This window comes from Nostoc mirabile CHAB5784, from assembly GCF_020829645.1.
GTDB lineage: Bacteria > Cyanobacteriota > Cyanobacteriia > Cyanobacteriales > Nostocaceae > Nostoc > Nostoc mirabile.
Genome location: NZ_JAIVFS010000052.1, coordinates 1 through 48,516 on the forward strand (window position 1 = coordinate 1; position 48,516 = coordinate 48,516).

General features: G+C 42.9%; 62 protein-coding genes and 1 pseudogene. 11 read left to right on the forward strand and 52 right to left on the reverse strand.

Annotated features, from left to right (window positions below):
* The first annotated feature begins 179 nt into the window (after positions 1-179).
* The 4 genes from LC653_RS26560 to LC653_RS26575 all read left to right on the forward strand — a co-directional run bounded on the left by LC653_RS26560 (position 180) and on the right by LC653_RS26575 (position 2,643).
* Positions 180-512, forward strand: a complete 333-nt coding sequence (locus tag LC653_RS26560) for a hypothetical protein (RefSeq protein WP_229497693.1) — start codon at positions 180-182, stop codon at positions 510-512.
* Between the two features lie 197 nt (positions 513-709).
* Positions 710-1,567 carry a tetratricopeptide repeat protein gene (locus LC653_RS26565; RefSeq protein WP_229497694.1) on the forward strand — a complete coding sequence of 286 codons (858 nt, stop codon included), beginning with the start codon at positions 710-712 and terminating at the stop codon, positions 1,565-1,567.
* Entirely contained in the window at positions 1,534-1,974 is a 441-nt protein-coding gene (locus LC653_RS26570) for a CHAT domain-containing protein (protein WP_229497736.1), read from the forward strand. The genes LC653_RS26565 and LC653_RS26570 overlap by 34 nt, the downstream gene beginning before the upstream one ends.
* Before the next feature lie 225 nt (positions 1,975-2,199).
* Complete coding sequence (locus tag LC653_RS26575; protein ID WP_229497695.1) at positions 2,200-2,643, forward strand: DUF29 domain-containing protein; 444 nt, start codon at positions 2,200-2,202, stop codon at positions 2,641-2,643.
* Between the two features lie 63 nt (positions 2,644-2,706).
* On the opposite strand, the gene LC653_RS26580 is transcribed toward LC653_RS26575, so the two are convergent.
* The 10 genes from LC653_RS26580 to LC653_RS26620 form a co-directional block, all read right to left on the reverse strand.
* Positions 2,707-2,943 (reverse strand): hypothetical protein, encoded by a 237-nt coding sequence (locus tag LC653_RS26580; RefSeq protein WP_229497696.1) that lies wholly within the window; start codon positions 2,941-2,943, stop codon positions 2,707-2,709.
* 319 nt (positions 2,944-3,262) lie between these two features.
* Positions 3,263-3,421: a hypothetical protein gene (locus tag LC653_RS26585; protein WP_229497697.1), complete on the reverse strand. Its 159-nt coding sequence runs from the start codon at positions 3,419-3,421 to the stop codon at positions 3,263-3,265.
* Positions 3,422-3,427: 6 nt separating this feature from the next.
* Positions 3,428-3,580, reverse strand: coding sequence for a PIN domain-containing protein (locus LC653_RS47495; protein ID WP_372478225.1), 153 nt, complete (start codon positions 3,578-3,580; stop codon positions 3,428-3,430).
* 82 nt (positions 3,581-3,662) lie between these two features.
* The gene (locus LC653_RS26590) at positions 3,663-4,478 is read right to left on the reverse strand and encodes a peptidase (RefSeq protein ID WP_229497698.1); all 816 of its coding nucleotides are present in this window, start codon (positions 4,476-4,478) and stop codon (positions 3,663-3,665) included.
* Positions 4,479-4,488: 10 nt separating this feature from the next.
* On the reverse strand, positions 4,489-4,722 hold the full coding sequence (secG, locus tag LC653_RS26595) for a preprotein translocase subunit SecG (RefSeq protein WP_094328436.1): 234 nt from the start codon (positions 4,720-4,722) through the stop codon (positions 4,489-4,491).
* Positions 4,723-4,863: 141 nt separating this feature from the next.
* The gene (gpmI, locus tag LC653_RS26600; RefSeq protein WP_229497699.1) at positions 4,864-6,462 is read right to left on the reverse strand and encodes a 2,3-bisphosphoglycerate-independent phosphoglycerate mutase; all 1,599 of its coding nucleotides are present in this window, start codon (positions 6,460-6,462) and stop codon (positions 4,864-4,866) included.
* Positions 6,463-6,683: 221 nt separating this feature from the next.
* Positions 6,684-8,369: an ABC-F family ATP-binding cassette domain-containing protein gene (locus tag LC653_RS26605; RefSeq protein ID WP_229497700.1), complete on the reverse strand. Its 1,686-nt coding sequence runs from the start codon at positions 8,367-8,369 to the stop codon at positions 6,684-6,686.
* Between the two features lie 156 nt (positions 8,370-8,525).
* Complete coding sequence (locus LC653_RS26610; protein ID WP_229497701.1) at positions 8,526-8,837, reverse strand: hypothetical protein; 312 nt, start codon at positions 8,835-8,837, stop codon at positions 8,526-8,528.
* A gap of 51 nt (positions 8,838-8,888) precedes the next feature.
* Positions 8,889-9,710, reverse strand: a complete 822-nt coding sequence (locus tag LC653_RS26615; RefSeq protein ID WP_229497702.1) for an Rpn family recombination-promoting nuclease/putative transposase — start codon at positions 9,708-9,710, stop codon at positions 8,889-8,891.
* A 34-nt stretch (positions 9,711-9,744) separates the two neighbouring features.
* On the reverse strand, positions 9,745-10,287 hold the full coding sequence (locus LC653_RS26620; RefSeq protein ID WP_308189145.1) for a hypothetical protein: 543 nt from the start codon (positions 10,285-10,287) through the stop codon (positions 9,745-9,747).
* 309 nt (positions 10,288-10,596) lie between these two features.
* On the opposite strand from LC653_RS26620, the gene LC653_RS26625 reads away from it, so the two are divergent.
* Together LC653_RS26625 and LC653_RS26630 are read left to right on the forward strand one after the other, a co-directional pair.
* Positions 10,597-12,561: a hypothetical protein gene (locus LC653_RS26625; RefSeq protein WP_229497703.1), complete on the forward strand. Its 1,965-nt coding sequence runs from the start codon at positions 10,597-10,599 to the stop codon at positions 12,559-12,561.
* Positions 12,562-12,652: 91 nt separating this feature from the next.
* Positions 12,653-13,390, forward strand: coding sequence for a type I restriction enzyme HsdR N-terminal domain-containing protein (locus LC653_RS26630; protein ID WP_229497704.1), 738 nt, complete (start codon positions 12,653-12,655; stop codon positions 13,388-13,390).
* 52 nt (positions 13,391-13,442) lie between these two features.
* Here LC653_RS26630 and LC653_RS26635 read toward each other — a convergent pair whose 3' ends face one another.
* Together LC653_RS26635 and LC653_RS26640 are read right to left on the reverse strand one after the other, a co-directional pair.
* Entirely contained in the window at positions 13,443-13,901 is a 459-nt protein-coding gene (locus LC653_RS26635; protein ID WP_229497705.1) for a DUF29 domain-containing protein, read from the reverse strand.
* Positions 13,902-13,969: 68 nt separating this feature from the next.
* The gene (locus LC653_RS26640; RefSeq protein ID WP_229497738.1) at positions 13,970-14,332 is read right to left on the reverse strand and encodes a helix-turn-helix domain-containing protein; all 363 of its coding nucleotides are present in this window, start codon (positions 14,330-14,332) and stop codon (positions 13,970-13,972) included.
* A gap of 244 nt (positions 14,333-14,576) precedes the next feature.
* On the opposite strand from LC653_RS26640, the gene LC653_RS26645 reads away from it, so the two are divergent.
* Positions 14,577-15,023, forward strand: a complete 447-nt coding sequence (locus tag LC653_RS26645; protein ID WP_229497706.1) for a hypothetical protein — start codon at positions 14,577-14,579, stop codon at positions 15,021-15,023.
* A 9-nt stretch (positions 15,024-15,032) separates the two neighbouring features.
* Here the strand turns inward: LC653_RS26645 and prfA are convergent, their stop codons facing one another.
* The 31 genes from prfA to rplC form a co-directional block, all read right to left on the reverse strand.
* The gene (prfA, locus tag LC653_RS26650) at positions 15,033-16,130 is read right to left on the reverse strand and encodes a peptide chain release factor 1 (RefSeq protein ID WP_229497707.1); all 1,098 of its coding nucleotides are present in this window, start codon (positions 16,128-16,130) and stop codon (positions 15,033-15,035) included.
* Between the two features lie 104 nt (positions 16,131-16,234).
* A complete protein-coding gene (gene rpmE / locus LC653_RS26655) occupies positions 16,235-16,477 on the reverse strand; it encodes a 50S ribosomal protein L31 (RefSeq protein ID WP_109011936.1) in 243 nt (80 codons plus the stop codon).
* 147 nt (positions 16,478-16,624) lie between these two features.
* A complete protein-coding gene (gene rpsI / locus LC653_RS26660) occupies positions 16,625-17,041 on the reverse strand; it encodes a 30S ribosomal protein S9 (protein ID WP_104906415.1) in 417 nt (138 codons plus the stop codon).
* Positions 17,041-17,502 (reverse strand): 50S ribosomal protein L13, encoded by a 462-nt coding sequence (rplM, locus tag LC653_RS26665; protein ID WP_229497708.1) that lies wholly within the window; start codon positions 17,500-17,502, stop codon positions 17,041-17,043. The genes rpsI and rplM overlap by 1 nt, the downstream gene beginning before the upstream one ends.
* A gap of 293 nt (positions 17,503-17,795) precedes the next feature.
* Positions 17,796-18,644 (reverse strand): tRNA pseudouridine(38-40) synthase TruA, encoded by an 849-nt coding sequence (gene truA, locus LC653_RS26670; RefSeq protein ID WP_229497739.1) that lies wholly within the window; start codon positions 18,642-18,644, stop codon positions 17,796-17,798.
* Positions 18,645-18,739: 95 nt separating this feature from the next.
* Positions 18,740-19,090, reverse strand: a complete 351-nt coding sequence (gene rplQ / locus LC653_RS26675; RefSeq protein WP_069070759.1) for a 50S ribosomal protein L17 — start codon at positions 19,088-19,090, stop codon at positions 18,740-18,742.
* Positions 19,091-19,122: 32 nt separating this feature from the next.
* Positions 19,123-20,070: a DNA-directed RNA polymerase subunit alpha gene (locus tag LC653_RS26680; RefSeq protein ID WP_229483380.1), complete on the reverse strand. Its 948-nt coding sequence runs from the start codon at positions 20,068-20,070 to the stop codon at positions 19,123-19,125.
* A 327-nt stretch (positions 20,071-20,397) separates the two neighbouring features.
* Positions 20,398-20,793 (reverse strand): 30S ribosomal protein S11, encoded by a 396-nt coding sequence (rpsK, locus tag LC653_RS26685; protein WP_069070761.1) that lies wholly within the window; start codon positions 20,791-20,793, stop codon positions 20,398-20,400.
* A gap of 54 nt (positions 20,794-20,847) precedes the next feature.
* Complete coding sequence (rpsM, locus tag LC653_RS26690) at positions 20,848-21,228, reverse strand: 30S ribosomal protein S13 (protein ID WP_104906411.1); 381 nt, start codon at positions 21,226-21,228, stop codon at positions 20,848-20,850.
* A 115-nt stretch (positions 21,229-21,343) separates the two neighbouring features.
* On the reverse strand, positions 21,344-21,457 hold the full coding sequence (gene rpmJ / locus LC653_RS26695) for a 50S ribosomal protein L36 (protein ID WP_015129703.1): 114 nt from the start codon (positions 21,455-21,457) through the stop codon (positions 21,344-21,346).
* A gap of 117 nt (positions 21,458-21,574) precedes the next feature.
* Complete coding sequence (gene infA, locus LC653_RS26700) at positions 21,575-21,799, reverse strand: translation initiation factor IF-1 (protein ID WP_006196724.1); 225 nt, start codon at positions 21,797-21,799, stop codon at positions 21,575-21,577.
* 195 nt (positions 21,800-21,994) lie between these two features.
* Positions 21,995-22,549, reverse strand: a complete 555-nt coding sequence (locus tag LC653_RS26705; protein ID WP_229497709.1) for an adenylate kinase — start codon at positions 22,547-22,549, stop codon at positions 21,995-21,997.
* 2 nt (positions 22,550-22,551) lie between these two features.
* Positions 22,552-23,862, reverse strand: coding sequence for a preprotein translocase subunit SecY (gene secY, locus LC653_RS26710; protein ID WP_229497710.1), 1,311 nt, complete (start codon positions 23,860-23,862; stop codon positions 22,552-22,554).
* A 74-nt stretch (positions 23,863-23,936) separates the two neighbouring features.
* Positions 23,937-24,380: a 50S ribosomal protein L15 gene (gene rplO / locus LC653_RS26715; RefSeq protein ID WP_100901250.1), complete on the reverse strand. Its 444-nt coding sequence runs from the start codon at positions 24,378-24,380 to the stop codon at positions 23,937-23,939.
* A 48-nt stretch (positions 24,381-24,428) separates the two neighbouring features.
* Positions 24,429-24,956, reverse strand: a complete 528-nt coding sequence (rpsE, locus tag LC653_RS26720) for a 30S ribosomal protein S5 (RefSeq protein ID WP_109011930.1) — start codon at positions 24,954-24,956, stop codon at positions 24,429-24,431.
* 108 nt (positions 24,957-25,064) lie between these two features.
* Positions 25,065-25,427, reverse strand: coding sequence for a 50S ribosomal protein L18 (gene rplR, locus LC653_RS26725; protein ID WP_100901248.1), 363 nt, complete (start codon positions 25,425-25,427; stop codon positions 25,065-25,067).
* A gap of 2 nt (positions 25,428-25,429) precedes the next feature.
* Positions 25,430-25,978: a 50S ribosomal protein L6 gene (gene rplF, locus LC653_RS26730; RefSeq protein WP_229497711.1), complete on the reverse strand. Its 549-nt coding sequence runs from the start codon at positions 25,976-25,978 to the stop codon at positions 25,430-25,432.
* 135 nt (positions 25,979-26,113) lie between these two features.
* Complete coding sequence (gene rpsH, locus LC653_RS26735; protein WP_012410712.1) at positions 26,114-26,515, reverse strand: 30S ribosomal protein S8; 402 nt, start codon at positions 26,513-26,515, stop codon at positions 26,114-26,116.
* A gap of 20 nt (positions 26,516-26,535) precedes the next feature.
* Positions 26,536-27,084 (reverse strand): 50S ribosomal protein L5, encoded by a 549-nt coding sequence (rplE, locus tag LC653_RS26740; protein ID WP_100901246.1) that lies wholly within the window; start codon positions 27,082-27,084, stop codon positions 26,536-26,538.
* 111 nt (positions 27,085-27,195) lie between these two features.
* Positions 27,196-27,549 (reverse strand): 50S ribosomal protein L24, encoded by a 354-nt coding sequence (gene rplX, locus LC653_RS26745; protein WP_229471860.1) that lies wholly within the window; start codon positions 27,547-27,549, stop codon positions 27,196-27,198.
* The gene (gene rplN, locus LC653_RS26750) at positions 27,549-27,917 is read right to left on the reverse strand and encodes a 50S ribosomal protein L14 (protein ID WP_012410715.1); all 369 of its coding nucleotides are present in this window, start codon (positions 27,915-27,917) and stop codon (positions 27,549-27,551) included. Before rplN ends, rplX begins: the two co-directional genes overlap by 1 nt.
* Positions 27,918-27,963: 46 nt before the next feature.
* Positions 27,964-28,212, reverse strand: coding sequence for a 30S ribosomal protein S17 (gene rpsQ / locus LC653_RS26755; protein ID WP_229450954.1), 249 nt, complete (start codon positions 28,210-28,212; stop codon positions 27,964-27,966).
* A 6-nt stretch (positions 28,213-28,218) separates the two neighbouring features.
* Positions 28,219-28,446, reverse strand: coding sequence for a 50S ribosomal protein L29 (gene rpmC / locus LC653_RS26760; protein ID WP_229497712.1), 228 nt, complete (start codon positions 28,444-28,446; stop codon positions 28,219-28,221).
* Between the two features lie 3 nt (positions 28,447-28,449).
* Complete coding sequence (gene rplP, locus LC653_RS26765) at positions 28,450-28,875, reverse strand: 50S ribosomal protein L16 (protein ID WP_190727943.1); 426 nt, start codon at positions 28,873-28,875, stop codon at positions 28,450-28,452.
* Positions 28,876-29,037: 162 nt separating this feature from the next.
* Positions 29,038-29,820: a 30S ribosomal protein S3 gene (rpsC, locus tag LC653_RS26770; RefSeq protein WP_229497713.1), complete on the reverse strand. Its 783-nt coding sequence runs from the start codon at positions 29,818-29,820 to the stop codon at positions 29,038-29,040.
* 53 nt (positions 29,821-29,873) lie between these two features.
* Positions 29,874-30,230 (reverse strand): 50S ribosomal protein L22, encoded by a 357-nt coding sequence (rplV, locus tag LC653_RS26775; RefSeq protein WP_190727944.1) that lies wholly within the window; start codon positions 30,228-30,230, stop codon positions 29,874-29,876.
* A 192-nt stretch (positions 30,231-30,422) separates the two neighbouring features.
* Positions 30,423-30,701 (reverse strand): 30S ribosomal protein S19, encoded by a 279-nt coding sequence (gene rpsS / locus LC653_RS26780; protein WP_012410721.1) that lies wholly within the window; start codon positions 30,699-30,701, stop codon positions 30,423-30,425.
* A gap of 99 nt (positions 30,702-30,800) precedes the next feature.
* Positions 30,801-31,664: a 50S ribosomal protein L2 gene (rplB, locus tag LC653_RS26785; RefSeq protein WP_229497714.1), complete on the reverse strand. Its 864-nt coding sequence runs from the start codon at positions 31,662-31,664 to the stop codon at positions 30,801-30,803.
* Between the two features lie 141 nt (positions 31,665-31,805).
* Positions 31,806-32,120, reverse strand: coding sequence for a 50S ribosomal protein L23 (locus LC653_RS26790; protein ID WP_069070779.1), 315 nt, complete (start codon positions 32,118-32,120; stop codon positions 31,806-31,808).
* Positions 32,113-32,751, reverse strand: a complete 639-nt coding sequence (rplD, locus tag LC653_RS26795) for a 50S ribosomal protein L4 (protein ID WP_229497740.1) — start codon at positions 32,749-32,751, stop codon at positions 32,113-32,115. Before rplD ends, LC653_RS26790 begins: the two co-directional genes overlap by 8 nt.
* Positions 32,752-32,903: 152 nt before the next feature.
* Positions 32,904-33,536 (reverse strand): 50S ribosomal protein L3, encoded by a 633-nt coding sequence (rplC, locus tag LC653_RS26800; RefSeq protein ID WP_229497715.1) that lies wholly within the window; start codon positions 33,534-33,536, stop codon positions 32,904-32,906.
* Between the two features lie 970 nt (positions 33,537-34,506).
* On the opposite strand from rplC, the gene LC653_RS26805 reads away from it, so the two are divergent.
* On the forward strand, positions 34,507-34,983 hold the full coding sequence (locus tag LC653_RS26805) for an NAD(P)H-quinone oxidoreductase subunit N (RefSeq protein ID WP_229497716.1): 477 nt from the start codon (positions 34,507-34,509) through the stop codon (positions 34,981-34,983).
* A 343-nt stretch (positions 34,984-35,326) separates the two neighbouring features.
* On the opposite strand, the gene LC653_RS26810 is transcribed toward LC653_RS26805, so the two are convergent.
* Positions 35,327-36,154 carry an ABC transporter permease gene (locus tag LC653_RS26810; protein WP_229497717.1) on the reverse strand — a complete coding sequence of 276 codons (828 nt, stop codon included), beginning with the start codon at positions 36,152-36,154 and terminating at the stop codon, positions 35,327-35,329.
* A gap of 559 nt (positions 36,155-36,713) precedes the next feature.
* Between LC653_RS26810 and LC653_RS26815 the strand changes: the two genes are divergently transcribed.
* A complete protein-coding gene (locus LC653_RS26815; protein WP_229497718.1) occupies positions 36,714-37,253 on the forward strand; it encodes a DUF3172 domain-containing protein in 540 nt (179 codons plus the stop codon).
* Between the two features lie 276 nt (positions 37,254-37,529).
* Here the strand turns inward: LC653_RS26815 and LC653_RS26820 are convergent, their stop codons facing one another.
* From LC653_RS26820 to LC653_RS26855, 8 genes are all read right to left on the reverse strand, one after another.
* Positions 37,530-38,363, reverse strand: coding sequence for an AMIN domain-containing protein (locus LC653_RS26820; RefSeq protein ID WP_229497719.1), 834 nt, complete (start codon positions 38,361-38,363; stop codon positions 37,530-37,532).
* 160 nt (positions 38,364-38,523) lie between these two features.
* Positions 38,524-39,006: a hypothetical protein gene (locus LC653_RS26825; RefSeq protein ID WP_229497720.1), complete on the reverse strand. Its 483-nt coding sequence runs from the start codon at positions 39,004-39,006 to the stop codon at positions 38,524-38,526.
* Positions 39,007-39,011: 5 nt separating this feature from the next.
* Entirely contained in the window at positions 39,012-41,222 is a 2,211-nt protein-coding gene (locus LC653_RS26830; RefSeq protein ID WP_229497721.1) for a cation:proton antiporter, read from the reverse strand.
* A 334-nt stretch (positions 41,223-41,556) separates the two neighbouring features.
* Entirely contained in the window at positions 41,557-42,450 is an 894-nt protein-coding gene (locus LC653_RS26835) for a cation:proton antiporter domain-containing protein (protein ID WP_308189147.1), read from the reverse strand.
* Positions 42,451-42,466: 16 nt separating this feature from the next.
* A complete protein-coding gene (gene corA / locus LC653_RS26840) occupies positions 42,467-43,468 on the reverse strand; it encodes a magnesium/cobalt transporter CorA (RefSeq protein ID WP_229497723.1) in 1,002 nt (333 codons plus the stop codon).
* A gap of 179 nt (positions 43,469-43,647) precedes the next feature.
* On the reverse strand, positions 43,648-44,082 hold the full coding sequence (locus tag LC653_RS26845) for a hypothetical protein (protein WP_229497724.1): 435 nt from the start codon (positions 44,080-44,082) through the stop codon (positions 43,648-43,650).
* A 126-nt stretch (positions 44,083-44,208) separates the two neighbouring features.
* Positions 44,209-44,934: a GDSL-type esterase/lipase family protein gene (locus tag LC653_RS26850; RefSeq protein ID WP_229497725.1), complete on the reverse strand. Its 726-nt coding sequence runs from the start codon at positions 44,932-44,934 to the stop codon at positions 44,209-44,211.
* Positions 44,935-45,047: 113 nt separating this feature from the next.
* The gene (locus LC653_RS26855) at positions 45,048-45,299 is read right to left on the reverse strand and encodes a hypothetical protein (RefSeq protein WP_229497726.1); all 252 of its coding nucleotides are present in this window, start codon (positions 45,297-45,299) and stop codon (positions 45,048-45,050) included.
* A 401-nt stretch (positions 45,300-45,700) separates the two neighbouring features.
* Between LC653_RS26855 and LC653_RS26860 the strand changes: the two genes are divergently transcribed.
* On the forward strand, positions 45,701-47,266 hold the full coding sequence (locus LC653_RS26860) for a P-loop domain-containing protein (RefSeq protein WP_229497727.1): 1,566 nt from the start codon (positions 45,701-45,703) through the stop codon (positions 47,264-47,266).
* Position 47,267: 1 nt separating this feature from the next.
* Positions 47,268-48,516, forward strand: a pseudogene (locus LC653_RS26865) (outer membrane protein assembly factor BamB family protein); the annotation flags it as partial.

Here is a 48,516-nt window from a genome sequence, read left to right on the forward strand (position 1 = left end):
GCATCGCAGTACTGATCTACCACGGTGATCGTGGAGGTAGCCGTTCTTGAACCCAATTAAATACCCTTGCTAAGTTAAACTGTTAGTAATTAATTATACTCTCATGAGAGTAATAAAAGAGCGCTAGTGTTATCCAAATAGCTCAAGTACAAAAGACAGTAAATAACAAACCGATACCTTTGGCATTACCAACTATTGCGGATATCAAGCTTAGAGACGGTAGTTCTATCACGGGAATTAGAGTCGCGGCATTTGACTCGAAAGGGCAAAAAATTCAAGTTTCCCGTGGAAATGATTCTAGCTCACTTCCAGTTGCTCAGATACAGCAAATAACTTTCAGTAAAGATAAACAAGCTTTGGTTTATACCAGCACAGGTGAGCTAATTATTCGGGGAGAGAATAACGCTAAGGCAAAGCAAAGCATTTGGTCAGGTATTCCACTCCAGGCATTTCAATTGCTTAACCCAACGCAAGGGCAAGCTTCGGTAGACTTGGCAACGGTAATTGAATAGAGACAACTACGTCAAATTCGGTCGGTGGCTGTGAAGAGTTTATACATAGCAGATGAGATTGTGTTTGAACCTGCTGGCAAGATGACGATTAAGGTAACGCCTACTGACCTTTAGCTTGGATTATGTAGGTGGAATCTACCTAAAAGCTACGGCGTTCCAAAGGTAACAAATACTATGGAAAGGCTAAAAACGTGGTTATGACAAAGCAAAAGGGAAATCAACAGAAAAAGTGGCTTTTTATACTAGCAAAGTATCGTTACATAGCTCTAAATATTAGTAGTATTTTATTGTTCTCAGTGGTGGGGACAGCTGTTAACCTTACTTGCGCTTTTTCTGAAGATTATCCACTAAAAATTGCACAACCGTCAGCAACAAATCAAGATGCAAATCGCGCCTTGCGGGAGGGATTGGAACTTTATCGGCAAGGAACAGCAGATTCATTGCGACAGGCAATTAAGAAATGGGAAGAAGCACTATCCCTATACCGGGCAGCAGGTGATAGGAAAGGAGAAGTTACTGCACTCTTTGGTATTGGTCATTTCTACAACGATTTTGGAGAAAAGCAAAAGGCACTGGAATACTACAACCAGGCTCTGCCCCTATACCGTGCTATCCCCGACAGGCATGGGGAAGCCACCACACTTAACACCATCGGTTCAGTCTACAACGATCTGGGAGAGCCGCAGAAGGCACTCTCATATTACAACCAGGCTCTGCCCTTATTCCGTGCCATTCCTGACAGAAAAGTAGAAGCTACTATCCTCAACAACATCGGTTTAGTCTACTCTGATTTATTGGAAGACAAGCAGAAGGCGCTCTCGTACTATAACCAAGCGCTGCCTTTATTCCGTGCCGTTCCCGACAGAAAAGGAGAAGCTACTGTCCTCATGAACATTGGTAAAGCCTGCTCCGATTTGGGAGACCAGCACAAGGCACTCTCGTATTACAAACAGGCTTTGCTCCTACACCGTGCCGTCAGCAACAGTTTATTAACAGTGAAGCCACACTCGATAAATTCAAAATCCAATCTCCGCGCTTTTCCTACATTCACCTAGCAACGCATGGCTGTTTCCAAAAAGGTGGCTGTCCTAAGTTGGGATTAGAGGAGAACGTCTTGGTGTTTGCTGACCAAAGGTTCAACATTAGAGATGCTGCTTTGTTGGGACTGCAAGATGTTGAATTAATTACACTCAGCGCTTGTCAAACAGGTTTACAAACCGAGTCCAATGGTGAAGAAATTTCTGGACTTGCTTACCTATTTGAACGTGCTGGTAGTAAAGCTGTAATTGCTAGTCTTTGGAGTGTAGGTGACGACGCTACGAAGGCAATCATGGAGCAATTTTACCAGAATATTAAGAACGGCATGAGCAAGGATGAAGCATTGCGTCAGGCGAAATTCAGTCAGATTGATAGCCATCCTTACTTCTGGTCGCCTTTTGTGTTGATTGGCGATGGACGGTAGAGGAGATGGGTAATATTGGGACACCACGTCAAGACAGGTTAGAATGTCTTTGAGTCAATGGTGAAGCGGTAGAATAAAATATTACTGCTGATGTATAACTCGTAGCGAGTTTCTGCGGAACGCTCACGGGGTATATTATTATTGCTCAAATGCCAATGAAAAAAATTAATATATTCGTTAACATCAAATATAATCTAACAAAAATTCAAGTTACAAAATCAACAAATGACTGCAATTATTGACTTAAAAACATTATATGAATCCAATTACCTGCAATGGTTAGAGGAGACTATTAAATGTCTCAGAGCTAGGCAACTAGCAGAAGTTGACTATGAAAATTTAATAGAAGAACTGGAAGATTTGGCTAAAAATGAAAAAAGGCGAATAAGAAGTTTGTTGGAACAAATTATTAGACATTTATTACTTTATCAATATTGGGATTTAGAAAAGCCAAGAAATGCTAATCATTGGGCAGCAGAAATTATTAGTTTTCGTAATCAAATAAATGAAGATTTAAGCGCCAATATACGCAAACATTTAGAGGATAATTTCAGCAGAATTTATAGCAATGCCTTAGATTATGTTAAGGCTAAAACAAAGCTAACCAATTTACCTGAATTATGTCCTTATACCTTAGAGCAAATTTTGCATAAAAATTGGTTGCCTTAATCTCTGATTCTTTGCACGAGACATATTCATATTTTAACTCAGCAATATCATAAAATTAAGTCACTACAATTTATCATATTCTTCTGGTTCTACGTTAGGCACTTTATTCAAAACTTGCTGAAATTTTTCCCAACTACCGCTTTTGACTTTTTCTTCCAAATAGTCTTTGGTCATCCATGCAGAAACTTGTGCAGATAAGGCAATAGTTGCAAGTTGTTCAATAGAAATATTTTCTCTGGCTGCTAAAGCTTCAATTTGTTTATATAAAGATTCGGGTAGCTGTACATTTAAGTTAGTCATGGGATTTCTCCTACTATTTGCAAGAATTCTTTGGGTGAAACTACCCTCAGTCGGAATTTTTGGGCTGCTTGTAAATCTTTTTGATTGTAAGCTAACGCGCCTACATATTGCACAAACTCCGTGTAGACCGTCATTAGTCATTAGTGAGCCAGCGCGGTCTTGGGGGTTTCCCCCATCAGCGACTGGCTGTCTTCGCAGCGCTAGCGAGGCACGAGCGTCACCCGTAAGGGTCATTAGTCATTTGTGTTTACTAAGGACAAAGGACAATTGACTTTGGACAACTTCACCAGTTGATGTGCAATCTTATTAGCGTAACAGCTTAAGTGATGATAAAGTCGGCTTGGCATTCAACAGCTAAATCGATGAGAAAATCATCATCAGGATCGCCTGCTACTGGCCGCCATAAATAGAAAATGCTACATCTATTAGCGATTCTACAAATAGCTTCAATAACGTTGTCAATATCTTCATCGCTCAATCCAAGCTACTCTTTTTCTCGTTTGAGAATTTCTTCATACTCGAAGACTAAGGTGGTAGAGATATTTAACTGCCAACGTCTATCATTCAGAATTGTTAACAGTTTGTAAGATGCACCACGGTTAGATCGTAAACCAGTAAGCAGTACATTAGTTATCAATTACAAGTTGGTACGGATTTGTCATTATTTCGCTATTAGTAGCATTTTTTCCGTAGTGACGAGCTTATGGTCTACCTATCGATCAATTAATTTTTGAATTATCCACTAAAGACCATCCTAAACTGGTTGGCTGTTCATAAACACGCTTTAGAGTATTTACATCTCTAGGAGAAATAGGCGACGGGTTACGAACTTGGGAAAAATATAGCGCATCAGTTTGTAGCGGACTATGACCCCAAATTCCCAGTGCATGGCCAAATTCGTGGCGGGCCGCTGCAATGAGATACTCACCTGTTTGACTGGGGCTTAACAAGATGGTGAAGCGGTGGGATAAAACTTTGTTGCTGGTGTATAACTCGTAAGTAGTTTGTGCCGATCGCGCACGGGTTATATTACTACCAGGGGAAATTTGTAGAGGTGGCGCTTTTCTTACAATCGTAATATCAGCAACTTCTGGCTGTTCGACTATTGTCAAAGGTAAATAATTACTCCACTCCTGTACACCGTGCAATACAGCGTTAACCCATGCTTGAGCTTGTTTTTCACTGATTGATATTGGTGGTTCTACGTAAACTCGAATAGGAAATTGCGACCAGACTAAATAACCTACTTGGGTTGTTGTGACTTGGGAAAAGTAGTCACCACTGTTAGTGCTATCTTGCCACTGTGCGAGTGTGGGCGGTAAGGGATGGAGTTTTGCGGGAGATGATGCAGGGAGAGAGATTATTAAGTCTGAATATACAGATTTTGGTATTATTGTAAACCCATCACTCGACTGGAGATTAGTAAAAATGATTAACAGCCCTGTGCCAAGAAAGAAGGCAAGAGCTGTAATTAACCGTCGTGAAATTAAATTTATTAGGGTGTTAAGTATCGGGTGTTGGGTTCTTCTCCCCATTTACCTATCCTTATTTAGGTAGCCAACCAGCACTTAAAACTACTGTTAAACCGAGAAAAATTACTGTCAATGCCCAAGTAATTCGGTTTAAGGTGTTTTCTGCACTTTTGGTGCTGCTAAATAGCTGGGCTTGTCCGCCAATGGCTCCAATGCCATCACCTTTGGGACTATGCAGTAAAACTAAGATAATTAAACCAGTGGCGGAAAAGGCCCAAATGCCTTGCACGATATTAGTAACTGTCATGGTAGGAATCTCATTTATAAAAAGTTTCAAACAGGGAGTCAGGGTTGGGAGTTAGGAGTTAGGAGTTAGGAGTTAGGAGTTAGGAAAGTTTTAATTCATCACTCTTCACTATTAACTCTTAACTCCTCACTATTAACTGTTTTACAGTCCCACTTGTACGGGAGTGCGAGTGCGTTGCAACTCATATTCTGCTGTTTTCAGCAGCGATCGCCCGGTCATTTCTGGTGGCTGAGGCAGCTGTAAAATCTCTAGAATCGTGGGGGCGATGTCGGATAGCTTGCCATCGCTTCGCAGTTCGACATTTGTACCATATCCAGGGATTTTAACTCTCTCTCCTTCTACCAAGATGAAGGGGACTGGGTTAGTGGTATGAGCTGTCCAGGGATTACCCCCTTCATCTAGCATATACTCAGCGTTACCGTGGTCGGCAGTAATAATTGTTGTACCGCCAGCTTTGATAACGCTCTCTAACAAGCGTCCCAAGCAGCGATCAACTGTTTCAATTGCTGTAATAGTAGCTTCGATTTGACCAGTATGCCCTACCATGTCTGGGTTGGCATAGTTAATTACAACTAGGGAATATATACCCTTTTGAATCGCAGCGATCGCTACATCTGTAACTGCTGCTGCTGACATCGCTGGGGCGTGATCGTAAGTAGCTACCATTGGGCTGCTTACTAATTCCCGATCTTCTCCAGCAAAAGGTTCCTCTAGACCCCCATTAAAGAAATAGGTGACGTGGGCATATTTTTCTGTTTCGGCGGTGCGGAACTGATTCAGACCATGATTGGCTATTACTTCTCCCAGAATATTACTGAGATTCTGCGGCTCAAAGGCTACAGCCACGGGTAAGTCTGAATCATACTGTGTAAACGTGACAAAAGACAGAGGTGTGATTTGCTGTCTTTCAAAACCGTTAAATGTGGGACTGACTAAAGCTTGAGTCAGTTGTCTGGAGCGATCGGGGCGGAAGTTAAAAAATATCACCCCATCCCCTGGTTCTATTGCGCCGGGTGCAATTCGGATGGGGTTGATAAATTCATCTTTTACCCCTTCGGCGTAAGATGCTTGCAAGATTTCCACACCCGTGCGATTATCACCTGTACCATCTTGGGTCATCACGTCGTAGGCGCGTTTGACCCGATCCCAGCGGTGATCGCGATCCATCGCGTAGTAGCGACCGCTGAGGGTGACTATGCGCCCAATTCCTGTGCGGTCTATATAATTTTGCAGCAGTGTGATTGCTCTTACACCGTCAGTTGGGGCGGTGTCACGACCATCGGTGATGGCGTGAATACAAACTTCTGGAATTCGCTGGTTTTTAGCTAAGTCAAGTAGTCCGAATAGATGGGTAATATGCGAATGTACCCCTCCCTCAGAACAAAGGCCTACTAGATGCAGCTTGCTATTCCGAGAACGAACTTCCTGGCAGATTTTGACCAGTGCTGGGTTTAAGGCAATAGAACCGTCTTCGACCGCATCAGAGATGCGTACCAGTTCTTGCGGTACAACTCGCCCAGCACCAATGTTCAAATGACCTACTTCCGAGTTGCCCATTTGACCTTCTGGCAACCCTACGGCTTTTCCTGATGTGCGGATGAGGGTATGCGGGTAAGCTGCCCATAAACTTTCCACAATGGGAGTTTTAGCAGCAACAATAGCGTTTCCTCGCTTTTCCTCGCAGTAGCCCCATCCGTCTAAAATGACTAGCACCACAGGAGCAACAGGTGCTTTGGTCATAGTAAAATTGCCCTTTACTTTTTGTAATACCCGAATGATACCACTGCTAATCCACGCCGCAAGTGAATTTTTGCTTATTAATTTATTTTATGAAAGACTTACAGTTTTTTGAATGATTTTTCAAACTTTAGCAATTTTTATGTAATGTCGGTGATCGCTAATAACAAGTGATTACTTAGTAGTAGCATTTTAGCACTACTACTAAGTCCGTATTCAATCTTTTATTTCTTTTTACTGGAAGCTTTTGCAGCTTTTTTAGCCGCTTTTTCAGCAGCGATCGCAGCTAACTTTGCTTGTTCTTTTTCTTCGGCAATTTTCTGGAGATAGTAATGATAATCTCCTAAGTAAACCCGGAATTCCCCATCACGAATTTCGACGATTTTGTTAGCTACTTGAGAAATAAAGTAGCGGTCATGGGAAACTACAATTGCCGTACCATCATAGTTTTTAAGCGCTTCTTCCAGCATTTCTTTCGCTGGAATATCTAGGTGGTTTGTCGGCTCATCTAAAATTAGTAAGTTCGCGGGACGTAAGAGCATTTTTGCCAACGCCAGACGAGCTTTTTCTCCTCCACTTAATGCCCCAACTGCCTTAAATACAGTATCACCAGTAAATAAGAAACGTCCCAAAAGCGTGCGAACTTCTTGATTATCCCAGTCGGGAACTTCATCATGGATAGTTTCCATGACAGTTTTCTTCAAATCCAAAGCTTCAGCTTGATTTTGCTCAAAGTAACCGGGAATAACGTTATGATCCCCTAATTTAACGCTACCTTCTGTGGGTGGTTCCATACCCATAATTACACGCAGAAGGGTAGATTTTCCAGCACCGTTGGGGCCAAGAAAAGCAATGCGATCGCCTCTTTCAATGAGGAGATTTGCTGCCAAAAACAGGATTTTATCACCATAAAGATGAGTTAAATCTTTAATGTCCACTACTTCGCGTCCACTGCGGGGTGCAGGGGGAAAACGGAAGTGTAGAGTTCTTACCCCAGCAATGGGTGCTTCAATGCGTTCAATTTTGTCGAGTTGCTTTTCCCGGCTTTTTGCCTGGGTACTGCGGGTAGCACTGGCGCGAAATCTATCAACAAAGGTTTGCTGTTTCTCTAATTCTTTCTGCTGACGTTCGTAAGCACTAAGCTGTGCTGATTGACTTTCGGCTTTTTGTGACAAATATGCCGAGTAGTTACCAAGGTAGGTACTGGAAACGCCACGTTCAGTTTCCACAATTTGGGTGCAGAGGCGGTCAAGGAACTCCCGGTCATGGGAGACTATTACCATTGGCGTAATCAGCCCTCGGAGGTAATTTTCTAACCACTCAATGGTTTCTAAATCTAGGTGGTTAGTCGGTTCATCCAGCAGCAACAAGTCGGGTTTTTGCAGGAGGATTTTACCCAAACTCATCCGCATTTGCCAACCACCACTGAAAGCGCTGACAAGGCGATCGCCATCTTCTAGCCCAAACCCCATCTCTGGTAAAATTTTCCCGATGCGTGCATCTAAGTTATAGCCATCCAAGGCTTCAAATTTGCGCTGCAAGCGATCCAACTTGTCGATCAGTCGATCCAGTTCCTCTGGGCTAGCCGTTTCCATCTCTTGTGGCACATGCGCCAGAGATAACTGTACTTCGTTGGCTTCTTTGAAGACAGTCCAAAATTCTTCTCTAACGGTGCGGGTGGGGTCTACTTCAAACTCTTGGTTGAGGTAGGCTATATGTAAGCTATTAGGACGGATAATTTCGCCTGCGGTGGGTTCAATTTCTCCAGAGATGATTTTGAGTTGGGTAGATTTTCCAGCACCGTTGACACCGACTAAGCCGATGCGATCGCCTGGTTTAACTTCCCAGTTGATATCTTTGAGAACTTCGCCTGTGGGATAAATTTTACTTATATGTTCTAGTCGCAGCATTAAGTTTCTCTCAGGTAGGGAGTGGGTGGTTGAGGACGAAGTACTAACACCGCCTCTAATATTAACAAAAATTAACTATAAATTCGTCGTGATCAAGTCTGGGGAGCCGCAAACCAAATTTGGCTTGAGCCACGAATAAAATTTACCACATCTATCTCAAGGCTGACTTTGTGCTAATTGTCTAACTTCTTCGACACTGAAACTAAATGCCTCTGCTACTTGTTCCACAGTCACCCCCAATTTCAATAAGGTGGGTATTAATTTTAATTTGGCTCTACGCTCCCCTTTTTGCATGGCATCATGATAAAGTTTTGCGTTTTGAACTTGGTTTATGGTTAAATCTAACCCCTCTGCAACTTGCTCAATAGTTAACCCTAAATCTAATAGACGAGGTACTGATTGCAGTAAACCTTCCAAACGCCCTTCTTCAAATGCTTCTTGATAAACTTTTGTATCTTTGAAACTCATAGTTCCTATGTTGTAGTCCACCAATTCCTCTACTCCTTGATCAGAAGAATCCTAGTGCGCGGCTTGTCTGACTTCTTCGACACTTAAATCTAACGCCTGTGCTACTTGTTCTACAGTCAACCCTGCTGCCAACATTCCTGGTACTGCTTTTAGTTTACCTTTAAGCTCACCTTGTTCAATGCCTTGTTCAATGCCTTGTTTAATGCCTTGTTCAATGCCTTCCTGAAAGGCTTCCTGATAAAATCTGGTTTGCTTTAACTCACTTAAGCTAAACATTTCTTCCATCTCCTCCCTACTCAGTGTCGGAAACTTATAAGCCAAAATAGTCTCTATAAATTGTAATAATTGTTGCTGTTTTGGTGGTGAGTTTATCTCTGACTTGGTTCTGTCTATCAACTCCCTTGCTTTAGCGATCGCTATGTCGTCGGTTGCAATTACTAATTTAGCAGTTGCAATGCCAATTGGAAGCGATGCAGCTTCACTTAATTCATCCAAATAAATGCGCCTGACGCGCCCACTTGTGAAAAACTCACGGTAATGTTTGATATTGCCTGTATCTACATTCCTGTTTGGGTATAAAACCACAGCACTCCAGTCATTTAATGGTTGATTATGACGGAGGTATAAACATATTTCTGCAATTAGCCGTGAATAAATTTCCCCATCAGCTTGAAATTGCACTTCAACAAAGTAAATCGGATTCTCGCTTCCTTGTGTCGGTAGAAATACACCATCTATTCTGAAGGCTGTTTGTTTGATTTCAACTGATGAAAATTGATAAAGGCTAGCTTTTTCTGGCGGATTACCAATAAGTTCAAAGAAGATATCAGGAAATTCTTGAAACAGCCGATAAAAGATGATGTCTGTTTTCACAATTTTATATCATTTGAAGATTTTGATTTACTGTTTATGTGTTGCTTGATTCTTCAGAACCATCTCGCACTTTCAGCAATTGCTCTTTTGCCATCCCTAATATACGTGATAGTGGCGCTAATAAACTATCATCAAATGCTTCGCCTCCATAAATATTATTCAACTCAGTGGGGGATAATTTAAAGGTGTCGCAGAATTTAGTAAACTCCTGGTTACTCAAGTCAAGCTCTTTTTGTCTATCATGAAGTAAAACTGCGATCGCTCTTGTTCCATGCTTCGGACGTTCACTAGTTTTTACATATTTTTCCATTAAATAATAGACTTTTCTCGTATCGCCTCCCAGTTTTTTAATTAAATCAGTACAAGCCATTTTTAGTGCTTTTTTTAAAACTTCTTCTTCATTTAGAAACTTAATAATTTCGCTAGCATATTCTGGTTTAAAAAAACCTACCAAATCACCTTTATGGTAAATTGGTATATAAGGCTCATTTGATTCAAAATGCCAATCTAACGGTTCGTTGCGTAGAGACATAGCCGCACCCCTAAATATTTTAAGATTGCACCATTTTAAAACCATTTATTCCTTAACTGCCAGTAAAATACCCTATCACTGGCGATTAAAAATCGCAGCTATATAGACAAAACCCACCTCCGTGGGTTTCAACTTGCTGGAGTCCACGCAGACGGACTTAGTTTGTGTAGCCGTTATGCATTTCTACCAGAACCTCGAACTCAACCAAAATTAGCGATCGCCCTGCTCATCACCAAGTGGCTAAAGGCTTCCCATAGGCGCAGTTGGTGGTGTTATGAGGCTTTTGTTAGATATTCAACCATAATGGGCATACTGTAAATATCAAGTGAGTAGCATCGAAACAGGGTAAACAGTATGTTGACGATAACGTGGCAAGAAGAGATTGCATCCTTGAAACAAGATTTGACGAAGGAAATTAAAACAATCTCAGGTAATTCTGAAATTAATATACCTAATCATATTTGCATTAATAACCTGAAATCCAAGTTAGAGCGATTAGATGAAATAGAGAAAATTCTTAGTATAGAAAAATATAAAATTGCTTTTATAGGTACTGTTGGGCAAGGAAAGACTACAGCTATTTGCCATCTTTTTAACTTGATAAGCGACTTCCATGTTTCCAAAACTACCAAGGAGTTACTATCAACGGGATCAGGTAAAACTACTATATGTGAAGTAATTATCAAAGCTGCGGAAAAAAGTTATATAGAAATAGAGCCTTATACAGTTGATGAGATGGAAAATCTTATTTTTGAATTCTGCGACTATATTGCAGATAAAGACGATATTCAAGCAGATCAAAAAATAATTATTTCTACAGAAATTGGAAGGGCTATTAGAAATATCATAAAAATGAATTATCACAACAAAACAAATTATGATGGTGTTAGAAATAGAGCTAAAAGAATTGACACAGCTAAGGAAAACCTTGATTTATTCGGATTCGATGAATTTAAAAAACTTGCTTTGAATAATGCAAATCTGGAATCTAGAACTACGAATAAAATTGAATTTGATAACCAAAAAAATGAGCAAGAATGGATAAAAAATACCTTTGCTGCCATAAATAATGTTGAGCTTGAGGAGTTTGCTATTCCTAGAAAAATATATCTTTATGTGAGCTATGATGTTTTATCTGGCTCAAACTTGTCTCAGTTCGATTCAATTGTGGATACTAAAGGACTTGATGAAAATCCAATTCGTAAAGACTTGCAGAAATATATTGAAAATCAGGATACTATCTGTCTCTTTGTCACTCCCTTTAATGATGCTCCTGAAGCTAATATTAGGAATTTAATAGGTTATCATCTTACCTCTAAATCCAAAGATTTTCATCATAGATTTGTAACTTTGGTATTGCCTCACAAAAATCAACCTGAACAAGTGAATGGATGTGATGGAGATTGGGATACAGGAATTCAAATCAGAAAAGAAGAAGTTCAAGCTACATTCAAGAATTTGAATTTAGATTTTTTCCAGGAAAACATTTTGTTCTATGATGCTTTTAGGTACTACGGTGATGATATATATAGCCAAGAAGATGTACAGGCAGATAAAAATGAATTTCTCGAAGCCATAGCCGAAGTCGTACAACGTAGACGAAATATTTTATTGGACGAAATCAAAAATATCCAAGAAAGCTTTACGAGAATAAAAAATGGTGATGCTTTGACAGTATCAGAAATCAAAGCAATTGAAAATGCCATTCATAAGATAAAAGATTTACGCTATTTAAATAAAAGAGTACCTAGTTTTGTTTATAAAGATTTTATTGATAAATATATTGAATATTATCGTACTGTTTATCGTGCATGGAATACTAAACATGCTATACATAGAAACTTCGGTTATTATGAGCCAAGGAATATAGACATATATTACGATATTAGGGTTATTGCTGAGGGAATAAATGAAGATGAAATGTTGAAGAAGTTTACCAAACAAGCAAAGCAGGAATTAGAAAATATCCTTAATGAGCTTACATCTGCAAATGAATCTTTAAAAACACTTATCCCTGAATTAGTCATACAATTTAATTCATTTTATGACAATTTTATAAGTGAAGTAGGTGTAGAAATTCAATATGAAGCTATAAAAAAACTATCACCTCAAAACGAAGATTCTGAATTTTGGACGGCTCTAATTAAGGAAAAGGGTAGGGTACAGCTTCCAGGTGAAAACTATACAAAGAACGTATGTAGGACATTGAAGCACGAACTTGAAACTGAGCAAAGCTTAAATATATTTTTAGAGATTAAAGCAGGACAGTATTGGGCAGAATTAGTTACTAAAATCTTAAGCTTTTTCGGAGAAAAATAGACAAATAGCAATTTTAAATTGTATGGAAAATAATAAGGGATGCAATAATATTGCGTCCCTAGAACCAGTTTATAAATCAACCTAACTATCTATGACTAGCTTAAGTGAAGAAATATCTAGAAAACTAAATATATATAAAAGAAACTATGCAGAATATACAAAGTGTTTGATTAAAGGCAGGGAAATTGTTTTAGATGGACGGCCAGAGGAAAAAGTTAGACAATTGTTTATCTACTTTTTGGTAAATGAAAGTGGATTATTTCCAAGCAAAATTGATATAAAAGTGGAATGTGATTATCATGATATAGAATTATATAAAACTGTAAAAAATGAATATTTTAAACCATATTCTCCTCCTATAATGATTGTGGAAGTGAAGCGAGAAGAAGAAAATTTGCGTAATCATGAGAAGCAGATTGAAAGATACCTAAAAAAATCTTGTTCAGAAATTGGTATTTTATATAATTATCATAAAATTATTGCTTATATAAAAAAAGACGCAGTGTTTACGAGTAATAATCTCAATAGTCTTGAAGATATACTACCTTTAATCTTGCAAAGTTCTAATAAATTAGATAAAAATTTACTAGAATTTGAAAAAGCTGTAAATGGAAGTTTTGATAGCTTTATTTATCTTGTTAATCAATATGGAAAATATAAACTTAACAGAATAGTTTTCAGACTTAAAGGTGAGCAGTTACCCATAGTAGGATCTTTCTTCAAATTTCAAGAAAACAAGCTGTACTACAATATATATGTTCAAGATGTTCAAAAACAGCAAAGCTGTGATTTCCAAGATTTTGAAAAACTAGTTTCTATTATTTATTGACAAATATAACGTGTCTCTAAATAAAAAATGAGCATAAGAAAAATGGCAGGAATTATCCTTCCCAGTCTTGACGAGTATCGCACATAAAATTGTCTGCGATCGCATCATCAAATAAATAGGGGCAATGCTCTGGAAAAGTTCTTAATGGTAAGTTAGTTTCTCGTAGCGCTAAATCGACTCCCGCTTCAAAGCCATCTAACAAGGCTTCTTCTATTCGAGACTTTAAGCTAGGGTTCTGCCGCAGATGCCTATGGATGGCGCGGCGCTGTTCTCGAATTGTTAAAAACCAACTGCGAGAGCGTTGTTCGGGTTGATACTCCCACTTCAAGAGATGACCGAGTAATACACTCAGACAACTCACGAGTTGCCGATACTCCTGTCTGCCCAAAGCTTGAATTTCCTCTTGCAGGTGTTGCCAGTCTAGTTCCATAACTAGCCTCTGCTCTAACGCTTTAGCCTGCTGCTGTGTCCAGCCATAGAAGTCTTGGTCATACAAAAAAGGTTTGTCCATAGAGTTAAATCTTGCCAGCAACGACCACGAGCTAGTTTGATAATTTAAATTCAATCCTGAACAAATATTCAACTTGCTTTAGCTTCATCCCCGGATGCTTCAGCCACAGCAGCCAATCTATCTGCCGCAGCTTGAACAATCTGAGCCACTTGACTCAGAGGCATATACTTGATTTGTCTAAGAATCAGGCTCAAATCTGAGTTTTCTGGTAGTGGCTTGCCATTTAAGTAGCCGAGTAACTGCTCTAAGGTGTAACCGGCTCTTGCTGCAATTTTTGCCAAGTTTTCAGTATCTGGAACGCTGTCACCTCTTTCCCACGACTGAACAGCGGTAGTAGAAACTCCCAAAAGCTTACCAAAGGCTCTCTGACTCATGGAGCCACGAGTTGTTTTGACGATTTCTACCAGTTTCTCTCTACCTTCTGTATTCACGGCTTGGTAGTTACTCAACTGTATTTACAAGTTTACTTATACGTTTATTAGTTTGTATGAATTTATCTAACGTTCTACTTTGTGAATATAGACTAACTACCCCTGTTAGTCATATATTTAATATGTAACTGTAATAAAGCAGGAACTGCTAACCCAGTAATTTTTAGCTTAAAAGACTTCGTTTGCTAAAGCAAGGAAGCTAGTAAGGGTATTACTGCCAATCAATATACGAAGACGGTGCATCATGTTTCACAAGCCACGCAAACTTAATCAATATCGCCGCAAAGGTAAAAACCTTATAGCCACTAATAAAATTAAACCAGAACAGTGGCATATTTCGGAGGCTGAAGCGAAAGAAGCCCTGAAAGCTAAAGGCTACGACGTGAAGCAGATCAAGAAAATCCACCGTCTGAAGCATCAGATATGTATTTCCTACTGGGATGCAAAAGGTAACGTATGCAGCAGCTTTTTTAGCTACCGGATTTTTGCGCGTTGGCAAGAAGAAGCAGAAAAGTTAATTTATACCTGCCAAACCCTGAAGGAATGGGCGAAGCTAAATTACGTTATGAAGTACGAATTTGCCTATTACCATTATCCCAGTGAAATAGAAGATGCACTTCACGAAATATTAGAAAACCACTTATGTGTGTTAAAAGCAACTGCACAACAAGTGGTTTTACAGGATCTTTAACAGCAAAAATTAGTTGGCGGCAGAAGTCGCTAACTCCGCGAGACGTTCTTGCTGGTCTAGAGATATGCAAGATTGGATAAGCGTCTCTAAATCACCCTCCAGAACAGGGTTAAGAGAATAATTCTGACCTAAGCGGTGGTCAGTAGCGCGGTTATCTTTATAATTATAGGTGCGAATTTTTTCCGATCGCGATCCTGTACCAACCTGCGATCGCCGCATGGAAGTTACAGCCTCTTGTTGTTCGCTTAACTTGATTTCATACAACTTCGCCCGCAGAATTTGCATCGCCCGTTCTTTGTTTTGCAACTGGCTGCGTTCTTCTGTACAGAAAATGCGTATTCCCGTTGGTTTGTGCATCAAGTCAACGGCTGTTTCCACCTTGTTGACGTTTTGTCCACCAGCACCACCAGAACGAGCTGTAGTCATTTCAATATCTTTCGGGTCAATGTGAATTTCCACATCATCCACCTCTGGCATAATTGCTACGGTAGCTGTGGAAGTATGAACCCGTCCCCCAGATTCAGTTGCCGGCACGCGCTGCACACGATGCACTCCAGCTTCAAACTTTAACTGGCTGTAAACATCATTACCTTTAATTTCGAGAATGACCTCTTTCCAGCCACCCATTTCTCCACGAGATTCGCTCACTAGAGAAACTTTCCAACCTTGAGTCTGGGCATAGCGGGTGTACATCTGCATCAAATCGCCAGCCCAAATACTTGCTTCATCGCCACCAGTACCAGCGCGAATTTCCAACATGATATTCTTTTCATCATTGGGGTCGCGTGGTAGCAATAAGACTTTCAAGCGAGACTCTAAATGTTCTATTTTTTCTTCAAGTTCTTTTACTTCCAGTGCTGCCATTTCTTGCAACTCTGGGTCACTTGCAGATTCTTTGTAAACCTGACGCGCTCCGATCAAGTCTTCTTGGGCTGTTTTCCAAATTTCATAAGTATTAACTACCTCTTCCAAAGAAGAACGAGACTTAGCAATTTCTTGATACTCATCAGGATTGCTAGCGGTATCGGGGTCGCCAAGACGACGTGTTAATTCATTAAAAGTTTGTTCAACAGATTTTAGTTTGTCCAGTAAGTATGATTCAGCCATGACGAGTGCGATCGCTCCTTAAAAAAATAACAAATTGGCTCGAGCATATAAATGAAAATCGACCCAGCTGATGCAGGGCCGTCGTTAACAGCAGAGCCAACCCGCTACTTTTTGTTTTGATCGTCGCCAGATGTTTGAGTGCTGCTCATGCCGTACTTGCGGAGGAAGCGCTCTACTCGACCCTCAGTGTCAATAATCTTCTGAGTGCCGGTGTAAAATGGGTGATTTCCAGACCAAACATCTACGTGCAATTCTGGCTTGGTAGAGCCAATGGTCATAACAACTTGACCGTTGCAGTAAACTTTAGCATCTGGATACCACTTGGGGTGAATATCAGCTTTAGCCATTGTTCTTTTTGTGATGAATCTATATCAATTATAACTTTCAGGTTTCAATTGGAGCTAGAAGAAAGGAGAAGGGAACAGGTTACAGGTAACAGAAAACTATCACCTGTCCCCTGTAACCTATCACCTTCTTCACCAATGCCCAATATCCTAACGCTTAGAGTACTGAGGTGCTTTCCTAGCTTTATGTAAACCATATTTCTTCCGCTCTTTTGCTCTCGGATCGCGAGTCAAATAACCTTCGGTTTTCAAAGGTGGGCGGTTGTCTGGGTCTAGTTGGCACAAAGCACGAGCAACTCCCAAACGGACAGAATCAGCCTGTCCGGTCAAGCCGCCGCCTTCTGCTTTCACCAAAATGTCATATTCGTTTTCTAGTCCCAGAGTTTCCAGGGGTGCTTTGATCACTCCCAGGTAGTTGGGGTTGAATTGGAAATACAAGGTTCCATCTTTACCGTTCACAATCAGTTGACCGGTGCCTGGAACCAAGCGTACCCTTGCTACTGCGTTCTTACGACGACCAGTCCCCCAGTATACGGCGCGACCGCTATTGGCGTCTGCTACTACCATTAATTTTCTTCTCCAGGAATTGTACTAACTTTTAGTTCTTTAGGTTTTTGAGCATCATGGGGATGCGTAGGCCCAGCGTAAACTTTCAGCTTGGTGAACAACTGCTTACCCAGGCTATTTTTAGGTAGCATACCTTTAACAGCTTGTTCTAAAATCCGCTCTGGTATGCGCTGTTGCAGTTTAGCGAAAGTTTCCGTTTTCATGCCACCGGGACGACCAGAATGGCGACGGTAAAGCTTTTGAGTGCGCTTTTTGCCTGTGACTGCTACTTTCTCGGCATTAATGACGATTACGAAGTCACCTGTATCTAGGTGGGGTGTATATTCGGGTTTCTTTTTGCCTCTCAATACCTGGGCGATTTCACTGGCGAGGCGACCGAGGCGTTTATCTGTGGCATCTACTATGTACCACTCACGCTCAAGGGACGCTTGAGAAGGAAGGTATGTTTTACTCGTTGTCATTTGTCATTTGTCCTTTGTCATTTTTAATTTGTCATTAGTCAATTGTCTTTTGTCATTTGTTATTTGTCCTTTGTCCTTTGTCAGTTGTCCTTTGTTATTCAACGCGATATACAACTTGTTTTTGAAACCTCACTTCCATTCCTCTCTCCGTGTCGGAGAGAGGCTTTGATTCTTGCTCCCCAATGCTAGTAGGGAAAGGGTTGGGGGTTAGGTTTAAGAGTAAAGTTGCACCAGCGTTATTCACTAATGACCATTGTACAGACGCGATTAATCGCGTCTCTACTGACCAATGACTAATGACCAATGACTAATGATTCTTGACTAGTGACGAACTTTGGCAAGGTGTCGTACCAAATCTCTTTTGGAAAGGGAAAATCTGGATAGCCGACTCGCAACAAGCACAAGCCTTGGGGCGGTGCGGCGTGTTTCACTTCTTCCCGGCGTTGTTCTTTCCAGAGTTCGGTGAAGCTAGAAAGTGTCCGTTGTCCAGAACCTATTTGTACCAGCATCCCTACCAACAGCCGTACCATGCCATACAAAAATCCATCTGCCTGTATTTCAATATGGATAAATGGCCCGCTGCGACGACACTCTGCTGCTTGCACCTCTACCCAGGAATGCGATCGCTTTGAGCCTGCACGATGAAAAGCAGCTAAGTGATGCTTTCCCAAGAGAGGTTTCAGGGCAGCTTGGATTAATGATTCATCCAGGGGTGCATAATAATAATGCCAACTGAAGGGTCTTACAAACAAGTTTTGTCGATCTTCAGTGTATATTGTGTAGCGATACCGTCGATAGGCTGCACTAAAGCGAGCGTGCCAACGGTTATCTACACTAGCTGAAGCCCTGATTAATATATCTGGCGGCAGATAGCTATTTAGGATTGTTGCCCACTTGTGAGGCGGAATTAAACCTGTTGCTTCAAAATGGGCTACTTGAGCAGCAGCGTGAACTCCAGAATCGGTTCGTCCGGCACCGTGTAATGTTACATGGTAGCCAAGAATACTAGCGATCGCTCTTTCTATCTCTTCTTGGACAGTCCGTTGTTTTTTTTGCCGTTGCCAGCCATGAAAATGAGTGCCCAGGTATTGGATTACCAAGGCTACTCGATGAGTTTGTGTAGGTTGGTGGCTTTCTAACATACAGATTTTGTCCTTTGTCATTTGTCCTTTGTCACTTGCCCTTTGTTATTCACTAATGACCAATGACCAATGACTAATGACCAATGACCAATGACTTAAACCAATTCAATTATTGCCATTTTTGCATTATCACCCCGACGCGGTACGGTACGCAGGATGCGGGTATAACCGCCCTGGCGATCGCCATATCGAGTTGGAGCTTGCTCAAATAGAGCGTGAACCAGTTGTTTGTCGAAGATATAGCCAAGAGCTTCCCGGCGTGCTGCCAAGGAGCCATTTTTAGCTAGGGTAATCATTTTTTCCACTTCACTTCGCAGAACTTTCGCTCTAATTAAAGTGGTGGTGATCTTACCATGACGGATCAGCTCGGTAGCGAGCGATCGCAGTAAAGCACGGCGTTGATCGGCTGGTTTACTGAGTTTTTTGACGCGACAACGGTGACGCATAATTATGCACTATGAGTTATGAACGGTTTTTCTTAAGGGTGTTTAGAGCCTCTTTCCATTGGCAGGGTGATGCCCAAGCGTCGCTGCAAAGCTTCCACGACCTCTTCTGCTGACTTCTGACCAAAGTTCTTAATTTCTAAGAGGTCTTCTTGGGTATAATCCAACAAATCTGCCACAGAGTTAACTTGTGCCCGTTTGAGACAGTTATATGCCCGCACAGAAAGTTGCAACTCTTCGATGGGTATCTGGGCAGTTGGATCGTCTGGAATCTCCGAACCTGTGTCTGTTGGTTCTAGGGAGATGTCTTTCAACGGGTTGAATAAATCTACCAAGATCCCAGCGGCCGAAGATAGTGCTTCTTGGGGGGAAATACTGCCATTTGTCCAAACTTCCAACAGCAGTCGGTCTTTTGGAATCAAGCCTTCCCCACGAGATTCTTCAACACTATAGTTGACTTTTCGCACCGGCATAAATATTGAGTCGATTTGCAGAAAATCCAACGATGTGGCTTCCTCACGTCCTCGCTCTACGGTGCGATAGCCTTTACCTTTCTCAATCCGAAATTCCATTTCCAGCTTTCCACCCTCAGCGATGGTGGCTACATACTGGGTCGGATCGATGACTTCTACTTCACTAGGCAAATCAAAATGCGCCGCAGTGATTGTTGCTGGCCCGCTAACAAGTAATCTACCAATTTGGGGCTGCGAGGAATAGTTTTTTAGGATAACTTCCTTCATTCTCATGAGGATTTCCAGCACATCTTCCCGCACGCCCGGAACTGTAGCAAACTCGTGTGAAACGCCTGCAATCCGCACTGCTGTAACTGCTGTACCTTCTAGGTTGGAGAGTAAAACTCGCCGCAGTGCGTTGCCAACCGTTGTTCCTTGACCACGATCTAGAGGTTCCAGAACAAATTTACTGTAATGGTTCCGACTTTCTTCAGTATTAGACTCTACACATTCAATCTGAAACTGCGCCACGGATGAGCCTCCCTTTTTCTAAGGTGCTGCTAGCAGACAAATCAATTGCCTCCCGAATTGAATTTATGTCCTGTAGATTATTAGGTATATCAAACTATTAGTATAAGATTACGGTATAGTTTGATACTCCTATTTAGCTTTCAGGCGCTAATAATATTTTGGGTTCCCGAAGTTTAACAGCTTTCCCTCTGCGAAATCTGACGAACTTTTGGTCGCCCAAGCTTTCACACAATGACAATTTCCACGTTAGACGCTCAACTGCTTATTCTAAGTAATTTTAGTTACTTTGATTGTAGCTTTTCGTCCTAAATGCCCAAGTCTTGGTGTTTAAACTCGACGGCGCTTGGGTGGACGGCAACCATTGTGGGGAATGGGGGTAATATCCCGAATGAGTGTAATTTCCAGTCCTGCTCCTTGAAGTGCCCGGATAGCGGTTTCTCTACCTGCTCCTGGCCCACTAACCATTACCTCAATTTGGCGCATTCCTTGATCGATGGCTCTACGGGCTGCACTTTCAGCAGCAGTTTGCGCTGCAAAGGGAGTTCCCTTTTTTGCTCCCTTAAAACCGCTAGAACCAGCACTAGCCCAGGAGATGACATCTCCATTTTGATCGGTAATGGTGACAATGCTATTGTTGAAAGTAGACTGGATGTAGGCCATCCCACTGGGTACATTCCGTTTCTGCTTCTTGCTCCCGGTTTTTTTAGTTGGTTGTCTCGCCATACTTGTTTAGTTGATTTAAGGTAAAACTTGCTCGGATTAGCAAGCGTTGCAAAATTATTTCCCTGGAGCCTTCTTCTTCCCAGCCACTGTCTGCCTTCTGCCTCGACGGGTTCTGGCATTGGTGCGAGTTCTTTGGCCTCTGACTGGTAAGCCCATGCGATGACGACGACCTCTGTAGGTACCAATGTCAACTAAGCGCTTGATGTTCAAAGACTCCAAGCGCCGCAAGTCGCCTTCAACTTGATAGTTGGTTTCTATTTCCCCCCGTAGGGCTGTTACATCGGCATCACTTAAGTCCTTAACGCGAGTGTCTGGGTTCACACCAGTAGCCGCTATAATTTCTTGAGAACGTGATAAACCAATTCCATAGATGTAAGTTAGACCGATCTCGACGCGCTTATCGCGTGGAAGGTCTACTCCGGCAATACGTGCCACAATGAACTCTCCCTATTGTTCTCACAATTACTGTTGGTTGGAAAAACGTGATTAATCGCGTCTTTTCGTTTTAATGATGATATGCGTGTTACAACTCACTCTGTTGGTAAGAGTGTTATCCTTGACGTTGCTTGTGCTTGGGGTTCACGCAGATCACCATGACGCGACCACGACGTTTGATCACGTTGCACTTTTCACAAATTTTCTTGACTGAGGCTCTAACTTTCATGCCTTTTATTTTTTGACTCCAAATATAAAATTATAGCATTTCTAGGGAAATTAATCCAGTTAAATGACTCGCAAACAGCCAAAAAAATGGTTTTATGGTAAAATTCTCTACATATACTTACTTCTTTCTTAGTCGATAGGTAATTCTGCCTTTGCTCAAGTCGTAAGGAGTTAGCTCTACCTTGACGCGATCGCCGGGCAAAATCTTGATATAATTTCGGCGAATCTTGCCGGAAATGTGAGCTAGCACGTTAAAGCCATTGTCCAAGTCAACGCGAAACATCGCATTGGGCAGGGACTCTGTAACCGTGCCTTCCATTTCAATCAAATCTTGCTTAGACAATTTGTTTTTTCCTCAACTCAACAATTTCGTGTTCAGTTGCAGCACTTTATCTGCAAGAGAACACACTTTAAGAAATATATCAACAGTTTATTAATATATCTTAGCTAAAATTGATCTTTTTCTTGATATAGGGAGTGGGGAGAGACGCGATTAATGGCGTCTGTACTGCTGAATTCCCTATTCCCTACTCCCCTTTCAGGAAGCAATTACCTTTTGCAGTTCACTAGTGACATCTTCTTGGGACTGATTGCCATTGACTGTTAGGAGTTTTTTGCGATCGCCGTAATAATCAATTAAAGGTGCAGTTTCAGCGCGGTACACTTCTAAACGACGACGAATCACCTCTTCGGTATCATCTTTTCGTCCTCTAGCTAGCAAACGTGCGATTACAACTTCATCTGGTGCATCTAGATTGACTACCCTTTCGCCACTCTGATGTATTTCTTGCAGTAACTTCTCCAGAAAACCTGCTTGGGTCACTTTGCGGGGAAAACCATCAAGAATCCAACCATTTTTGGCATCTGGTTGACTGAGGCGCTCCTGTACCAAGTCTTGCACTAGCTGATCGGGTACTAACTCGCCGCTATCAACATAAGCTTGAGCCTTGATTCCCAAATGAGTTTGCTCTTTCATGGCTTGTCTTAAGATTTCACCAGTAGAAATATGGGGAATATTCAAGTGTTCAGCCAAAGTTTGAGCTTGTGTTCCTTTACCCGCTCCAGGTGGCCCCAAGAAGATTAATCGCGTCACTATTATTTCACCATTCCTTCATAGCGCTGAGAGATGACATAGGTTTGGACTTGTTTGGCTGTCTCAATTGCCACACCCACTAAAATTAATAAAGAGGTAGCACCTATTCCTTGGAAAGTTTTCACATTCAAAGCGCTTTCCACGGCGGTAGGGATAATCGCAACCAAGCCCAAAAAGATCGCACCCAAAAAAGTGAGTCGGTTGGACACGCGTTCGATATACTCGCTAGTAGCCTTGCCGGGACGAATTCCAGGAATACTAGAACCCATTTTCTTCAAGTTTTGCGCCACATCTACTGGGTTGAGAATCAACGAAGAATAGAAGTAGCTGAAGAAAACGATGGAAATCATGTAGACCAAGGCATAGACCCAGGAGCTAGAACCGCCTGGACTCAGATAAGTGTTAACTATATTCGCCAAATCGGCATTTTTAGTAAAGTTGGCTATCAGCAGTGGCAAACTGAGGATGGCAGCAGCAAAAATAATTGGCATCACGCCGCCTTGATTTAACCGCAGGGGCAGATAGCTACGCTGTTCTGCCAACACTCGCCGACCTACTTGGCGACGAGCCGAAATAATTGGGATGCGGCGCATTCCTTCTTGCACAATTACAATACCAACAATTGTCGCCAGGAAAACTAAGATCAGCACGATCACGCGACCCACTGTTTCCCGACCACCGACTTGCACCAAGTCGATGGTATCGCCTAAAGCTTTTGGTAATGACGCGACAATATTGACAAAAATCAACAATGATGCTCCGTTACCAATGCCACGTTCTGTAATAAGTTCTGATGCCCACATTACGAACATCGAACCAGCAGTCAGAGCGATCGCAGTTTCAGCTACAAAGATAGGCCCTGGCTTTAAGGCAAATTGCTGGAGGAATAATGCCGAAAAAGCTGTACTTTGTAGAATTGCCCAAACTACAGTTACATAGCGGGTAATTTGCGATATTTTTCGCCGACCTGCTTCGCCTTCATTTTTCTGTAAATTTTCTAAAGATGGAATTGCTGCGGTGAGCAATTGGATGATAATAGACGCATTAATGAAAGGCAAAATCCCTAAAGCAAAGACTCCTAAAGTCGAAAGTCCTCGCCCGGAAAATATATCCAATAAGCCAAATATGGAATTATTGCCCGATATGGCTTCGGCAAATCTAGGTCTATCAATTCCTGGTACGGGTAAGAAGATACCCAGGCGAACCAAAATTAAAATACCGACGGTGACAAGCAGCCTACCTCTGAGGCCAGCTGCTTGCGCCATCTGCATAAAAGTTTCTTGAGCCGTTGGGGCTTTATCTCGACTGATCATAGAGTGCTACCTTTATAGTGAAACAGGCGCTGACAGCGAGTTGGCTTCCATTTAAGTGCGCTGTTCCGGCTCACTCATAAGACTTCACAACTACCACCAGCTGCCTCAATTTTGCTACGAGCTGAACCTGTGAAAGCTGCCGCTTGTACCTTGAGCGGAATGCTCAATTCCCCGTTACCTAAAATTTTCAATGGCCCCTTGACAGCAGTCAGGATACCTGCGGCTTTCAAGGAGGTCAGAGTTACTTCCGTATTAGCAGGAAGGGAGCCTAGCTTCTCTACATTAATCGTAGTGTAAATCTTCTGATTAACAATCGGAAAGCCCTTCAGCTTAGGTAAGCGGCGGTACAATGGCTGTTGACCACCTTCAAAACCTGGACGAGTGCCACTACCAGAACGAGATTTTTGACCTCGCATACCTAAACCAGCACTGGCACCTTGACCGGCAGAAATACCTCTGGCTACACGCTTCTTGCGTTTCTTTGAGCCTTTTTGCGGCTTAACATCGTTGAGTCTCATGATGTAATTAGTTCTTGTTTACACAAAAGCTCTGTAAGTGGGACTCTACTAAATGTAGAGACTTTCAATAGGAATACCGCGATCTTCCGCGACTTCAGAAAGAGTTCGCAGTGTAGATAAGGCATTGACTGCGGCTCTAGCATTATTGAGCGGATTGTTAGAGCCAAGTTGCTTGGCTAAGACGTTACGAACTCCTGCTAATTCCAGCACAGTCCGCACAGCACCACCTGCAATTACCCCAGTACCAGGTGAGGCTGGGCGCATCATCACTTTCGCACCGCCACCGACACCATTAATGGGATGGGGGATGGAGTTGGATTTGGTAATGGGTATATCAATGAGGTGTTTTTTGCCGTCGGCTACGCCTTTTTTGACGGCGCCAATTACATCTGAGGCTTTGCCTACTCCGACACCAACTTGACCGCGTTCGTTACCGACAACAACGATCGCTCGGAAGCTGAGTTTTTTACCACCTTTGACCACTTTACTTACGCGTCGGATTTGGATAACCCGTTCTTGCCAAGTGGTTTCTTCTTTTTTGGCACGCTTTGTTCTACTTTTACGCTCTGTTGCCATAATTTAGTGCTCTGATGAACGTCATTTGTCTTTTGTCATTTGTCCTTTGTCATTTGTCCGTTGTCATTTGTCCAATGACTAATGACCAATGACTAATGACCAATGACTTTAGAAATCTAAACCAGCTTCGCGTGCTGCATCAGCTAATGCTTTGACACGACCATGATATAAGTTTCCACCGCGATCAAAGACTACTTTGGTGATGCCTTTTTCTAGCGATCGCACTGCAATCAATTTCCCAACTTGCACCGATGCGTCGCGGTTTGCACATGACGCTAAACTAGATTTCAGTTCTGGTTCTACAGTCGATGCTGCCACGATGGTTTGATGCTGAGTATCATCAATTATCTGGGCATAAATATGCTCATTAGAACGAAATACCGCTAAACGCGGACGTTCTGTAGAGCCAATAACTTTACCACGAACGCGCCGATGACGACGGTTTTTTGATTCTCTACGAGTAAGTTTCATTTCTACTTCTTACCACCCTTACCAGTCTTACCAGCTTTCCGTCTGACCACTTCACCGGCATAGCGAATGCCTTTACCTTTGTAAGGTTCTGGTGGACGAACGGCGCGAATTTTGGCGGCTGTGTTGCCTACGATTTCTTTGTCATAGCCGCTAACAATGACGTTAGTGGTACCTTCTACTGCAAACTGAATTCCCTCTGGTGGTTCAATTTGCACTTGATGGCTGTAACCCATATTTAAAAGTAGGTTACGCCCTTGAAGCTGTGCCCTGTAGCCAACACCTTGAATTTCTAAACGGCGTTGAAAACCTTGGGAAACTCCCTCGACCATGTTGGCAACTAAAGTGCGGCTCAAGCCATGCAGTTGCTTTGAGGTACGAGTTTCATCCCGACGATTTACCTGTAATATGTCTCCATCTTGAGAGAGTGAAACATTAGGTGTGAGAGTGCGAGAAAGTTCTCCTTTCGGGCCTTTCACCACAATATTCGTACCATCGATCGCCACTTGAACTTTGGCGGGAATAGTAATTGGACGTTTACCGATACGAGACATGACTTTTTGTCCTTTGTTATTTGTCCTTTGTCCTTTGTCCTTTGTCCTTTGTCCTTTGTCCTTTGTCCTTTGTCTTTCACTAATGACCAATGACTAATGACCAATGACTAATGACAAATGACTAATGACCAATGACTACCAAACGTAACAAAGCACTTCGCCACCCAAGTTCTGACGCCGCGCTTCGCGGTCAGTCATAATGCCACTGGATGTAGAAATAATGGCAATGCCAATACCGCCTAGTACTCTTGGTAATTCTTTTCTATTGGAGTAAACACGCAAGCCTGGCTTACTCACTCGCTTTAAGGCGGTGATTAGAGGCTGACGATTCTTACCTTTGTACTTCAGGGAAATCACTAGGTTGTGTTTTACCCCTTCTTCTGCTTCTTCGATTTCAGCAATAAAGCCTTCCTCCCGTAGCACTTTGGCAATGCTCCGGGTCATTTTTGTAGCTGGCACTTGTGTAGTTTGATGCCGCGCCAGGTTGGCATTGCGGATGCGCGTCAGCATATCTGCAATTGTGTCGTTAGCCGCCATCGTTCCCTCTATAGATGAACTTATTGATCGCGAAAGGGCATTCCTAATTCTTTAAGTAAGGCGCGTCCCTCTTCGTCGTTTTTTGCTGTGGTGATGATGGAAATATCCATCCCACGTACTTGATCGATGCTGTCGTATTCGACTTCTGGAAAAATTAGCTGTTCTCTAACACCCAGAGTGTAGTTACCGCGTCCGTCAAAGCTTTTAGGGCTAACGCCGCGAAAATCTCGAATTCTCGGTAGTGACAGGCTAACTAGTCTATCGAAAAAGGCATACATCCGTTCGGCTCTGAGAGTAACCATGATCCCCACAGGCATCCCTTGACGAATCTTAAAGCCAGCGATCGCTTTTTTCGCCCGTGTCACCACTGGTTTTTGACCTGTCACCAAGGCAATTTCATTAATGGATGCTTCCAGCGACTTCGCATTTTGAGCTGCTTCACCCAAACCCCGGTTAATAGTAACCTTTACCAACTTCGGTACTTGATGAACATTGGTATATTGAAACTGATTGATCAGTTTGGGGACGATTGTCTCTTGATATAAGGTTTTGAGTCTTGTTGTCGCCATAGTTTTTTGTCCTGATATCCCTGGGCTTGGTCAGGGAACTTTTATTGTCCTTTGTTATTCGTCCTTTGTCCTTTGTCTTTTTACTAATGACTAATGACTAATGACTAATGACTATTTATCCAGAATCTCGCCAGTTTTTTTGAGTTTTCTGACTTTTTTGCCTTCTGATGTAAAGGTATAACAAACACGACTGGCAACGTTTTGCTTGGTGGAATAAAGCATCACGTTGGAGCTATGAATTGGGAACTCTTGGGTCATAATTCGCCCTGATTCCCCTTCTTGCTGGGGTTTGACGTGCTTGGTTTTAATGTTGACACCTTTGACGATGACTTTACTCAGTTGGGGAAGTGCCTGGATAATTTCACCAACTTTTCCTTTGTCTTTGCCAGCAATCACTTGTACGGTGTCGCCAGTTTTAACGTGCATTTTGTGGAATACTTTGGGCGTACCCTGTTTGGCTGCCATTAAAGCACCTCCGGAGCCAGAGAAACAATTTTGGTAAAGTTTTTATCGCGCAGTTCCCGTGCAACTGGGCCAAAAACCCGTGTGCCTCTGGGATTACCGTCTTTGTTGATGATCACAGCAGCGTTATCATCAAAGCGAATGCTCATACCGCTGTCACGACTTACAGCTTTACGAGTGCGGACAATTACTGCTTCGACAACATCAGACTTTTTGACAGCCATGTTGGGTGTAGCATCTTTGACAACGGCGATAATTTTATCGCCGATAAAACCATAACGACGGTTGCCTCCGCCTAAAACGCGGATGCACATTAGTTTGCGGGCACCGCTATTATCTGCGACATTCAAGTAAGTCTGGGGTTGAATCACAATTATTCTCCCTTGTAATGTTGTTAAAAACTAACAACGATGAGGTTTAAGTAGGCTTGACGTTCAAAATTTCTGTGATTTTCCAGCGCTTGGTTTTGCTCAGGGGTCTAGTTTCCTGAATGCGAACGCGATCGCCTACTTTACACTTATTTTCTTCGTCGTGAACTTTATATCGTTGGGTGTTAACCACAATTTTGCCGTACTTGGGGTGAGGAGCGCGGTTTTCTATGGCTACTACCACAGTTTTTTGCATTTTATCGCTCACTACCAAGCCAACTCGTTCTTTAACTGCCATAATCTCCTACTTTTTTTCTTTAGCCGATTGACTTGCTGCCCGTTTGCGTTCTGTTTCTAGCGTCAGCAATTGGGCTAGGCGGTGGCGCAATTGTCGGAACTGGTGGGGCTTTTCTAGTTGTCTGGTGGCTTTTTGCAAGCGCAACTGAAATAGTTGTCTTTTGATCGCGACAATTTCTTCAGAGAGTTTCTCGTCACTTAATTCTCTTGCTTGTGAAATCTTGGGAAGAGGCATAAGCTACTCCTGCTCCTGTGGTTGAGAGCGCACAATAAACTTAGTTTTTATAGGCAGTTTAAATGAAGCCAAACGCATAGCTTCACGGGCGATTTCTTCAGAAACCCCACCGATTTCAAACAAAATTCGTCCTGGCTTGACTACAGCTACCCAAAACTCTGGATTACCTTTACCGGAACCCATCCGGGTTTCAGCAGCACGCATGGTTACAGGTTTATCAGGGAAAATCCGAATCCAGATTTGTCCACCCCGACGAATATAACGGGTCATTGCCCGACGAGAAGCCTCGATTTGCCGAGAGGTAATCCAAGCAGGTTCTTGCGCTTGGAGTGCAAAATCACCGAAGTTGAGGGTGCTACCACGGCTGGCTAGTCCCTCCATCCGTCCGCGCTGTTGTTTGCGGAATTTAGTTCTTCTAGGGCTTAACATGGTTTGTTACTTGTCATTTGTCATTTGTCCTCTCTTACAAAGTTCTCATGCCTGCGGCAAGCCGCTGGCGCGTCTACGGAGGAAACCTCCGCTCAGACTTTGCGCTTTGTCATTTGTCATCTGCCATTTACTAATGACTAATGACTAATGACTAATGACGATTTATCCTTCATTTGAGCGGTCTTCAAATTGCTGGCGACGCCGTTGTTGTTGACGACGACGGGGTTCACGTTCGCGATCGCGGGGTTCACGTTCGCGATCGCGGCTTGCAGGTGGTGGCGGAGTTTCTTCCTGTCCAGGAATAATTTCTCCCTTAAACACCCATACTTTGATGCCCAGAATGCCGTAAACAGTCTTTGCCGTGCAATAAGAGTAGTCAATGTCAGCCCGTAAGGTATGTAAAGGTACTCTACCTTCACGAGTCCACTCTGTCCGGGCAATTTCTGCACCGTTGAGCCGACCGCTAACTTGGATTTTAATACCTTGGACACCAGCGCGTTGGGCCCGCTGAATCGATTGCCGCACTACCCGCCGAAAGGAAACCCGGCGTTCTAATTGTTGAGCAATATATTCGGCAATTAGGTAGGCATCAGCATCAACTCGTTGGACTTCAACAACGTTAATGCGAATTTGGCGATTACTACCCAACAACCCTTGGAGTCCGGTACGCAAAGATTCGATACCTTGCCCACCACGGCCTACTACTACGCCTGGTCTAGCTGTACGTACTTCTAAGTCGATTTGGTCGGCTTTGCGCTCAATCCGCACCTCGGAAATTCCGGCGTTGTTTTGAGCCTGCCTACCCAGCTTTTGTTCTATATATTGACGCAGTTTGTAGTCTTCTTGTAAAAGTTCTGGATAGCGATCAGGAACAGCAAACCAACGGGATTGATGTTCATGTGTAATACCCAGACGAAAACCAACTGGATGAATCTTCTGTCCCACGAATGCTTCCTCTAAAATTTCTTACTTTACGCAATTTATTCGTGTAAAAAAGCTTATTTTTCTGGGGCTGCTGCAACGGCCACAGTAATATGACACGTCGGCTTGCGAATTTGGTAAGCTCGACCTTGCGCTCTTGGTTGGAACCGCTTCAGCGATGGCCCTTGATCGGCATAAGCCTGGGTAATCACTAGTTGAGTTCGATCTAACCCAGCGTTGTGTTCGGCATTAGCAGCAGCGCTTCTGAGAACCTTCAAGATGGGTTCAGTGGCGCGATAGGGCATGAATTCTAGGATGATTAATGCTTCACGGTACGATCGCCCGCGAATTTGATCGAGTACCCGACGCACTTTGTAGGCCGAGATGCGGATAAAACGAGCGATCGCTTTTACTTCAGTAGTATTAGTAGCCATAATTTTCTCCAATTTTGTCCTTCGTCCTTTATCTTTTGTCCTTTGTCCTTTGTCGAAAGCTAATAACTAATGACCCTTCGGGTGACGCTCCTGCGTCGCTACCGCAACGCTTACGCCAGTTGCTCATGGGGGAAACCCCCAAGACCGCACTGGCTCACCAATGACTAATGACAAATGACCAATGACTAATGACTACCTACCTGCTTTTTTGTCGCTTTTTCCATGACCTCTGTAGGTGCGTGTCGGGGCAAATTCACCCAACTTGTGACCTACCATCTGTTCATTTACAAAAACTGGAACGTGTTGGCGTCCGTTGTGAACAGCTATGGTATGTCCTACCATTAGAGGCAAAATTGTCGAAGCTCTTGACCAAGTTTTAATAACTTCTTTTCTGTTATTGTCGTTGAGCTTTTCAATTTTCTTTAGGAGATGATCCGCAACGAAAGGACCCTTTTTTAGAGAACGACCCATAGTTCAATTTTGGATTTAGGATTTAGGAATTAGGAGTGAGGAATTAGGAATTAGGAGTTAGATTTTACTCTCAACTTATAACTCTTAACTCCTAACTCTTTAAGATTCACGACCACCGCGACCGCGTTTAGAAGATTTACGGCGACGACGCACAATCAATTTGCTGCTCAGTTTCTTGCGATTGCGTGTCTTCGCGCCCAATGTGGGTTTACCCCAAGGTGTAACAGGCCCCGATCTACCGATAGGTGCCCTACCCTCACCACCACCATGTGGGTGATCCACTGGGTTCATGACGCTACCTCTAACTTTAGGACGGCGACCTTTCCAGCGATTTCGCCCTGCTTTACCTGCACTCAGGTTTCTCGCATCGGTGTTGCCTACTTGCCCAATGGTGGCGTAGCATTCGCGCCGAATCAAGCGGACTTCTCCTGAAGGCAACTTGAGAGTTACATAATTACCTTCTTTTGCCACAACTTGAGCGCTAGCACCAGCAGCACGCACGATTTGACCACCTTTGCCAGGAGTCATTTCTACGTTGTGAACACCAGTACCCAAGGGAATTTTTGAAAGAGGTAAAGCATTACCATCTTCAAAAGGAGCTTCAGGCCCAGAAATAATTATTGTTCCAACTTTCAACCCGTTGGGATGGAGGATATACCGTTTTTCGCCATCTTGGTAATATAAAAGGGCAATTCGGGCATTGCGGTTAGGATCGTATTCAATTGCTGCGACTTTGGCAGGAATATTATGTTTATCCCTTTTAAAATCTATGAGTCGGTAAAGTTGTTTGTGTCCGCCACCCCGGCGACGACTGGTAATCCGCCCGGTATTATTCCGACCTTTGGCGCGATGCTTCGAGGTAGTTAGGGATTTTTCTGGCTTGGTTTTTGTGATCTCCGCAAAGTCAGAAACTGTGACTTGGCGAGTGCTGGGGGTATAAGGGCGATAAGAACGAGTACCCATAATCTATTTTGGATTTTGGATTTTGGATTTACTTAATTTCGGATTTTGAATTTTGGATTTAATGAGTGTTTAACTGATTGCGACCATCTTTGGTACTTATTTCAGTAAACTCCTCAATCTAAAATCTAAAATCTAAAATTCCTAGACTTCTGGGAATAGAACTTGTCTAATCTTGTCTTCATCCCCAGGTGCGACGGTAACAATGGCTCGCTTATATTGGGGCTTATAACCAATAAATTTACCAACGCGCCGCTTTTTACGCGGTGGTAGGGTGGTGTTGACTTTTACAACCTTGACCTGAAACAAGTCTTCGATCGCAGCCTTGATTTCTGGCTTAGATGCTTTTGGAATTACTTCAAAGGTGTACTTATTCTGCTCCATCAAGATAGTCGCTTTCTCGGTGACGATTGGGCGACGCACTAAGTCGGCAAGGTCGCGGGGGTCAAAGCTAGGCACTGTAGACCTCCTGAATTTTTTCTAGGGCTGATGCCGTAACTACAATTTTGTCAGCGTGCAGTAAATCAAAAACATTTAACTGGTCGGCTGCAATTAGTTTTAAATTTTCAATGTTGCGGGCTGACAAATAAACGTTATCTGTATCCGCAATTTTAGACAAAATTAACAGTGACTTGCTTTCTGGTACGACTCCCCAACGAGCAAGGGCTGCTACTAATTCTTTAGTCTTTGGGCGAGATAGCTCGGTGCTAAATTCTTCTACTACGATCAAATCCTCAATGCGGCTGACAAATGCTGTCCGCAGTGCTAAACGTCGCTCTTTGCGGTTCAACTTGAGGTTGAAGTCTCTGGGCTTTGGCCCAAAGATCACACCACCACCACGCCACAGTGGTGAACGAATAGACCCTGCACGAGCGCGACCAGTACCTTTTTGTCGCCAAGGTTTACGGCCACCGCCTCTGACTTCTGAACGAGTTTTTGTACTGGCATTTCCTTGACGAGCATTAGTCAATTGCCGTACTAAGGCGCGGTGCACAATATGAGACGCTGTTTCTTCTTTGGCAACGCGCAACTCGAAGGTCGTCTCGCCGACCTGTTCTCCTTGCCAATTTTTAACTACGCTTTCAACCATCTTTGTCAGTTGTCCTTTGTCATTTGTCATTTGTCCTTTGTCAGTTGTCATTTGTCATTTGTCATTTGTCCTTTGTCAGTTGTCCTTTGTTATTCACTAATGACCAATGACTTTTGACTTTTGACTAATGACTTTTGACTAATGACTTTTGACTATCCCACTATTTTTGCAGGCACAACACTTACTAGAGCACCTGGTTTACCAGGAATCGCTCCCTTAATTAGCAATAAGTTGCGTTCTGGATCAACTCGCACTATGGTCAGTTTGCGGATTGTGATGCGTTTCCCACCTAAACGGCCTGCCATCCGCTTACCTGGATAGACACGACCTGGTGTTGTACCAGCACCAATAGAACCGGGCGCTCTGTGGTTTTTGGAACCGTGTGACATGGGCCCCCGACCAAAGTTGTTGCGCTTCTGGTTTCCGGCAAAGCCGCGACCGATACTTGTGCCGACTACATCGACAATTTGACCTGCACTAAAAATATCTGCTTTAATCTGTTGACCTAAAGCATAATCACTAGAGCTATCGGTGTGATATTCATTTAGGTGACGCAATGCTGGGGCAGATGATTTAGCTAAATGACCCAGTAGTGGTCTGTTCAGTGCCTTTGGTTTGACTTCGCCATAACCAACTTGAATGGCAAAGTAACCGTCGGTTTGTTTGGTTTTAACTTGTGTAACGGTGCATGGCCCTGCTTGAATGACAGTTACAGGAATAGCTACTCCTGCTTCGTCAAATATTTGGGTCATGCCCAGCTTGGTGCCGAGAATACCTACAGACACAGTAACTGGTTCTCCTTTCTACTTGCTGACCTTGGAATTGGACTCTAGAGGACACGCTTTGTACGCATCAGTTTAGGCTGGGTTAGCCTGCGAAACTTGGAATGGCTTAAATAAACTGCTCCAAATGCTTTCGGACACAACAAAGCGTGTCCGTACTGCTTGGTGAATCTGTTTAGCTTCACTCACTAGATCACCAGAACAGCCACAAGTCCCTTCCCATTGGGAAGGAGTAACTTCTGGAATCAATGCAAGGCGCTACAGCTTTAAGCTGTGTGCAGCAATGCTTTCGTCCAAGCAATTGCTCTGGCACTTTCTGGAGGCAGCGCTGTCGGCGGGGTTTTCCAATTTTCGCCTATAAGACGGCTTCCCGGAGGTTGGCTACTGCCGTGTTGCAGTTGGACTTAAGCGGTTTTTACCACCCAGTATCCGTTAACTGAGACTGACGTAATGCCATGAAACCAACATTGCTGCTCAGTTTTTACATCCTTAAACACCTTAAACTATTGTTTAAGATTTTGCCTGCTTTTTCAGAGGCACAGGAGTAAATGTACTGTGGAGCTTTGGATTGGCTTTGGTTCTTCGCCCATAAGCTCCAATGTTGACCTGAAAGCTTCCTTAGTTTACCAGTCTATGATCAATCTGAGTTAGATTATCCAATTTGGATTGAGTCATCAGCTTTTGATGCTAACACTATCTCAAAATGACAGTAAGAAGGGAGTCTAATTTGCGTCTTTGGTCACAATCTAATAATATAAATTATTTATTTATGTTTGTCTAGTAATTTATAGAGTTATTTTTGGGGAGTAGGGAGTAGGGAGTAGGGAGTAGGGAGTAGGGGAGGCAGGGGAAGAAGAACTATGGATTATTGCCCAATGCCCAATGCCCCATGCCCCATGCCCAAAAAAATCCTTTTAATCTATCGGTTCAGGGTAAATAATAGAGATATCTAAGTGGGATAAGACGAAAATCTATGGCACTAATTACCACTGGCAACGGTTTAATGCGCGATCTGGAAAAATTTGGCGCTCTTGGCGTGTATGTACCTCTGGAAGGGGGTTATGAAGGTCGATATCAGCGCCGACTACGCGCAGCTGGCTATACCACCCTCCACATTACCGCCAAGGGGTTGGGCGACATAGCTGCGTATCTCACAAGAATTCATGGAGTCAGACCTCCTCATCTTGGTAAAAAAAGCACTGGTAGTGGTGCGGCAGTAGGTGATGTGTACTACTTACCACCAATTATCAATTATCATCTAGAACAGCTACCACCAAAGTCAAAGGGGCTGGTTTTGTGGATTATTGAAGGGCATATTCTTTCCAATGAGGAACTTGAGTATTTAACGAATTTGCCTCAGCTAGAACCACGAGTAAGAGTAGTCATTGAGAGGGGTGGCGATCGCGCCTTCCGTTGGACTTCTCTAGAAAAAACTCTTTTAGCTAGTTAGTCCTTTTTCATTAGTCATTAGTCATTTGCTCATGACTAATGACTCACTTCAATCAGCATTTCAATAATGCTGGGTCGAAAACCACAAGACGCAAATAACCGCCGTGAAGCCTCGTTAGCAATTGCTGTATCAAGACGAATTTGTTTGCCGCCCATCTGATGAAAGCGTTCAACACTTATTAGTATAAGAAAGCACAGTATGTGGTAAATTTTACGCAGTATCGGGAAAAAGTTTTGCAGAAAATTCAACGATTAAAGTACAGGTTGTAATCAAGGCTTTAACTAATTACGAATTACGTAGCTTGCTTCTCGCCGGAGGCGAGTATTACGAATTACAAATTACTTTAATCCTGTTGGTGAGCGAATTTATAAGCACCCCACAGAGAAAGAGCGATCGCAATCACTAGCAAAATCGGTATGCTGTACCAAGGAAACTGAGACAAAGGTAAATGGGCAGCTGCACGCAGTCCGATGCTGGCGTAGGTGAGTGGTAACAGGTAAACTACGACTTTGAGGGCAGCTGGTAATGTACCAGGGTCAAAGAAGGTTGCCCCTAAGAATGACATGGGGATAATTATAAAATTGTTGTAGAGTCCAACTGATTCGAGCGATCGCACACTCAAACCAACAATCACCCCTAACCCAGCAAATACTGAACAATTCAGCACTACTAACAATAGAAATAGTGGGTTGAGAAAATTCCAGTTTCCAGTCAACAGCACCGCTACCAAAATCACCGAACCCGATGTCATCAACCCCCGCACTACTCCCGCCAGCATTTTTCCGATGTGCAACGCTAAGGGGTGTATGGGAGTTAACAACAATTCCTCGAAGGTTTTGGTAAATAGTCTGTCTCCACAAATCGAAAATGTCGTTCCACCAAAGCTAATCGTCATCGACGATAGCGCCACCATCCCTGGTAATATGAATTCTAAATAGTTGTTATAGTTACCACTAATCCCTGAGCCAGGTTTGATGGAACTACCCAAACCCAAGCCAAAAGCTAAAATATATATCAATGGGGATATTAAGCCTGATGCAGCAACTTGTACGATTCTGACACGTAAATCTAACCAATCTCCCCAAAAAATAGTCAGACTATCAGCTAGAAGGATTTGAAGTTGCGAAGTTTTGAACTTCTTGCTTGAGAATAACGCTCTTTGAGATGTCACTTGTTTCTAATTAGTTATTAAAACTTACTTAAATTTTAATTTACATTGTTTGACATATCAATTACTAGGGGTAACAAAAATATCTAATACGAATACAAAAAATTCGTCGGGGAAAGTTATAAGCACAGGTTTCTTCCGCTCAGACTTTTCGCAAAATTACAAACAAAAAGCTAGATAATCCAAGCATTCTGACTGCATCATTTGTGCAAATTGAATCAAGAATATCTGATAGCTATCAAAAATATGCTATAATTGGTTAATAAAATATAGAAGTTAAAGACAGTTGCTCTGTGATTTTGATGTGAAGCAGCACAAAGGTAATAACAATTCCTTAACCGGCAAAAAAATAAAAATACTCACCAATTCTTCAAGATGGAAACAATAACCGACAAGGTTGAAATTCTGTCCAGATATCTAGATAAGTTCCTATTTTTCTCATTTAAAAAGAATATCGTACAGAAAGTCACAGGCAATTACAGTCAAGACTAGGCATACTGAAAAGAGGGAGAAAACTTTAGACCACTCCCTGCGAAATCGGCGTGAAGGTGATTAAGCAACAATGAGACGTAAACCTACTGGTAAATCGGCTACTACTTCTAAACCCTCTATTTTCCAATCCCCTTTGTTTAACTTCACTACCATCGCAATTATGGGAGGAGTGTTGATTTTGGGAATTGGGATTGGCATTGCTTTTAGTTCTACAGCCACGTTGTCCCCATCAAATGTAGCTTCCCGTGACTTCATTGACACCAAAGCACCAAACCCTGAAATTTGTGTGCAGTATGGAGCCAGCGCGATGGTAATGGACGCTAGACTGTTCGTCACTCTCAGCCCCTTCAATGTCTATGTTTCCCAGCCCAGTATGCGTCCTGGATGCGTGATCCGACAAAATAACTGGGCGCTTTTAGAGCAACGTAAGCTGGTGACATCTGATCAGGTAAGAGATTGCAAAAATCGCCTCAACACCTTTGGCTTTACAGGTAACTTGGACAGTGACAAACCTGATATTAGGTGTATATATCAGAATGAAGCTGCTCAAAACTTCTTCAACGCTCAACCAGGAGCAGTTGGAACACCTCAGGAAACGGACAGATTTTAGATTTGGGAATGGGGCATTGGGCATGGGGCATTGTGGGGAGCCAGCGCTGTGGTGTTAGCGAAGCGGTAGCGAGTCATCGAGCGTCGGCAACGCGGTCTTCTCCCAAGGGGAGACGCCAAGGGCGATGGGGGTTTCCCCCATGAGCGATTGCCGTTAGCGCAGCGTTAGCGAGTCCTCGAGCGTCAAGGGTTTCCCGACTTGAGGCGACTGGCGTCATGGGGCATTGGTTATTAATTCTTCTCCCTCACTCCCTCACTCCCTCACCTCCCCTGCTCCCTATCGGTTTTTAGGAAGGGGTTGACCAAACTCGATCACCTGGGGATTGGGAAGATTGGGGATTGTTGGAACTGGAAATTCCGACATACCGAAAGGAGGAATGCTATTCAAGTTACCGGGTTGATTTGGGAAAGAAGGAGGGGGAAGAATCAAAGCAGGTTGTTGAGAGGATGTATTAGGAGTTAGGGGAGGTACGGTTACAAAAGGCTGCCCTGAATTATTAGTAATTGTTGAGGGCAGGTTATTTGATATAGGCGGAACCGTGAGTAAGGGTGCTTGTAGATTAGTAGTGGTTACGGGTAGGTTAGTAGGCGGCTTTTGGGATGTTTGAGGTTGTTTCTTGGGTGACGGTGGGGAGTTCCCTGGTTTGACGGCAGTAGTTTTACTAGAAATAACCGGACGTAATACCCAGCGAGTAGAGTTTTTTCGGGAAACGGGTTGCAGTTGTATCTGTTTGGGATTTAAAACAGCCCCTGGTGCTAAATCTAGGACAATGCGTGTGCCATTTGCGTTCAGTTGAGAAACACGAATGCTTTTGATTGCTCCAGAATAATTTTGTTGTGTAATAATTTTGCCTAACTTAGTATTCGGTAAATCTACAACAAGCCGAGATGGTTGGGCTAGGTAAAAATAACGGGGGGTTGTGCCTGCTGAGAGGGTGATTTCTAGTTGCTGTGTCTTGGGGGAAAAACGCCAATTTTCTAGCTTTGCCACTGGTGTAGCAGCAGTAGTGCAAGTTTCGAGCGCGATCGCTGCACAAAAGCCTAATAGACTGATGCTAAATAGCTGCTTGCGCCATTGGCAAAATTGCCTAGTCTTTAGTCCCTGATCCATTCTTTTTATCTGCTCCATAAAACCCATACAATGCGCTCACATTGCTGTTTACTTCGCGCTTTCAATCCTGTAGATGCAATTAATCCCAAAGACGCGATTAATCCCGTAGATGCAATTAATCCCAAAGACGCGATTAATCGCGTCTCTACTCACTCTCAATTCAATTAGCTTTTTGGGGCACAGCAGTAAATTTCAGAGTTTGTGGAATGCCCTTTACGGTTAATTGACCTGTCATATTACCTTTATCCACAAGTTGCATTTGAATTGTGACTGAGTTCAGAGGATCATTTTGGGGGCGAGGAATATTACAAAGGATTGATTTACCAACTTTTCCAGATAAATTTAACTGTTGATTTCGGAAGATGCCTGCCAGAGAGTGGTTTTCGTCAGTATTGGGGTTAGCGTTTGCCGATAAGACAGAGGCATTTAAGTAAATACCCGACTGCTCAATGTTTAACGTCAGAGTATCCGATTTTTCACAGTTAGGCAAATTCTCTGACAGGGTTAGACGATACCGACCGTTAATTGGAGGAGGAGCCTTGAGATTGTTTTCCCCGTAAACGGTTACAGTTTTAAACAACACTAGCACTGAAGTTATTGCTACTCCGTAAAAAGTTAAAGATTTGAGGTTGAAATGATTCATGAATTTCAACTCCTCAATGTTGGCTCTTGACTACTAACTTCAGGAAGCATAGAGGCAAGGTGAGCAGTGACTTGGCTGTAGCGGCGGGTAATCAGCAGGGAAGAACGACATTGGATGGCTAGTTGATCTGTATATCTTCCCAAGGTTTGGCGCTCGATACCCCAAGCGCGGCTGGTGCCAGCAATAGTTAGGTCTACACCTTCTGAGGCTTTAATTACGGCTTGGATTGGTTCTGGGGCTTCAATAATTTTGATTTCAATGCGATCGCGTACACTGGTGGGCAATTGTTCCATCATCGTGTGCAGTTCGTAACTCAATTCTTCCTTGGCTTGATTTGCTACTATCTGTAATATCTGCAACATACAAGTCTCACGATTGATTAGCAGTCTCAGAGCTAGTATTAGTGCTAAATCATCATGGATATTGGCTGAATAAGGTACCAATAAACTTTCTAATTGCTCTTTGCCTTTATCTACAAACACTGCTACATCCACTGGGGCAGTGGTAAGCATTTGTCCGACTCGTCCACCTAAACGATTACTACTAAAAGCTGGCCGATGCCAGCCCACGAGAATTAAATCAGCTTGTTCTAATGTGGCAATCTGTGCTGTTTCGCGGGCAACGTTGCTGGATATGCGAACGATAGGATGCACACAAGAACGAGTTTCTGGCGGTTCGAGAGTATTAATTAATTCTTGTAGCTGCTGGCGACGCTGGGTGATTAATCTGTCTGCTTCAACTGGGGTACTTTCAAAAGCATAGTCTTCTTCAAATTCAATCAGGCTAAGAGGGTTAACAATGGCAGGATATCGGTAATTGAGAGCGATACCTACGGCGGGCTGCGCCAACGCTACTGCGAACTGTACTAAACCTTTTTGGGTACTTGGATTAGCCACTGGCACTAAAATTCGGAAAGGATGAGGGGAAGTTTCACTTCCAGCAGAGGTATCTATACCTTTTTCTCCTTCCGACTCCGGTTCCATGACATCTAACCTGATCAGCTTTTTCGGATATGTCCATTCCAGCAGTGGCGAGGTCATGAATGTAGTTACCAATGCCATAATTACCAGCATGGTAAATACTAAGGGGGAAATTACCCCTAACTCTAGACCAATGTTTAGCACTATCAGTTCGGTCAAACCGCGAGTATTCATTAACCAACCGAGTGCCGAGGCTTCCCGTTTACTAATGCCACTGACACGGGCCGCTACATAAGTGCCAACATATTTGCCTGCGATCGCCACTCCTAAAACCAACGCACACAAAAGCCACAATTCTGGACGGTTGAGTAAGCCAATCTGTGTCCGTAAGCCACTGTAGGCGAAAAATATTGGCAGCAAGAATATTAGGACAAAATCTTCGGTTTTTACTGCCAATTCCCGCACCAAATCTTCATTTTTGGGCATTGCTGCTCCCAGTAAAAATGCTCCAAAAATTAAGTGAATACCAATTAGTTCGGTGATTAATGCCGACGCAACTACTGCCATATAAATCCCAGCTAGCAGCAATTGGCTGAGGCGTCCCGCACGAACGTAGTGTTTAGCAAGGCGTTGGAGGAACCAACGTCCCGCCGTTAACATCAAGCCGATATAAACTATGCTGGCGATAATTGTGGGTATGGCACCTGCAAAGTCACCAGTTCTAGCTACAGCGATCGCTACTGCTAATAGACACCAAGCTGTCACATCATCGACTGCTGCACAAGTTAACGCCAACGTTCCTAAACGGGTTCCTTGTAAATTGTTTTCAGTAATGATTCGTGCCAACACTGGAAAGGCAGTAATCGACATCGCCGCCCCCAAAAACAAGGCAAAAGCGGTGAAAGATACACTTCCATTGGAAACTACGGGATAAAGGATTACCGCTAGCAATGTTCCTAAGGAAAACGGCACCAAAATGCTGACATGAGAAGTTAAAACAGCTACTTCTAATTGTCCACTGAGATATTTTGGATTAAGTTCTAGCCCAATCAGAAACATGAAAAATATTAGTCCCACCTGAGACAGAACATTTAGAAAAGGAAAAGTTTCTGGTGGGAACAAAGAAACTGCTAGATCGGGAGCAACTAAACCAAATAAAGATGGGCCAAGCATAATTCCGGCGACAATCTCACCAATTACCAGTGGTTGCTTAATGGAACGGAATCCTAGTCCTACTAGCCGTGAAAGCCCAATAATAATCAGCACTTCAACCAGAACGAGAATAACTATATGCATGGTTTCCTCAAAATTAAGTATCTGGTTTTCCTAAGATAATTCTTTAAAAGACGGGAAAATGTCAAGCTTGTTAGATACAGCCAAGGTTAATTTGTGCTTCGTCGTCATGTCAATTATTATTACAATGGAGTTGTAGCAGTGAAACATTAATTTTGATGATTTTAGGAGCTACATCTCTAAGAGCTTCCGTAACGATAGCAAGAAAATTAGTTAATAGGCAGCCAATTTGTAGTAGTGCTTAAACGCCACTACAAACAACTTAGCCGTTATAGCCAGAGTCAAAGCAGAGAATTTTTCCCAATTACTAGGTAATTAATCTTATATTTAAATTTGCTTAAGCGGAATATTTTTCGTAGCTTGTACCTTGCAACAAAAAGGCAATCAGTGATGATGCCATGAGTGTAGTAATGACTGCCATAATAACCATGATAGTGAATAAAGTTGGGGTAATTATACCTTGCTCCAGACCAATGTTGAGGATGATTAACTCCATCAAACCACGAGCATTCATCAGAGCGCCGATAGTTGCAGATTCGCGCCAATTTTCCCCCGCCAATTTTGCAGCCAACATACAAGCAACACCTTTGCCAAGAATTGCGATCGCAATAATTAAAAACGTAATTCCCCATAAAGTAGGTGTATTTATTAATCCGATTTTAGTATTCAGTCCAGAGAAGACAAAAAATATCGGTAACAAAAAAGAAGTAGTTAAAAACTCTGTATGTTGGCGAATTTGTTGGGCGAATTCTCCCCGCGGTGTCACTGCTCCTAGCACAAAAGCACCAAATATTGCATAGATACCTGTGACATCAGTAAACCATGCACAAAACATCAAAATTATCAACATTAAAGTTAGGGTTTGTTTGTTCACACCTGCATCGCGTTTTGTCATGCGTGTGAAGGCTCTTAGTAGAGGTTGAGCCAGAAAAATGGCAAATAGCACGTAGCAAATGCCACCACCAATTGCTAAGATGGCAATGCTCAGAGAATTTTTCACGCTAGCAAGCACGATCGCTAGCAAACACCAAGCAACTCCATTATCTACCGATGCTGCACCTAAAGCCAAAGTACCGAAGCGGGTTTGTGCAAGACCGCATTCGTAAAGAATGCGAGCTAACATTGGAAAAGCCGTAATTGTCATCGACGCACCTAAATACAAAGCGGCTGACCAAGGCGTTACTTTTGGTTGAAAGAAATCACCATTGTGATAAAACCAAAAAGATGCGATCGCAGATGGTTATTTATCATTTGAGTTTTAGCCAGCCCTTGCGGTAGAAGTAAAACAGCATACAGCCAGCAATACTCAACATAATCAGCCAAAGGAGAGGGTATCCCCAGTCCCACTCCAACTCAGGCATGGATTTAAAGTTCATCCCATAGACACCAGCAATAAATGTCAGGGGTAAAAAGATTGTTGAAAATACAGTCAGGAAGCGGATATTCTCATTCATGTGGTTGCTCATTGAGGAGAGATAAACCTCCATTAAGCTAGAAGCAAGCTCCCGATAAGTCTCTACCATATCGATTACCTGCACTGCGTGGTTATAACAATCGCGCAAGCAGACGCGCACCTCATTCTTGATCAGATCTGAATCTTCCCGCATCAGCCGATCAATAGCATCGCGCTGAGGCCAAATTGATCGCCGCAGCATGAGCAACTCGCGCTTCATCTCGTAAATTTTCTCTAAGGTATAGCGATTAGGAGAACGGACAACCTCATGTTCGAGTTCTTCGAGTCGTTCGCCATAGTCTTCTAGCACTGGGAAAAAACCAGAAATTATCACATCAATTAGACAGTAAAGCAGGTAGTCTGCTCCTTGTTTACGGATAGCCCCTTTGTCACGGCAGATGCGATCGCGTAATGGATTAAAGCAACTATCGTGGTCAAACCCTTCCTGAATTGTGAGTACATAGTTTGATCCTAAGACAAGGCTCACCTGTTGACGGTCAAAGCCCTTACCCTGATCATCAGCTTTAACCATGCGACAAATTATTAATAGCTGGTCATCATAATCCTCAAACCTGGGACGCTGAGGCACGTTCATGATATCTTCGAGGAGTGAACGATGAAGGTTAAACCTTTCTCCAAATTGTTGTAGGAGATCTTCGCGCCCCAACCCCTGTATATCGACCCAACTCACCGATTCTGCCCTTAGATAAGGCATACATTCCTCTGGTGTATAGGGTTTGTGGCGAACCGCTTCTTCCGACTGACTGTAGTTAATCAGCCCAATCTCTGTCGTCAATGAGCATGTTAATGGGCGATTCTGCGTCCTCAGTAATCTTGAGGGGTTCGGATGAACCAACCGATTGACTCTAGCCATAGCTGTTTAAGTAATTCTTTTTCTTTATTATTTCTTAACTTAGGTATTACTCACTACTTTATTCTTTAAAATCTATTTATTGAGGTTCCTTCTTTGCATTTTCATAACCACTCCCCACCCCGGAAACGCCAACGGGGAAAGATAACTCGCATCAGGCTTTGTGAACTAATAAAAATTGCTAGCCACACGACGCTATAGTGCAACAAAAAAACTGCTAACGGTAGTTCTTCTTTAGGTAAAGGTATTGGTAAAAAGCCAAACAGTTTTACTCCACAGAACACAAACACCAATTCTGATATACCAGCTAATAATTGATAAACTCCAGGCCAATCCCTGTCCCAGCGAAATTTTTGGAGATAGTTATAAAGCACATCCCAACCTAAGCCAAAGACGCCGACATAACCAAGTATCCAAAAATAAACCGAGTTAGCATTAGAACCAATCAAACCCATTGCAAAAGGCAAAGACACAAGTACGCCCACTGTTGCAAGTAATAATAATCGAGTTTGCCAACGACCAAATAAAGTTGGTGTCATAGAAGTGCTGAATAAAAAATAGGGAAAAGATGGATTTAAAAATTCAGCACTATTGCAGTGCTTTTTGCAAGGATGGGAGATACGAGAATATTAGATTAGCCCCAAAGCATCAACATATTTATCTGATTACGATGGCTTAAGGTGGTAATCAAATTTAGAATGGTAACTTGAAATTGCATCCCAATTGATTACATCTTCTAGCAAAGCTTGATAACCCAGTGTATTGGGATGAAGACCATCTTCACTCAAGCGTTTAAGCCGCCAATTTTCACCGCGTTCCATCCATTGCTCAAAAATATCTAAATAGGGAATCTGCCGTTTGGTACAAGCAATTCGAGTTGCTTCTTTGTAGCGGTACTGGTCGGCATGATTATAGTAAAAGCAATCTAGAAATGGCATCTTGGCTTCATCCACTGGCACCATGCCCACAAATAATACAGGACATAGTTGCTGTGCTAAATCTAGCAGAGAAGCAATTTCTTTTTCAAACAATGTAAAATCTGTGTAACTTCGACCATCAAGACGCGCCAACCGCGCTGAGTCATTCACGCCTACGGACAAAATAATCAAGTCGGGAACACGATTTCGCAGTTCACCCCGGTGGCGAAATTCGACTTCTAGCCTTTGGGCTACTTGTTGCGTGCGATCGCCTCTTACCCCTAAATTATAAAGAACATGACCCGCACTATCCGGCAACATCCACCATCGCCGTAGTTGCTCGATCCAGCCTCCTTTTTCCGGATCGCCGAATCCATAAATTAAGCTGTCCCCCAGTGCGACAATCTTCATTGGCTGAAAGTGATTTGGTGGTACAGACACCTGCATTGAGGAAGAAGCTAGAAATGTGTGCATTTAAGAACTATATTTTATATCTTTACAAGATTCTATACATTTCTATACCATAGATGGCTATCTTTAATGTCCAAGCATATATGGGGTTTCTACTTATTGATGCAGTTTCAAGGTTAATATTGCCGCATTTGAGCTTCTGAGGGTGAACGTTGAGCTTCTGAGGGTGAACGTTGAGCTTCTGAGGGTGAATGTTGAGCTTCTGAGGGTGAATGTTGAGCTTCTGAGGGTGAATGTTGAGCTTCTGAGGGTGAATGTTGAGCTTCTGAGGGTGAATGTTGAGCTTCTGAGGGTGAATGTTGAGCTTCTGAAGGTGAATGTTGAGCTTCTGAAGGTGAACGTTGCACCTTTGAGCTTGAAAGTTGCACCTTTGATGCTGAAAGTTGCACCTTTGAGCTTGAAAATTGCGGTTTAAAAGCTCAAGTTGGAAGTTTGGTACTGAAAACGGCTATGCGATGTCTACGACAGGCTACGCCTACGCACCATGTTTCATTTTATTTTAGGTATAGGTGAGCGCTCATACTGCGCTAAATGAGTCTGAGAATCGAACCGCAGAGGCGCAGAGGACGCTGAGGAAGAGAGAAGAGGGAGCGTTAGCGCAGCTTATCGTACTCCTACTCTTAAGCAAGCTACGCGTAGCGTTCCATTGGCGCAGCCTCTCGTAGAGAAGGAAAGGTATCGCTATTATATAACCGTGTATTTGCTTAATTTTGGCATCAGTCGTTAGGATAAGTTACAGGTGTAAAAGTTATATCTACTGGTAGCAAAGATGAATATTGACCCTGTAGTTAATACACTTAAAAGTATTGCTAAACCTGCGGCTTCTCTAGTTATTAATCAAGCTCAACGCAATGAAACTGTAGTTAGAACCTTAAAACAATTCAATTTTGACCCAGTACAACCACCTAAAGATGTTGATGGTGTTTATGTTTATTCTTTAATTGAGTATGGTGTGGATAAGCAGGAAGTACTGCTGAATCTTTTTCGAGAAAGAGAAATTAAAAATGCTTTTTGGAGTGCTTATACTTCAAATAATCCCTTGGGTTTCTACAAGGAAGTAGAAAAGTTTTTGCAGGGGAAGGATTCAGAATTTGATATCCGATTGATGAGAATTGAACTGCGATCGGAGTTAGAGGAGTTTGGGGAAATATTTATTAAGGTTGCTAAAAGAAGTAAATCAATAGAGTTTGAGCCTTTTCCAGAATGGAATTTAGACGAGTACTCAGCAGAATTTAAGTCGTTAATTAGAGAAAAAATTCGCTCGTTTTGTGGTCGTCAGTTTGTTTTTGACGCATTTAAGCAATTTTGCGACAAAAATCGCAGTGGTTACTTCACAGTGCTGGGTGACGCGGGGATGGGGAAGAGTACCATTGCTGCTAAATACGTCTGGGACAATAAATCACCATGCTATTTTAATATTCGCTCCGATGGTCGCAATCGAACGGGGCTATTTCTTGAAAGTATTCGCAAACAATTAATTAAGCGTTACCAGTTGCAGAATGCCCAGAAGGCTAATTTAGCAGATTTACTAGAACAGGTTAGCAAAAAACTGAATGCTGGCGATCGTCTGGTAATTGTGGTTGATGCGCTGGATGAAGTCGAACAAGAAACAGGGGGGAATCTTTTAGATTTACCGCCGTCGCTTCCTGAACGTGTTTATTTTCTGCTGACTAGACGACCATATACCATAGATAAAAAACGCTTGTCTGCACCAGATGTCCCGGTAGAGGAGCTAGATTTAAGCGCAACTAAGTATGTTGATTTGAGTCGTGAAGACATTAAGGAGTATATTCGGTTCTTTTTGAATGTCGATGAAGACTATAAGAAAGCACTTAGACAATGGATTCAAGACCGCAAAGTTGATGAGAATGATTTTGTTGAGCAGGTAGCAACTAAGAGTGAAAATAATTTCATGTACCTGCGTTATCTTTTGCCAGGAGTTGCTAAAGGTGACTATAAAGACCTGAGTTTAACGCAATTACCCGATGGTCTAAAGGATTATTATCAAGTTCATTGGGTACGTATGGGGATGGATGAAAAGCCCCAAGAAGTAAAAGTATTTATCCTGTTTATTTTAGTGGAGATTGGCACACCAATTACCTGTGAGATGATAGCGGATATTGCCGAACAAGAGGAATATGATGTGCAATCAGTTTTAGAAGAGTGGGTTGAATATTTGAAGAAGCAGGATATAAAAGGAGAAATCTGCCACAGCATCTATCATGCAAGTTTTTTGGACTTCTTGAAAGCAAAACGGGTTTTGGGTTCCAAACGGAAGCTATTTCAAGAGGTTAATCAACGCATTGCGGACTACCTTAACAGGGAGATGGCGTGAGATGGAAGAATTTGCTGACAAATTAGCGGCACAAAGTCCTGCTTTTCAACGTGCTTACTTGGGTAGTTTAGCGCCAAGCTTGGTAAAGTCGGGAAATTTAGAGAAGTATTACAAAACTCTGACTGATTTTGATTTCATCACTGCCAAGATTAACCATCCTGAGTTTGGGGTACAGCCGCTAATTGAAGATTATGATTTGATTGATCATAGGGAGATGTCTAATAACTCAGAATACAACTTTAAAAAAGGCACAAGTCTGGAATTGATTCAAAGTGCATTGAGACTGTCAGCGCATATTTTAGTCGCGGGTAAGCGGCAATTAGCGAGTCAATTGCACGGACGGTTACTAAATCAGAAAATGCCAGAGGAGATTCAGGAATTACTGGTACAAATAAAGCAAAGGACAACTACTCCTTGGCTGTGTGCCTTGACCCCTAGCTTAACCCCACCAGGAGGACGCTTACTCCGCACCCTCAATGGTCATAGTAAGTCGGTAAATGCCGTCGCCGTCACCCTCAATGGGCAACAGGTGATTTCTGCCTCCTCTGACTCCACCCTCAAAGTCTGGAATCTGGCAACAGGGGAGGAACTATTCACCCTCAATGGTCATAGTAACTCGGTATTTGCCGTCGCCGTCACCCCCAATGGGCAACAGGTGATTTCTGCCTCCGATGACAACACCCTCAAAGTCTGGAATCTGGCAACAGGGGAGGAACTATTCACCCTCAATGGTCATAGTGGCCCGGTACGTGCAGTCGCCGTCACCCCCGATGGTCAACAGGTGATTTCTGGTTCAGATGACAACACCCTCAAAGTCTGGAATCTGGCAACAGGGGAGGAACTATTCACCCTCAATGGTTATAGTGGCCCGGTAAGTGCAGTCGCCGTCACCCCCGATGGTCAACAGGTGATTTCTGGTTTAGATGACAACACCCTCAAAGTCTGGAATCTGGCAACAGGGAAAGAACAATTCACTCTCAATGGTCATAGTAGCCCGGTAAGAGCAGTCGCCGTTACCCCCGATGGGCAACGGGTGATTTCTGGTTCAGTTGACGACACCCTCAAAGTCTGGAATCTGGCAACAGGGGAGGAACTATTCACCCTCACTGGTCATAGTCAGTGGGTAAGAGCAGTCGCCGTTACCCCCGATGGGCAACGGGTGATTTCTGGTTCAGTTGACGACACCCTCAAAGTCTGGAATCTGGCAACAGGGGAGGAACTATTCACCCTCACTGGTCATAGTCAGTGGA

Excerpts from the sequence above, each read along its gene's own strand:
- truA (WP_229497739.1), bottom strand. The coding sequence starts at position 18,644 with ATGTTAGAAAGCCACCAACCTACACAAACTCATCGAGTAGCCTTGGTA.
- LC653_RS26590 (WP_229497698.1), bottom strand. The coding sequence starts at position 4,478 with ATGGGGAGAAGAACCCAACACCCGATACTTAACACCCTAATAAATTTA.
- rplP (WP_190727943.1), bottom strand. The coding sequence starts at position 28,875 with ATGTTAAGCCCTAGAAGAACTAAATTCCGCAAACAACAGCGCGGACGG.
- LC653_RS26620 (WP_308189145.1), bottom strand. The coding sequence starts at position 10,287 with ATGGTTTTAAAATGGTGCAATCTTAAAATATTTAGGGGTGCGGCTATG.
- rplB (WP_229497714.1), bottom strand. The coding sequence starts at position 31,664 with ATGGGTACTCGTTCTTATCGCCCTTATACCCCCAGCACTCGCCAAGTC.
- LC653_RS26605 (WP_229497700.1), bottom strand. The coding sequence starts at position 8,369 with ATGCTGCGACTAGAACATATAAGTAAAATTTATCCCACAGGCGAAGTT.
- rpmE (WP_109011936.1), bottom strand. The coding sequence starts at position 16,477 with ATGGCTAAAGCTGATATTCACCCCAAGTGGTATCCAGATGCTAAAGTT.
- LC653_RS26635 (WP_229497705.1), bottom strand. The coding sequence starts at position 13,901 with ATGGACAAACCTTTTTTGTATGACCAAGACTTCTATGGCTGGACACAG.
- LC653_RS26625 (WP_229497703.1), top strand. The coding sequence starts at position 10,597 with ATGTTGACGATAACGTGGCAAGAAGAGATTGCATCCTTGAAACAAGAT.
- rpsH (WP_012410712.1), bottom strand. The coding sequence starts at position 26,515 with ATGGCGGCTAACGACACAATTGCAGATATGCTGACGCGCATCCGCAAT.
- prfA (WP_229497707.1), bottom strand. The coding sequence starts at position 16,130 with ATGGCTGAATCATACTTACTGGACAAACTAAAATCTGTTGAACAAACT.
- rpmC (WP_229497712.1), bottom strand. The coding sequence starts at position 28,446 with ATGCCTCTTCCCAAGATTTCACAAGCAAGAGAATTAAGTGACGAGAAA.
- rpsK (WP_069070761.1), bottom strand. The coding sequence starts at position 20,793 with ATGGCGAGACAACCAACTAAAAAAACCGGGAGCAAGAAGCAGAAACGG.
- LC653_RS26630 (WP_229497704.1), top strand. The coding sequence starts at position 12,653 with ATGACTAGCTTAAGTGAAGAAATATCTAGAAAACTAAATATATATAAA.
- LC653_RS26645 (WP_229497706.1), top strand. The coding sequence starts at position 14,577 with ATGTTTCACAAGCCACGCAAACTTAATCAATATCGCCGCAAAGGTAAA.
- secG (WP_094328436.1), bottom strand. The coding sequence starts at position 4,722 with ATGACAGTTACTAATATCGTGCAAGGCATTTGGGCCTTTTCCGCCACT.
- LC653_RS26860 (WP_229497727.1), top strand. The coding sequence starts at position 45,701 with ATGAATATTGACCCTGTAGTTAATACACTTAAAAGTATTGCTAAACCT.
- LC653_RS26820 (WP_229497719.1), bottom strand. The coding sequence starts at position 38,363 with ATGGATCAGGGACTAAAGACTAGGCAATTTTGCCAATGGCGCAAGCAG.
- rplM (WP_229497708.1), bottom strand. The coding sequence starts at position 17,502 with ATGACAACGAGTAAAACATACCTTCCTTCTCAAGCGTCCCTTGAGCGT.
- rplX (WP_229471860.1), bottom strand. The coding sequence starts at position 27,549 with ATGGCAGCCAAACAGGGTACGCCCAAAGTATTCCACAAAATGCACGTT.
- secY (WP_229497710.1), bottom strand. The coding sequence starts at position 23,862 with ATGATCAGTCGAGATAAAGCCCCAACGGCTCAAGAAACTTTTATGCAG.
- rpsS (WP_012410721.1), bottom strand. The coding sequence starts at position 30,701 with ATGGGTCGTTCTCTAAAAAAGGGTCCTTTCGTTGCGGATCATCTCCTA.
- LC653_RS26850 (WP_229497725.1), bottom strand. The coding sequence starts at position 44,934 with ATGCACACATTTCTAGCTTCTTCCTCAATGCAGGTGTCTGTACCACCA.
- LC653_RS26565 (WP_229497694.1), top strand. The coding sequence starts at position 710 with ATGACAAAGCAAAAGGGAAATCAACAGAAAAAGTGGCTTTTTATACTA.
- LC653_RS26610 (WP_229497701.1), bottom strand. The coding sequence starts at position 8,837 with ATGAGTTTCAAAGATACAAAAGTTTATCAAGAAGCATTTGAAGAAGGG.
- rplD (WP_229497740.1), bottom strand. The coding sequence starts at position 32,751 with ATGGTTGAAAGCGTAGTTAAAAATTGGCAAGGAGAACAGGTCGGCGAG.
- LC653_RS26845 (WP_229497724.1), bottom strand. The coding sequence starts at position 44,082 with ATGACACCAACTTTATTTGGTCGTTGGCAAACTCGATTATTATTACTT.
- rplV (WP_190727944.1), bottom strand. The coding sequence starts at position 30,230 with ATGGCTACTAATACTACTGAAGTAAAAGCGATCGCTCGTTTTATCCGC.
- LC653_RS26580 (WP_229497696.1), bottom strand. The coding sequence starts at position 2,943 with ATGACTAACTTAAATGTACAGCTACCCGAATCTTTATATAAACAAATT.
- rplO (WP_100901250.1), bottom strand. The coding sequence starts at position 24,380 with ATGAGACTCAACGATGTTAAGCCGCAAAAAGGCTCAAAGAAACGCAAG.
- LC653_RS26825 (WP_229497720.1), bottom strand. The coding sequence starts at position 39,006 with ATGAATCATTTCAACCTCAAATCTTTAACTTTTTACGGAGTAGCAATA.
- LC653_RS26830 (WP_229497721.1), bottom strand. The coding sequence starts at position 41,222 with ATGCATATAGTTATTCTCGTTCTGGTTGAAGTGCTGATTATTATTGGG.
- LC653_RS26815 (WP_229497718.1), top strand. The coding sequence starts at position 36,714 with ATGAGACGTAAACCTACTGGTAAATCGGCTACTACTTCTAAACCCTCT.
- rpsE (WP_109011930.1), bottom strand. The coding sequence starts at position 24,956 with ATGGCAACAGAGCGTAAAAGTAGAACAAAGCGTGCCAAAAAAGAAGAA.
- rplF (WP_229497711.1), bottom strand. The coding sequence starts at position 25,978 with ATGTCTCGTATCGGTAAACGTCCAATTACTATTCCCGCCAAAGTTCAA.
- LC653_RS26575 (WP_229497695.1), top strand. The coding sequence starts at position 2,200 with ATGACTGCAATTATTGACTTAAAAACATTATATGAATCCAATTACCTG.
- rplQ (WP_069070759.1), bottom strand. The coding sequence starts at position 19,090 with ATGCGTCACCGTTGTCGCGTCAAAAAACTCAGTAAACCAGCCGATCAA.
- rpmJ (WP_015129703.1), bottom strand. The coding sequence starts at position 21,457 with ATGAAAGTTAGAGCCTCAGTCAAGAAAATTTGTGAAAAGTGCAACGTG.
- LC653_RS26805 (WP_229497716.1), top strand. The coding sequence starts at position 34,507 with ATGGCACTAATTACCACTGGCAACGGTTTAATGCGCGATCTGGAAAAA.
- gpmI (WP_229497699.1), bottom strand. The coding sequence starts at position 6,462 with ATGACCAAAGCACCTGTTGCTCCTGTGGTGCTAGTCATTTTAGACGGA.
- rplR (WP_100901248.1), bottom strand. The coding sequence starts at position 25,427 with ATGAAACTTACTCGTAGAGAATCAAAAAACCGTCGTCATCGGCGCGTT.
- rplE (WP_100901246.1), bottom strand. The coding sequence starts at position 27,084 with ATGGCGACAACAAGACTCAAAACCTTATATCAAGAGACAATCGTCCCC.
- rpsQ (WP_229450954.1), bottom strand. The coding sequence starts at position 28,212 with ATGGCAGTTAAAGAACGAGTTGGCTTGGTAGTGAGCGATAAAATGCAA.
- rpsI (WP_104906415.1), bottom strand. The coding sequence starts at position 17,041 with ATGGTAGTAGCAGACGCCAATAGCGGTCGCGCCGTATACTGGGGGACT.